This is a genomic window from Pseudoalteromonas arctica, from assembly GCF_012927645.1.
Lineage (GTDB): Bacteria > Pseudomonadota > Gammaproteobacteria > Enterobacterales > Alteromonadaceae > Pseudoalteromonas > Pseudoalteromonas arctica_A.
In genome coordinates this window covers 115,343-173,013 of record NZ_JABBMT010000005.1, presented here as the reverse complement: position 1 = coordinate 173,013, position 57,671 = coordinate 115,343, and the positions used below count along the sequence as shown (strand labels likewise).

The window sequence follows — 57,671 nt, the reverse complement described above, 5'->3', positions numbered from 1 at the left end:
TGCACTGGCCAACCTAGTTCATGCTCGTCGTGCAAACTGAATTTTAAGGCTTGTGCCAATAATGTAGTCGCACAACATCGTTCTTGATGGGCATGCGTGTCTAAAATGGCTGCTACAGTTAAATTTTGTGTGTGTACTATTTTTTCAAGCCGCGGAATTAGCTCAACAATTGGGTCAATGATCACCGCTTGTTTATCTTGACTTACATACAACCAGCAGCAAGCTCCTTGATGTCTAAATTGTGTTAACCCTAATGCACACGCTTCTTGCTGAGGTGATGACGAATCTGAAACCACCAAACAATTAGCTTGTAGTATTGGTTTCAGTGCACGAATACGCGTACAAGCAGTGGTTATTTCAGCTTGAGTTGTCGCCGGTCCAAATGATAAACGAATTGCATTTTCACTACGCCAATCACTCACGCCCATCGCATCTAACACAAAACTACGATTTGCGCCCGAGCTACAAGCCGAGCCACCACTGATACGAATGCCTGCCGCATCGAACAAATCCATCACTTCTTTACTACTGAGTTCATCAACAGCAAAGTTTAACGTTGTTGGTACTGACAATGCAAAAGTATGATTAAAGGTGATGTTACCAAAGGTATCCACTAAAGCCTGATGTAATTGTTCACGGTAGCTGTTTAACACATCGATTGATTTAAACGTATCGTTTGTTTTATCAAGCAATAAACAAAATAGCTTGTTAAGACCTGCAATACCGGGCAAGTTTTCAGTACCGGATCGCATGCCACTTTCTTGACCACCACCAGCAATAAAAGGCGTATAAGCACTGCCTTGACGAATATACAACACACCGATCCCTTTTGGCGCATACAACTTATGGCCCGAAAACGGTGCGTAGTCGATAGTAGTATCACTTAACGCTAGTGCAGTTTTACCTAACGCCTGAACGCAATCAACCATCCAAGCCACTTTTGTATTGTGGCTACGAATAACATTCTCGATTGCAGTTAGATCTTGATAAACACCTGTTTCATTGTTAACCGCCATGGTACAAATCATCAATGCATTGCCAGCGTGTTGAGCAATAAACTCTAAATCTAAAAGACCATCACTCGATACCGGGATCGCAAGCACGGTTGCGTTTATACCCAATACAGCATTCCAATGTATTAATGTATTAGGTACTGCTTTATGTTCCGTCGCGCCATACAGTAATACTGGGTTTGGGTTAGTATGCTCTTTAGCTGCTATGAGCGTAGACACTACTGCGGTTTGAATTCCTTCGGTCGCCCCAGAAGTGAATAAAATATCCCCGTGCTGTGCACCTATCACATCACGGGCCTTTTGACGCGTTTGCTCTAATAAGTGTTTAGCTTGAATACCAGTGATGTGTGAAGAAGAAGGGTTACCAAAGCAGATTTGCATCGTATGCGAGACAACCTCTGCAATGCACGGTAGCACCGGTGTTGTTGCGTTCGCATCAAGGTAAATTTGTGACGATGAGTCAGTAGGTAATATTAAATCAGACATTAAAAAACGCACCATATTACTAAAAGATATATCTTATAACCCATTCTACATAAAATTAATGAGTCGCGTAAGAATCAATTAGTCTCTCAAGGGCATTTCCTATACCATTTGATACTATACCCAAACCACCTCAACCTTGAGGTGGTTTGGGTATAAAACTAATTAACCACAGTTCGAGTTAGCTATGCTCAATCAGTTGTTCTTCTTGTTTCGTTGACCATGCATTAAGTAATGCTTTAACTAAGGATGCCAATGGAATTGCAAAAAACACTCCCCAAAACCCCCACAAACCACCAAAAAACAGTACCGCAACAATAATAAATACCGGGTTCAAATCAACCGCTTCAGAAAATAGTAACGGCACGAGTACATTACCATCTAATGCTTGAATAATGCCGTAGATGATCAGTATGGTCCAAAACTGAGTTTCTAAACCAAATTGAAATAATGCCACGGCCGCAACCGGTATGGTAACAAGTGCCGCGCCCACAAAAGGGATCAATACTGATAACCCCACTAATACGCCCAATAGCGCAGCATAACGTAAGTCAAAAATAGTAAAAGCGATAAACGATACTAAGCCTACGATCAAAATTTCAAACACTTTACCACGAATATAATTCATGATTTGTTGATTCATTTCGTGCCACACCTGCAAAATTAAGCGTCTTTGCTTCGGAACAAGCTTTTCTGCGCTGCTGATCAACTCAAGCTTATCTTTGAGCATAAAGAACACCAGTAATGGTACTAATATAAGATAGATCAACCACGCCACCACATCTTTTAATGATGTCAACGAGACCGACAATAAGACTTGACCAAACTCAATTGCTTTAGCTTCAACGCTGCTGACTACTGATTGTACTTGCTCTGCATTAATCAAGCTGGGGTATTGCTCAGGCAAGTGCAGTAAAAAAGATTTTCCCTGCTCTATCATGTGCGGGCTTTCTTGCACTAAATTACTAGCTTGCTGCCACAGTATTGGGCCCATGCCGATCACTAAGGTCAGCATCACCCCTGAAAAAATCAACATCACAATAATAGTGGCAGTAAAGCGGTGTAAGCCAAAACGCTCTAAATGCGCAACTGGCCAGTCAAGCAGATAAGCAATCACTAATGCAATCAATACAGGTACAATAAGTGCACCAAAGAAATAAAACATCGCCATTAAAGCGAGTAATAAAAACAATAAAGTCACTGAATGTGGATCTGAAAACTTCCTTTCGTACCACATTTTCACATATTCAAACACGATTTAGCTCCACGATTAACAATCCACGTTGTTGTTCTAATTTGTACTGATAATGATTTTTTTGCAAAAAGAGCTCCATATCTTGAGTAGATTGCTCAGCTAAAAGTATAAATTTTATCGATTGCGCCGCTGCTAAAGCTTGGCGCAAAGCCAACTTAAACTGGATAAATTGCTGCGGGCACTTAAAACCACGCAAGTCTTGCTCTAGCATAACCAATTATCTACTCTATAAAAATGAATAATATACGGTCTTTATCAGTACTATTAATAACAAATGTAACTTTTTCTTAAAACACACATCGCAATAGTTTATCCTTATAGCATAGTTCGTAGTAAGGATAAGTTAATGTCTGGCACGCATAATAAAGCGCAACTACCCAGTAATCCAACTCTTAAAGAAATTAACTGGTATAAAAAACAAATAAATTGGGGAGAACTCCCGCCCTTCTATCATCTTGTCGCCTCTTCAGTGAGCGAGTCAGAGGGGATATTAGAACACGGTTTTGATAATGCCGTGAAAAAAATAATTGATAGGCGTAATTGGAATCTCGATTTACTAGGAGGTCATGAAGACACTCTTGGGGAGATCCACTGTGAAAATAAGCCAAGAATTGCGTTGCATCAAGTGTTCACCGAGCGAGGTTTTGAATTATGGGCACAACCCTACGCAAAAGACGTTACAATAGATAAATACGTTAAAGATAACCGCTTTATGGAGTTTAACGAATGGGATCCTGTTTCAATGAAAAGCTTGATTCGGATTAACCAATTACATAAGTTTATTGGTTTTTACTTTGAACGTGGTGACAAAGCAGATAAGGCGCTTATTCTCCATGCACACAAGGTAGTACATAAAATCATTAGTTTTTTACAGCGCGAATTGAACGTTGTAAAGCTAGATGGGGTCACAATCAAAGAATTATATCAACTTTGCGAACGAGATAGCAGAGCATGCAGTGACGAAGTGGACATTGCTAAACTCATGCTAGGTGAAAACCATAACAAGGAATAAAATGCAGCTTAAATCAGCCTTTATTACATTATTCAGTACACTTTTAACGTTTAGTGTGCTGGTAAGTGAGCCATTAAAGGCACAAACCAATTTTACATTGCCCGATCTTGGTACTTCAGCATTGCAAGCATTGCCGCTTGAAAAAGAACAAGCTATCGGAAAGGTAATGATGATGCAAATTCGTGGCTCATCACCGGTTGTTAATGATCCCGTACTTGATGAATATTTAACGACAATTGGCCACAAACTGGTTGCCAATGCCAATGATGTACGCTTTCCGTTTTCATTTTTTTGGATCAATAATCCGGAAATCAACGCATTTGCTTTTTATGGTGGCCATGTTGGGGTGCACACCGGTTTAATTGCGCAGTCCGATAACGAAAGTCAGTTTGCCTCTGTACTTGGTCACGAAATTGCTCACGTTACCCAGCGCCACCTTGCACGTCGCATGCAACAACAGCAAGATAATAGCGCACTGACCATTGCTGGTATGATTGCCGGTATTTTAGCAACCGTGGTATCTCCTGATGCTGGTATCGCGATAATTTCAGCCAGTCAAACACAAAGCGCATTTAGTCAACTCACTCATAGCCGTTCTGCTGAGCAAGAAGCCGACCGAATTGGTATGCAAACACTCAATAATGCAGGTTTTGACCCTTACGCATCCAGTGAGTTTTTAACCAAACTTGCTGCGCAAATTCGTTATAAATACAAGCCCCCGGCTTTTTTACTAACTCACCCATTACCTGAAAGCCGCGTCTCTGATGTGCGTTTACGTGCCCAGCAATTTGAAAAGCGTCAGCTTCCGGGTAGCTTAGAATTTAACCTTGCCAAAAGTCGCGTAATTGCTCGCTATCACCAAACACCTGAAGCGGCTGAAAATTTCTTTCGAAAGCTGATACGTGAAAACAGCTTTTATAATAAAACAGCACTTAATTATGGTTTGGGTATTAGTTTATTGGATCAAAAAAAGTTCGATGAGGCGGCGCCAATTTTAGACGAACTTTTAAAGTCTGATCCTAAAAATTTATTTTATATTGATACACATACTGATCTATTGATAGCTCAGGAAAAAGCCGCTGAAGCAGTCACGTTTTTAGCCACGTTGCATGAGAATCGTCCAAATAATCAAGTTATTACCTTAAACTATGCCAATGCAGCACTTGAGGCTGAGCAATACAATGTTGCAGTGCAAATATTAAAATCATTTTTACTAGAAAAACCTGAACATAATTTAGGCATGCAACTCCTTGCAGATGCCTATAAAAAACAAGATAACTTAGCCGCTTATCATGAAGCGAATGCCGATGTGCTCGCACAATACGGTGCCTACTTAAAAGCCGCTGACGAGGTACAAAAAGCACTCAACTTTGTAGAGCCGCAAGAGCTAATTAAACAACAACGTCTCAAAGCATTGCTAACGCAATACCGACAAATGCAAAAAGAGCTCGCCAGGCTTTAAGTCTGGTGTCGCTTGGCCTAAAATAGCCTTACTTTATCTAATTGGATTGTTACTATGTCTGTTACTATTTTTCATAATCCACGTTGTTCAAAATCACGTGAAACATTAGCTCTACTTGAACAAAAATCGATTCAGCCAGAGATAATCGAATACTTAAAAACTCCACTGAATCATGAGCAAATCAGCATTTTAGTTAAACAGTTAGGGTTTTCTTCAGTTCGTGAACTAATGCGCACTAAAGAAGATATTTACAAAGACCTAGACCTTAAAAATGAGCATGATGAAAATGCACTCATTGCCGCTATGGTTGCTAACCCGAAACTGATTGAACGCCCTATTGTTGTAAATGACAATAAAGCTGCGCTGGGTCGCCCGCCAGAAAACGTACTAAGCGTACTTTAATGAGTGTTACTATTGTGGTGTTGTATCATTCAAGCCATGGCTCTGTTGCAGCCATGGCTCATGAAATTGCAGAGTCGATTGAATGCCAAGGCGGTAATGCACTGCTAAGAACCTTTGTAGCTAGAGAACCTCACGATATTGTGATCAGCAAAGATGACTTAATTCAGTGTGATGGGTTAGCATTTGGCACTCCAACTCGCTTTGGTATGATGGCCTCACAAGCCAAAGCTTTTTGGGAAACCACCAGCGACCTATGGTTAAAAGGGCAATTAATTGATAAACCAGCCTGCGTATTTTCTTCATCCAGTAGTATGCATGGTGGCAACGAAGCGACTTTATTAAACTTATCTTTGCCATTGTTACACCACGGGATGATGCTAATGGGTGTACCTTATGAAGTACCTGAATTACTTGCAACGCAAACAGGCGGCACTCCTTATGGTGCAAGCCATGTTGCTGGTGCACAAAATAGCGCGCGATTAAGTAAAGACGAAATTAAAATTTGCCAAAGCGTCGGCCAACGCTTAGTTAAAATCACGAGAAAATTACAATGACATCGCACAACGAGTTAAACCCACAACTCACGCCGAAAAAGGCTATCACTATCCGTTTTCAACGTATTGCAATAATCGGCTATGTTGGCTTGTTACTGCTGATGCCACTTTGGTTGTTTTTATTAGAGCCCAGAGAAGGTCATAGCAATGGATTTATTTTTGTTGTATATATTTTGCCGCTTTTACTGCCGCTAAAAGGTATCATTCAAGATAAACCTTATACGTATGCCTGGGCAAACTTTATCGTTATGTTCTATTTTATCCACGGTTTTACCCTGCTGTGGGTTGCACAAGAACAACTAACATGGGTTGTTTTAGAGCTGCTGTTCGCCAGTATGATGTTTATTGGCTGTACTTATTATGCACGCCACCGCGGTCAAGAATTGGGGCTAAAAATTCAAAAACTAAAAGATGAGTTAGCAACAGAAAAAGCGGCTCATGAATTTGATAACAAAGACTAAAGTTAACAACTAAAAAACGCGCTTAGTTAGCGCGTTTTTTCTTTACGGTACATAAAAGAAGCTTAAACAACTTCACTTAATGTCGCCAATGCCACAATACTTGCTAAGCCAAGCTGCCCGACTAAACTGATCAGTGAGCAGCAACGCAGTACAAATAACCCCCATGGGTGTTTAATATGTGGATATAAAGCGCAGCGCTTTAAACTCATTGCAAAAAAGAAACACACTATAGCTAATATAGTAAAGCAAAGCGTCAACTCGCTTTTAATCACAAGTGTATCGTCAAAAAAGAAAAACAACTGTAGCGGCAGTAACACAGTCACTATCGCATGGAGGCCATGGACTTTTTTGATCCGCGAGAATTGTCCATCAGGTGATAACTCTTTAATACCAAAATCACGCTCTAAGCATTTAACTAACTGACTGGCTTTAACACTCACCGCTAAACGATAACAACTTAAACCATCACAGTTACGGGCACGAAAATCATAGCCAGACTTCAATAATAGCACCATCAAAGGCTCATTTTTTGCCAGCACTGCATAATGTAAAGCACTGTTACCAAGAGCATCACGTTGTTTTTTATCTTGTTTATCTAATAAGGTTTGTACTAAATTAACAAACCCTTTTTCAACGGCCCACATAAAGGCTGTTTTACCATTTTCATCCGTCAAGGTGCCCGTTGCACCTTGCTCTATAAAACGCATCGCCATCGTTTGTTTAGCTGTATCAAAACGCAAATGCGCCAACAGTGCTTGTTCTAATAGCACCACTGAGTCAACATCAGGTGATACTTGGGTCAATAAGGTGAAATAATCCTTTCCGCCAGCAACTTTTTTCGCCGCTAATTCACTTAGCGCATTAACGTCATCGATTGAGTCAGGTATAAAGGTGCTAAAACGTTCACGAAAATCAACTTCCTTCCACAGCGCCAAAGCATCATCAGCACTCATTTTACTGCCCGCATTGAGCGCAAACTCGATGATTGTAAAATAGCGTTTTGAGAATAACTGAGATAATAACGTGACGGGTGTTTGTATCGTCGTTTGTGATGCAACAGCTGCATATTTTTCGAGGCGCTGACAAAGTAATAACACCAAACTCTCTGGGCTATACTCGTTATCAAAGTAGTAATCTTTGGCTGCCGAAATATACTGTTGAGCGGCTTCATCATATTCGCAAATATGTTGAAAAAAACATTCCTCAAATGGTTCAAGGGGGGTTAACCAGGTTAAATAATAGATAGGCGGTAGCACAGTGGTACACACGCCATCGTCTTCCTCAGTCGAGCGGCAAGCCGGCCATGCTTCTAAAGCGTCTAAAATAAATGCACCGTTTTGCTCAATAAGTCCTTTGACTAATAACGGGTATTCTCTAGGCCAAATAAGTACATTTTCCATTAAAAAAACACAACTCCAGTGTCTATCTTGCTCAGTACAAAGGTCAGTAATAAAAGAGTGTAACAACTACAAACTGACACTGCGCTTAATATAATTTTAAGTACCCCAGTAAATTAGTAATACCAGTGAGTAATGTAAGCGCTTATTCTAGCATACCCAAAACCACATGCTATAGCCAAACAGGGGGAGATTTTAAAAGAAAATAACAAAGCACCATGCAGTTACATTACATGGCGCTTTTCCCGCTGTGCCTTGGCTGTTTATTTTGCCAATTTCACTAAACAGCTGAGTTAATAACTGCTTAGGTGACTACTGAGTTTCCCCGCAAATAAAGAAGCACTAAAAACTAGCGCTGTACATAAGAGATTAAAAAGCCTCAAGCTAGCATCTTATTAGTGCCTGTTTGGCATTAGTTGATTTTATTATCTATTTCCATGTTCAGCAGACTATCTTATGGCGCGTCCTACACACTTTCTCCTCATAGTTATGCCATAGATTACATTCAAGGGGAAGGTGATGTTCAAGGTTTAAAACTGGCATACCAATGCCATGCTCCGGCTCTACAATTATTAATTAAAAACACTCACTTCGCCGGCAAAAATATAAGCTGCGGTGCGTTTTTAACCCTAGAAATCTTTGCTACACTATGCACTTATAAATGACTCATTAGAGATCACCATGCAAATTTGGCATATACTCATTATCATCTTAGTGTTAGCAATCATTATCGGTAATATTTTGCTGATCAAACACTCAGCAAAAATGGATTTTAAAAAACCAATTGATGAAGATGAACTCAAATCAGATCAACAAAAAAAGCCCTAACTAAGTTTTATTAGGGCTTTACCTCGTAGGGGATGTTCTTTATTGCAGCTCCTCAGGCAACTCTTTGGTTGCTTTAACCATATTATCAAGTGTTTGTCGCACGTCTTCCCAACCAAGGCTTTCAACTTGAGGTAAATTCATGGAGATATTTTTTGCAAACTCAAAAAATATAATGATAACGCTGTCAAACATGGTGCTATAGTAGATTTGTGAATTACACGTAAAAAAATGAGCACTATAGACATCTAGACGTTGAAACATCTTAATCCAAGGCGTATTATGGCTGTGATCTGAGTTAAACTCGCCTTTACCATGAGAATTATTAAAGATGATTGATGTAAAACACTTAAAGACCATCGCAACCTTGAAAGAAACCGGTTCTTTGGTAAATACTGCGCGCGAACTGTTTTTGACTCAATCCGCTTTATCTCATCAAATCAAAGATTTAGAGAGCAAGCTTGATTGCCAACTATTTGAACGCAAAACCCAACCGGTGCGCTTTACCCCGCAAGGTATGCTATTACTTGAACTTGCCAGCGAAGTACTCCCGCGTGTTGAAGCAACCAAATGCCGTTTAAAAGAAAGTCTTAACCAGCCTATTTCTCAATTGCGACTTAGTGTTGAATGCCATGCTTGTTTTCATTGGTTATTACCAACAATTAAAGAATTCAATAACTTTTGGCCTGATATCAAAGTTGATTATGAGCGCGGCTTTAGTTATGACGCTATTCCTGATCTGCTCAGTGATGAATTAGATTTAGTACTCACTTCAGACATTCGTGAACCAGATAAACTTGAATACGCATATTTATTTGATTTTAAACTTAAATTAATTGTTGCCCCAGATCATGAACTAGCAAAAAAAGCGTATGTAACAGCGCTTGATTTAAAAAACGAGACGATTATTTCGTACCCTATTCCACGAGAGCGTCAGGATATCTTCAAACATTTTATTCAAAATGCACGTTTTGATGGCACTTTGAAAACCGTAGATCAGGGCTTGCTGATTTTTCAGCTTGTCAGTGCCGGAATGGGGGTTGCAGCATTACCGGATTGGTTAGTAACACCCTATGAAAGCCAAGGGCTCATTAAGTCGATTCCATTAGGCGCACTAGGATTAACCCGCCCTATGTATTTAGCCATGAAAAAGAATATGAAAGATAACCCAGTGTATCGCCACTTTTTAAACACCTGTAAGTTAAATAACGGTCGATAAAATCGTGTTTACCCAGTAGCATATATAAAACTATTTTATGTATGCTACTGCGATGTTTGAACTAAAAAAAATTATCGGCGCAATGCTGATGCCACTGCCATTATCCGGACTACTGTGTTTTGTGTGCTTATTAATGGCGCTGCGAACCAATAAAGGTAGTGTATTAATTGGATTAATTTCCATAAGCTGCTTATTGCTGATCAGCACCCCTTTTATCGGTCAAAAAATAATTGCTTCTAATTCACAATTAAAATACACCTTCAACACAGAAAAACAGCTGACGATTGATAAAATCGTAGTACTTGGCTGTGACGTAAACCCTAACCCAAAACTCAACGCTAATAGTCAACTTGGTAATTGTGCTAAAAGCCGCTTAGTTGAAGGAATACGATTGGCGTACCTATATCCTCATGCGCAACTTATCGTCTCTGGTGGTGGCTATGGCAATGTCACTAACAGTAGCTTAATGCAGCAAACAGCCATTAGCTTAGGCATTGATGCTAAGCGTATTAAACAAAACCCTGCGGCTATGGATACCGCCGATGAAGCACGCCTTTTAGCACCCTCCCTTGTTGATTTTAAAGTTGCACTGGTCACTTCAGCAAGTCATATGACCCGCGCGAAGGATTTATTCAATGCGCAAGGGGTTGATGTCATACCCGCTGCTACCGACTTTTATGATTTTTCTGCTTGGCCTGCTCACAAACAATACATTCCAAATATTGAAGCATTAAAAGCAGTGACAAGCTATTGGCATGAAGTTGTTGGTAGTGCCTGGATTACAGTGCGCCGCTGGGTTGATCCAGAAGCGCTGTAGTATTATTTACACTGGGTTATCTATATCAATAAATGTTACATCAAAGCCATGTTGCTCTGCCAACAACTCTCCGAGTGCTTTTATGCCATAGCGCTCGGTTGCATGATGCCCTGCGGCAAAAAAATCTATTTTTTGCTCTCGCGAACTGTGAATTGTTTGCTCTGAAGCCTCCCCTGTTAGGTAAGCATCGATACCCTGACTTGCCGCTAAATCAATATACCCTTGCCCGCCGCCTGTGCACCACGCAATTGTTTCTATTGGCTCATCGCGTACTAAACTAACCAATGGCTCTCGATTCAATGCAGTTGCTATTTTTTGTGCGAAGTGTTTACCACTCATAGGGGTTTTTAACCGCCCTGTTACCGCCACACTCCTTGTGTTCGGCTCCAAACCACTCATCATTTCTAGATCAAGTAATTGTGCCAGTTGCGCGTTATTACCTATTGTTGGATGCACATCAAGAGGTAAATGATAGGCAAATAAATTGATATCGTGATTAAGTAACGCAGCTATGCGACGTTTTTTCATACCAGTAATAGGTTGTGCTTCACCTTTCCAAAAATAGCCATGATGAACAAGTATTGTATCTGCGCTATGCGCAATTGCAGCATCAATTAATGCTTGACTGGCAGTGACACCTGTCACAATTTTTTTAATCTGTTCACGCCCTTCCACTTGCAGCCCATTCGGACAAAAGTCTTGAATAGAATCAGGTGTTAAAATGGTATTTAGTAATTGATTAAACTCTCTGCGCTGCATTTTGTTATTCCAGATTAGCGTTAAATTCTGTGCAAATTTTGGCGTTTATAGAGCTAAAATGGAAGGAAAATCGCAAAAAATTGAAAAGTAGGTCAAAAATAGGTATAAATAAATATTCTCAATCTGTGTTTACAACGTATAGGGTCTCTGATGAGCAAACTAGACAAAACAGAAGTATTAAATGCCTTTGAAGCAGCATACCAAGCAGCCAATGGTAAGAAACCTGAAATCACCACCAAACCTGGTTGGTACAGCATCGACGGCGGCAAAAACTTACGCCTTGCAGAAGTTGCTGAATTAACAGAGCAGCTTACTTCTGGTAAAACGGCTGAGCAACCTGCTGCAACAGCGCCAGCTAAGAAAACTAAAACTAAATCAGCAGTGCCAGCTAAAGCAGCGGTTAAAAAAGCACCATTTACTATAACAACAACTAATGAAGAAGGTTACACTGCCGAAGAGTTTTGGATTGTGTACCTAGCTAAAAAAGATCACGATTGCCGCTTACCGCGCGGGGTTGTGTAATAACTTTAGACTCGTAGCAAAAAAAACCGCTTTTAAGCGGTTTTTTTATACGCTACGTACTGCCCCACTTTTTTATTTGCGCCATTAGCTAATGTACCGCAGAGCACAATAAATACAGTTCCTAGCAACACTGGCATCAACAAGAAATCCCAACTTTGCCCAGTTACTATGATCAAAATAGGGTTCGCTCCCGCCGCTGGATGGATTGTATCTGTAAGCATCATTGCTGTTATCGCAAAACCTGTGGCGAGGGCAATACTGATTGGATCACTCCCCAAAAAACTCACAAAAGTCACACCTATAAGCGCAGTCAAAAAATGCCCTACTATCACGTTTTTTGCTTTAGCTAGCGGGCTCTGTGGTACACCAAATACTAACACGGCTGTTGCACCAAACGGGGCCATTAACCACATTCCATAATTCCCTACACTTTCTAAATACGCCAATACCAATAATGTCATTGCAGAAAATACACCCGCATTGAGTGCTTTATACAACGAATAATTCATAATCACCTCCAAACAAGTAGACCGACTTATCTACCCGTGCAGCGTAGACAAGTCGGTCTACTTATGTCAAGCTTATATTTTTAGGAGTGAACATGGATAAACGCACCCATATAATTAATACGGCGCTGAATACCTTCTATCAAAAAGGCATTCACAGTGTTGGTATTAACGAAATACTTAAACTTGCGAATGTGGCAAAAAAAACCCTTTATAACCATTTTGTTAGTAAAGAAGAGCTGGTCTGCGCCTGTCTGGAATTAAGAGATCAACGTTTTAATGAATGGCTAAGAAACCAAATTGCAGACTGTACAACACCGCAACAAGTTGCCAGTGCACTATTTAGCGCTATCGCAAGTTGGATAGATAATAAAGCGCCTGAGCTTGGCGATTTTAATGGCTGTTTTTTTATTAATACCGCAGCGGAGTTTCCACAAAGCGACCACCCTATAGCGATGCTTTGCAAAGCACACAAAGAATCAGTTTTACAGTTATTGTTCGATAAACTCTCACACACAGAACAACTTAAAGGTCAGTTAGAAAAAACCATACAGTTAGCACAATTATTAATGACCTTAAAAGAAGGTATGATCTGTCAGGCTAGAGTGACGCACTCCAGTAATACACTATTGCAAGACCCAGTATTATTACGCCAACTAATAGCAAGTAGCCTATAAAAAAAGCGGCTATTTAGCCGCTTTAAGGTATAACCCTAATAATTACTTATCTTCAAAGTACAATTTATCGCGTGCTTTTTTGCCGACTTCATTCATAGTCGCGGCATCAAATAACCGACCGTTGATCATCGTGTAATCAACTTTATCTGTATCACGAATATTAGTCAGTGGATTACCATCGATCACCATTAAGTCAGCCAGTTTACCGACTTCCAATGAACCGATATTCTGATCAAGGCCGATGTACTTGGCCGGATCAAGCGTCGCCGCACGAATAGCTTCCAGTGGACTCATACCGCCTTGAGCAAACATCCAAATCTCCCAGTGCGCTGCAAGGCCTTCGCGCTGACCATGTGCACCTAGATTTACTAAAACACCTAAATCTTGTAGCTCTTTTGCGACTCGCGCATTATTAAAGTGATTATAGTGATGATCGGGCGCTTTAACGCGGCGCATTGAACGCGGTAGTAATTGATTTTTCGGCACAAATTTACTTAAACGAGGGTGGTTCCACACATCAGTCTTGTCATACCAATAGTTTTCACCCCAAATGCCTCCATACGCTACCCCAAGTGTTGGCGTGTAGCCTACATCACTTTGTGACCAAAGCTGCTTTATATCGTCGTATATGTTTGCCACTGGAATTGAGTGCTCAATGCCCGTATGACCATCAACCACCATCGTTAAATTATGTTGTAATAATGAACCACCTTCTGGCACCACCATCATTTCAAGCTCTCGGCCAGCTTCAATAACTTGTTGGCGCTGCTCTCGACGTGGTTGGTTATATGATTTAACACTAAACGCGCCAACTTTCTTTAATCGCTCTAAGTGAAATTTAGCATCGTCTAATGAGTCAATATGCGAGGTATACCCAGGCATGTTAGCCCCATACAAAATAGTACCCGTTGAGAAAATACGTGGACCTACAATCGCACCTGATTTTTGCATTTCACTTGCAGTAAATATTTCAGACGTATCATTTGAGGGATCATGAATTGTCGTTACGCCCAACGACAAACCAGCTAAGTTTTTCCAATTTTGCTCAGGAATGATCTCATCGCTACCTTGTGAGCCATGGGCGTGCGCATCAACAATTCCTGGCATAATTGTTTTACCTGTTACATCAATTACCTGTGCGCCTTTTGGAATGTTAATATCAGCAGCTGTGCCAACGGCTTTAATATGTTTACCATCGGTTAGTAGTATACCATTTTCAATGACTTGTTCACCTTGCATGGTGATTATACGGGCGCCCGTTAAGGCTATCATGCCTTTAGGCTCAGCCATTTTAGTAGTAAAACCGATGTTTTCACCACTTTTTACTTTAAAATCAGCATCATCTGCTTTATTGATATCAAACAACCCCGCTAAACTTGCATGATATAATTCAGGGCCGAGTGTCCAATATAATTTATCGCTGCTTGCGCTCCAACTAATGTTTTCACCGGCACGCACCGATAACTGCTCGATTGGGAATTGACTATCTTTAGGGCCAATATTTATAGTTTTACCGCTTTCAACGAGTGGTGTAACAAACACTTTAAAGCGCTCAGCAAAAGCAAGGTACTTGCCATCAGGCGATACTCTAAACTCAGTGGCATGTTCAGACTCATACAATTTAGAGACTTTTTTAGACTCCAGCTCAACCACACTCAGCGTTGGCTTGGGCCATGGGCTCATCACAAAAACTCGATCATTAGCTGATGCAAACTGCGGCTGATAACCACTTTTAGAAATTAACTCAGCTTTTCCGCCTTTGCTACTCACGGCATAAATTCCCGGATGCAGTGACCAATCAGGGTTTAAAATACTGCCTCCTGTCGCTTTACGGTATACCACTGTTTTGCCATCAGGGCTAAATGTTGGCTCAACATATTTACCTGGCTCTGTGGTAATATCGTCACCGCGACCACTGCGCGCAGAGACAACTCGTACAGCGCCCTGCTCGTTATCATCCCAGGTTACATAAACTATTTTTTTACCATCACGTGAAAACTGCGGAAATAACTCGAAATGGTTATCTTGTTTCGTTAAACGTTTAATTTTACCTGACTCTAAATCGCGTTTATAAATATGCCCAAGCGCTTCAAAAATCGCGGTTTCGCCATCAGGTGATACTTGTACGTTACGTAGCATTTTTACGTCAAACTCATCACTATCAAGGTTCTGTGTAAAGCGCACTGCTTGTTGAATTTTTTTGCTGGTTTTTACTTCAAATGGTACGGTTTCTACATCGCCATCTTGCACATCAAGTTTATGAATTGTCCCCCCGGCCCAAAATACCAGTTGGTTATTATCTGGTGTCCATGCAATGGTTGGATACACGCCATGTATAGCCCAAGTCTCTTGCATATCACGCTCAAGTTTATCGTATAACTTAGTGTGCTTACCGGACGTTAAATCATATAGATACAAGCTAGTTTGAAAGTCATCACGCTTAATATACGCAAGCTTCTCACCATCTGGCGACGGCGTTGGTCTAATAGCACCGCCCATACCATCAATAATCGTTTCTATCTCACCGGTTTGTCGATCGTAACGCTTGATTTTATAAATGCCAGCAACCGAATCTTTTGAATAATGAAAGGTTTTACCCGGCGTTGCATCATGTGAAAAATAAACATATCGGCCATCAGGTGAAAACATCGGCTCACCTAAATCTTTTTGATCATTCTCACGTTTAGTAAGCTGTACACCTTTGCCACCCGCTTTATGATAAAGCCATACTTCACCTGCGCCTAATGAACGGCTCGCTGTAAAATGCTTACGAGCAACAATATAGTCGCCGTCGGGGCTCCATGCGGGACTGTTCAATAAGCGAAACGTTTCATCGGTTACTGCGGTTTGATTCTCACCGTTTAAATCCATCAACCAGATATTATCGCCACCACCTTGATCTGAGGTAAACGCAATATGTTTACCATCAGGACTAAAACGCGGTTGCATTTGCCATGCGATATCAGAGGTCAGTTGCGTGGCAGTGCCACCAGCCATCGGCATAGTGTAAATATCGCCCAGTAAATCAAACGCAATGGTTTTGCCATCAGGACTGACATCGATATTCATCCAAGTGCCTTGCGAGACACTAATATTAGCATCAGCAAATTGCCCTTGTGGCGCATCCACTTGCCATTTTTTGTCATCATTATCTTGTGCCTGAGCCTGACTATATAGCGCCAGTGACACAGCTACAGCCATTGCCGTATGAAGCATTGTTTTCATCGCCTTCTCGCTTATTTTTATTGCAATTCTCATCTTATAAACATGATTGCAACAAAAACGGCAGCAAGTTACCAGCGATATCTGATAAAGCATCGTTATTTGGCGGTTAATGCCATTTTATTGGATCAAACTGATAATAGCCGACCAATAAACTGTATATTTCAGGGTCATAATGACGCAGCTCACTGGGCTTCTCGAGAAAAGTTTCAGTGATCACGGCAAAAAATTCGGCTTCATTAGTTGCACCATAACTATGAATAACATGCGGCATATTATACGCGACATGAGTTTTTAACTGATTATAAGCGCGGCTAAAAACACGCCCCCATTGTTGATAATCCGTTTGCTTTGCTAATAACGGTGTGCCAGTGGTTTTACCTGTTTCTTGATCAAGTTGGTGAGCAAATTCATGAAATACTAAATTGTGCCCGTCACTGGGTAAGCGGTTCCCTTCAAGCACATCGTGCCAGCTTAGTACTAAAGTCCCTCCAGGCCATGATTCGCCTTGACGAACAGTATTATGATAGCTTACTAATCCGGCACTATCACGCGATGTCTGCGGTGCATAATAAGCACTTGGATACAGCAAAATTTCTTTCACATTTTGATAAAGTGGCCATGGTTTATTAAGCACCAACACACACGCATCCGCAGCAATAATCAACTTCATACTCTCGTTAAGAATTAAACCATCGCAACCAATAAAGCGCTTTTCATTTAGAAACCAGACAATATGACGCTCTAATTTTTCCCGATCAGCATCCGTCATTTTTTGATAGATAGGCATATACCGTAATAATAATGTTTTTTGTTTTTCATCTAAACGATAATCTTGATACTTTTTTTGCCACAAGCGGTTTTGGATAATCGGCCAACGCCAATAAACAACTACAAATGCGATCAGCGCAAATATTAACAATCCATTTACCATTACAAGGTCCTATCAACAGGTGTAGCTTATTAATATATCCTGTGAGAATAAAATTCAATCATCTAACTTAGCAACAGCTAAAAAAACGCCCATAACTATGTTATGGGCGGTCAGCTATATTATTTCGTAATAATCAATTATATTAACGGTATAAACGATCCCATGCACAAGTACGGTAACCATTACGCTCAAAGTAGAAGCGGTTACAATTATCATCATAGTTACTATTACCTACATCAATACGGTGACCACTAATATATTGATTATGTAATGACACCTGCTGACCGTTATACAACAAAGTAAAATGCACATGCGGGCCAGATGATTGACCTCCATCACATAACGCTTGGTTATAGCTATTAGCATAACGGCCAAGCCATGCGCCAGGTTGCACATAATCGCCACTGCTATACTGCAAATTAGACATATGATAATAGTTGGTTGAATAACCACTGGAGTGTGTTACGCGGATATTACATGACGAAAAGCGCGTGACAGTACCGCCATGCGCCGCTTGTACGTAAGGTGTATTTGCGCCCCAGCCACCAGAACCATTATTAAAATCAAGCGATGAATATGGATAACCTGAGCCTGTATTAGAGTGAGCCCCACCGCTATACCAGTAGCCTGATGGCCAAGGTAGATCCATAGAAAAACTGGCAGCAACAAATTGCTGCTCACTGCTTTGCGCTGAATTTTTTGATGAACGTTGCAGTTGCGTACTGCTTTCAGGGAATAAACTATCAAAGGTGGCTAAAAAACGAGTTAAATCGACATTCGTGTGAGTAACATTATCCTGATCCACTGCCAATTTATCACGGTTTTTAAACACACTAACCAGGGCAGCCGTTGCAGCTGTACTACTATGGGTGCTAGGCAAGTTAGTAATAGCCGTACTGTTGTATTTTGATACTTTTGCCGTCACTTGGCTATCTTGCCACTGCTTATAAGCATAAAACCGCTGGCTTAATTTTGTTACGACATCTTCTACTTGCGCGTCAAAACCCTGCTCATCAGATAAACCTGCTAACGGATTAGTGATGTCAGCATCAGGGTTTGAAAGTAAACCGCTTTGCTGTTCTATCAAGGCTAAAATAATTTTCGGGTTAATACTGGTAAAACCGGCCCAGTGTAAAATTAGCTCTTTTTTATCTTCTAGTACAGGGGCATGTAGAGCAAAAAAGTTATCCCAATCCTCATTCAATAAAGCATTATTAAATACAAATTGAGTATCATCAACAGTCAGTAAAGAGTTTAATTTTAGTGATTCAATAGACTGTGCTGTAAATGAAAAGTTATCGTTATTATGGCCTTCTGCAAATACCACAGGTGACACGCCTAAAATACCTGCAAGTGCAAGGTTAATTATGCTATTTTTCATCTTTTGTTCCTTGTATAAATATCAAAAAAGATCCCCAACTGGGAACAAAAGGTATAGCACCAAAGTTAAATATATGTTAATTTCATGTTCTTATGTTTATATAAATATATTTTATGTACCTGATATGGCATGGCCTGTAGCTGGTTTTTCTGGAGAAAAACAAAATGAACAAAATGCATACAATTAATAATTGCAAAAATATGTTAAGGATCCAAGTGTTCAGCATTAAGCGTATCTGAAAATATTACTTCGACCCTATTTCGGCCATTATTTTTTGCTTTATATAATGCCTGATCTGCTTGCGCTAGTAACCTATCATAATCATTGACGCTTAATGAGTCTGCGATACCAAAGCTAACTGTTACAGTTAATCCACTGGCAATATTTGAGAAATCATAGTTTGCGATTTGCACCCGTAGCTCTTCACATAATTGCGCGGCTTGTTGTGCGGTTTTGTTAGGGAACAATAAGGTAAACTCTTCGCCTCCCCAGCGAGCAACTTGACTTGTGTCGCCCTCACTACATTGACTTAACAGGTGAGCAACGACACAAATTACCCGATCACCAATAATATGTGACCACCCGTCATTAATTCGTTTGAAGTGATCAATATCCATAATCGCAATAGCCAAAGGTAAAGCTTGCTGTTTAAAATCTGAAAAATTATCAGCAAGCCAACAATCAAAGGCACGACGATTTGGCAAATCAGTTAATTGATCATGGGTTGCTTGATGAGCAAAGGCATCTGTTTGTTGTTGTAGATCGTTAGTTTGTTGCTCAACCCGCGTGATCAGCTCTATTTCTATTTTTTTATAATGATAAAGTCGGTATCTATAAAGCCCGTAGACTAATGCTAATAAACCGATAAAAACCATGATCTTAAAAGTAATTTTTTGCCAGAAATATGACTGAATCACAAACGTTAAAGTTTTATCATTATCTTGCCATTGCCCATTAGGGTAGCCAGAACGTACCTTGAACGTATACTTGCCCGGTGGTAAATTAGTATATTCAGTAATGCCTAGTTGATTACGGTTAACCCACACATTGTTATAGCCAGTCAATTGGGTCTGGTAGTTCAGCCGATCGGGCATAATAAAACTTAATCCCGCATAATGAAAAGAGATCCGCGAAACGCCCAGCGGTAAAATAATTTCTTCACCTTGCTGCACCAAGGGTGTTATTTTGCCATCTACATACATGGCCTCAATAACTGTCGGCAATGTCTTCTTTGTAGCTTGTTTTAAACGTTCGGGGACGATAGTACTTGCACCTTGTGCTGTGGCAATCCAAATACTGCCATCTTTGTGTAACACCGCAGCAGGATTAGACCCACCATTAGCCTGAGCGCTTAGCATACCGTCTCCTTCATCATATAGCTGATACTGGATTGGCAACGTATTATTTTGTGCTAACTGCGCTAGCCGCTGTTTGACTTGCTGTTGATTAACTTGGATCACACCGCGATTACTCGATAGCCAGAACGAATCTCCCTGTGCCACAACTTGAAATAACTTATCAACTGGCAAGCCTTGTTCATGCCCAAGAATACTCATTTCTCCGGTTGGAATATTACACCGGACAAGACCACGATCTGTCGCCATCCAGATATATTCAGACTCAGCATAAAAACCAAAAGCATATTCAGCATCAAAGTGGGCAGGAAACACTTTAGCCGTAAATTTTTCTAAATTTGGGCTAAAAGATGCTACTCCAACGCCGGTTCCAATCCATACATTGCCATAATTATCTTCACTAAGGGCTATAATAAAATCACCGGGTAAACCATCTGCACTGGAAAACTGCTTCAGTGAGCCATCCACATCTATTCGTGTCAATCCAGCGGCGGTTCCTACCCATAAGCGCCCTGCACTATCAAATAATAATGCCCTGACTTCATTGCTGGCTAAGCCATTTTTACGATCCCGAACGGGATAAACTTTACCATTGATAATCCGCATCAAACCTGAGGTATACGTCCCGAGCCAAATATGCCCTTGCGCATCCTCAGCTAAACTTAAAACAGATAACGGATCATGCCCATAAGCAGCAGGAAATGTGTTTACTTTATTATCTTCAATACGGTTTAAACCAAGGCTGCCGCCTACCCATAAGCTACCATCTGAATGGGACAGCACGGTACGAACATAGTCACCTGTTAACCCACGTTTTTTGGTCCAAGTAGAAAAAGCAGCTTCACGCAATCGGTACAAACCGCCATTTGTGCCAACCCAAATACTGTTTTCACGATCTTGTAATAACGATAAAATTCGATTGGCAGGTAAACCAGCATCAGCATCAAGTTGTTCAACCCCTAACGGACTTAATCGAAACACCCCTTGATTGATCGTACCAAACCAAAGATCATCATGATCATCTTGTAAAATACTTGAGATAGCTTCATCTTTAAGCTGCTCATGAATACTGATAAAGCGGTTGTTCACCAGCTTCCATGCGCCTTGCTCACTGCCGACGATGAGCTCACCTTGGCGGGTCAAATATAAGGTGTATATTGGACTTTGTGGTAAACCAGAATCGGGAGTAATTAATCGCGCTGTTTGATTATTAATTTGATACAAACCATTGCTGGTTGCAGCCCAGATCATACCTGCTTTGTCTTCTATTAGACGATAAGCACTGAGGTTTTCTAAAACCCTCGTGTCCGGTGCATTATCAAATTCGCGATATACAACGCCTTGGCCCTCAAGAGCTAACCAAGTTTCATTTGAAGATGTTTTTAATACGTGATTTACCATCGCAGTGGCATTAGGCTTAGCGTGCCATTGCCCTTGATATAAATGACTGATCCCACCTCGGGCACCCACTATATATAAGCCGCCATCAGCTTGTGGGGCTAAACTACGTAAACCAGAATCTGGTAAACCAGTTATTTCCGTACGTGTAAATAATTTAAACTCACGGCCATTAAATCGGGCTAATCCTTCCCATGTGGCAATCCATATATAGCCATCATTTGTTTGCACTACACTATTGATACTATTATGAGGTAAACCAGAACGGGTATTCCACGTTTCGGCAAAATAGTCATTAAGAGGTAAACGGGTTTGCTCAGCAGCAAAGCTACTAAAAACAACAAAAAAGAAAAAGCAAAGACCTAAACGAATCATTATACTAAACGCCTTCGTAATTATGGCAAGCTAACAACTTAGCATTAACACAAATTAAATAGATAATGATTTACTAGTAGTTAACTATCATTATGTTTTTTCGTATAGGAATTATACTAACATAGTCTGAGTTTCATTTTCATTAACTAAATAACACAATTCGTTTACGGCTAGGCTAAGCACACAGAGCGTGTATGCTCTGCTGTAACTGCTCAATAAACTTCGCGACATGTAAACCATCCATCAATGCATGGTGCACATCTATTGAGATCGGCATTGCCCCTTTTTTTGCATCAAACTGTCCAAACACTAACCTAGGAATACCAAAATAATTACCTTGTGTATGCGCATGAGAAAAGCTCGTAAAGTTTAACCACGGTAAAACCGAAATATGAATCAAATCAGCCTGACCTTCAGTTTGCGCAAAAGCAGTTGAGAATAATGGCTGTTGCTTTGCCGCTAAGCTAACTTTGTTTGCATGTAGTTGAAAGTCGTTCAACGTAGCTTGTTGTGAAAAGTAGCTAAACCGAAAGGTATCATCTTCAGCAAGCTCTACAACACTGGCACGTTGAGCAGCTAGTTGCCAAGGTACACCGTCAATGATCCGCAGTAACATTGGCTGATAAGCATTGCTAGCCTGCAATGTCGCATAGATATAGGCATGAAAAAAAGAGCATTGCTGTGATTTACAATACTGATACAACGCCCCCATATCTAATTGTACACATACATTAAAATAGGGTTGCGTAAATTCTTTAAACAGTGAGAAATGTTGTTGGCGTGGCCATGTAGCTAAATCGATGGGTGTCATATCTTTAGAAAACTATACAAGTCAGGATGACCGTATCGTGAGGGATTTACTGAATAATGTAAAGGCGTGCAATGGCACGCCTAAAACGCGTTTATTACAAACCGTTTTTGATGATCTCTTGTGCGAGTTCATCTGCGATCAAATGCGTTGATTTTTGCTCTTTCTCACTACGCGAGAAAATTTCTGTTAAGGTTCTGAAAATCCCCTCAACATGTTTATTTGATGCCTCAGCACTGTAACCTTCTGACGCTGTTTCATAATAAACATTAATAATACCACCTGCGTTAATCACATAATCTGGTGCGTATAAAATACCTTTTTCACGAATGATCTCACCGTGACGAGACTCAGCTAATTGGTTATTTGCACAACCAGCAATAATGGTTGCTTTAATACGTGGAATAGTTGCATCATTTACTGTTGCGCCAAGTGCACACGGTGCATATACATCAACATCAAGGTCATATATTTCATCAATGCCTACAGCCGTTGCTGTAAAATCATTCACGACACGATCAATCGCCACTTGATTAATATCAGTTACAAACAAGGTCGCACCCGCGTCATGCAAATGTTTACATAAGCCATAAGCAACAGCGCCTAAGCCTTGTACTGCCACTTTAACGCCACTCAAGTCTTGATGACCACGTTGATGTTGTAAAGCCGCTTTAATTCCTAAAAATGTGCCATACGCTGTAAATGGTGATGGGTTCCCACTTTTACCTTCAAGGCCTAATACATAGTTAGTTTCTTTATTCATGATAGCCACATCATCACAGGTGATGTTTACATCTTCAGCAGAATAGTAACTTCCATTTAAACGCTCTAATTGGCGACCAAATGCACGGAATAACTGTTCAGACTTAATTTCTTTGGCATTACCAATGATCACTGATTTACCACCACCAAATGGTAAACGTGCTACTGCATTTTTGTAGGTCATACCCTTTGATAAGCGAAGCGCATCAACAACAGCGTCATCATCACTTGCGTAATCCCACATTCTGCAACCACCAACCGCAGGACCTAAGTTAGTATTATGAACGGCAATAATTGCACGAAGGCCTGATTCTTTATCTGCACAAAAAACCACTTGTTCGTGGTTATCAAAATCAACTCGATTGAACACAGCCACTTTATCTTACTCCGAAATTTGTAACCCGCGAGAGGGTATGCACGCTGAAATTGCCGAGACTCTACCACTTCATATTACAGCTTGCCACTATATGAGATGATAAGCGGTATCTGAAAAGACTCAAATACCACATCATAAAGCGAATGCTTATTTTAACTTAGCGTCTAACTCTGCAATTTTAGCTTTCCAAATTGCAGGCCCCTGGGTATGCGCATTTGCGCCTTCACTATCCACTGCGACAGTGACTGGCATATCTTCTACTTCAAATTCATAGATAGCTTCCATACCTAAATCTTCAAATGCTACTACACGGGCTTTTTTGATTGCTTTAGATACTAAGTAAGCTGCTCCACCTACGGCCATCAAATACACAGATTTATTGTTTTTGATGGACTCAACCGTTGCAGGACCACGTTCCGCTTTACCAATCATGCCAATAATGCCGGTTTTTTCTAGCATCATATCAGTGAATTTATCCATCCGTGTTGCTGTTGTAGGACCCGCTGGGCCCACCGCTTCATCACGTACCGCGTCAACTGGGCCAACGTAGTAAATAAACTTATTGTCAAAATCAACACCTGCTGGTAAACCTTCACCTGAGTTGATCATATCTTGCAAACGCTTATGAGCCGCATCACGACCGGTTAATATAGTCCCTGACAGTAATACTGTTTCGCCCATTTTCCATTCATGCGTATCTTCTTTAGTTAGCGTATTTAAGTCAACACGACGCGTACCCTCACCAACTTCAAATGTGACTTCTGGCCAATCTTCAAGTTTTGGCGCTTTTAAGTTTGCAGGACCTGAGCCATCTAATGTGAAATGTACATGGCGAGTAGCCGCACAATTTGGGATCATAACCACAGGTTTTGAGGCCGCATGAGTTGGTGCTGTTTTTATTTTTACATCAACTACCGTGGTTAAACCACCAAGGCCTTGTGCACCAATACCCAGTTTGTTTGCACGTTCAAAAATATCTAAACGTAATTTTTCTTCCGTAGTTTCGGCGCCACGCTCCATAAGCTCATGAATATCAACCGGATCCATTAATGATTCTTTTGCAAGCACCGCTGCTTTTTCAGCAGTACCACCAATACCTATACCTAGCATGCCTGGTGGACACCAACCCGCCCCCATAGTCGGTAAGGTTTTTTCAACCCATGCTGCAACATCATCAGATGGATTAAGCATCACCATTTTAGTTTTATTTTCTGAGCCACCACCTTTGGCTGCCACCATTACTTCTACTTCACCGCCTGCCACTAAATCAATGTGCACCACAGATGGTGTATTGTCTTTGGTGTTCTTACGGGTGCCAGCAGGATCGGCAACAATCGATGCACGTAACGGGTTATCTGGATTTAAATAAGCACGACGTGTTCCTTCATCAACCATTTGCTGTACGGTTAAATCTGTTTTATCCCACTTGACATCCATACCTACTTTTACAAAACAAGTAATAATACCGGTGTCTTGACACAAAGGTCGTTTGCCTTCTGCCGACATCCGCGAGTTAATTAAAATCTGTGCAATGGCATCTTTTGCCGCTTTACTTTGCTCTTTGTTATAGGCTTTTTCGAGCGCTTGAACAAAATCAAGGGGATGATAAAACGAAATATACTGCAATGCATCTTCAATGCTATCAATAAAGTCTTGCTGACGAATTGTACTCATAGGGGTTCCTTAAATTACCTTTACGTGAGAACACGTAAACTAGGCCAAACCAGTGACGGTGGTTTGTACAGCGCTTAGGCAACGTCACTAAACGCTGCCAAAAAATTATTACTTATGATACCCTCCCAGCCCGTTTCGAGCCAGTTCTTCGGGGTAAAAAAATAGATGATAAAGCAACAAAAAACCTGTATTCAATTAGACATCTCGCTCAACTGCGTAGAGGTTTTCGCCTATTTTGCCCATTTGCCTTATGCTGTACTGCTGGATTCTGCCAACAGCGATCATATAAACAGTCGTTATGATCTGATTGCTATTGCGCCAAAAATGCGCCTAGAAGTAAAAAGTAACCATACGTTTATAGATGGCAAAGCAACTGAACAAGATTGTTTTAGCATTATTAAAGCGCAGCTGAATACTTTAGATAGCAGTAAAACTCAGCCTAATCTACCCTTTAGTGGCGGCTGGCTCGGATATTTTGGTTACGATCTTGGCCGAGTCATTGAAAAACTTCCCAGCCAAGCGATCGATGATATCGATATGCCACAACTTGCTATTGGTCTATATCTCGATGCACTTATCTATGATAAAAAGCTGCAAAGTTGGTTTTATGTCGCACAGCCTGATGTTGATAGATCAGCAATATATCTGCAGGAGTTAGTTCTCGCCTCACCAATTACGTCGCCATTTGAAATCACCCGAGGCTGGTCATCAAATATGAGCCGTGCACAATACAGCGCTAAGTTTGCAAGAATTCAGGCTTATTTAAAAAGTGGCGATTGTTATCAAATTAACTTAGCACAGCGTTTTACAGCACAGTATCAAGGCTCACCGTGGCATGCTTATTGTACTTTGCGCGAAGCTAACAAAGCCCCTTTTTCAAGTTTTATTAATCATCCTGATGGCGCTATTTTATCTATTTCTCCTGAGCGCTTTATTGCCATTAATGATAATCAGGTTGAAACCAAGCCAATCAAAGGAACGCTGCCACGGTGTCTTGATAAAAAAGCAGATGCGGTACAAGCAACTCGATTACAAAATTCAGCGAAAGATCGCGCTGAGAATGTGATGATTGTTGATTTACTGCGTAACGATTTAGGTAAAGTCGCCAAACCTGGTACCGTGCAAGTCCTATCACTCTTTGCGATTGAAAGTTTTCCTGCAGTACACCACTTAGTCAGTACCGTGACAGCGCAGTTAGCAGACGACAAAACTGCGGTTGATCAGCTGTATGCTGCTTTCCCGGGAGGGTCAATCACCGGAGCACCCAAAATTCGTGCAATGGAAATAATTGAAGAATTAGAACCGCATCGGCGCAGTATTTACTGTGGCTCAATCGGTTATTTAAGCGCTTGTGGCAATATGGATACCAGTATTACCATCCGCACTTTAGTGTGCCACAAACAACATATTTATTGTTGGGCTGGCGGCGGCATTGTTGCTGATTCACAAGTGGATTTGGAATACCAAGAGACTTACGATAAAGTAAATAAAATCTTACCTTTATTGAAGTAACCTGTGAATAGCAAACAGCTTATGGCTCGTTTTCAGCTAACTGCGCCTACCAATGAGTATATACAGCCAGCTGATAAAATACATTTTAAACAACGCCCCCAACGAGCCAGTGCCGTAATGTTACCGCTGATTGATGTAGATAACAGCGCGCACATTTTACTATGCAAACGTCCGATGTTCTTAAATCACCATCCTGGGGAAATTTGCTTACCAGGTGGTAAGCATGAGTTAAACGATGCAAACTTACGCCATACTGCACTGCGAGAACTTAGTGAAGAGCTAAATATCGGCCCAGAAAATGTCACCGTCATCGGTCAATTAGGCGATTATTCTACTCTTACCGGCTTTACGATTACACCGTTTGTTGGAGTATTAGCCCCAAACACACATTGGCATGCAGACCAAAATGAAGTGGCCGCCAGCTTTTTGCTGCCCGTCAATGCGCTCGCTGATGTAAAAAATTGGCAACCCTTACCTTTTCATCGCTTTGGTAAAGCAATTACTTTACAATGTTTTTCAACTCCTTACGGACTACTTTGGGGAGCCACTGCGAGCATTATAAAAAACTTTACAAAACAGCTCGCCATACCAGTTTAAATCTCTATTGCAAAGGGTTACAAGGGTACAATTACGCGTTATTATGTGCGACCGTTCAAAGGCAGCAATCGTGCTGAGTAAAAGTAGAGTAGAGTAAAGTTATTATGATCAGTGCATTCGATATGTTTAGTATTGGCATTGGCCCGTCATCATCACACACCGTCGGCCCAATGCGCGCATCGCGTTTATTTGTTAACGAACTACAACAACAAAACTTGTTAACCGATGTCACCAGCATTAAAGTTGAGCTATATGGCTCATTGGGACAAACAGGTATCGGCCATGGCTCAGGCAAAGCAGTTATCCTCGGGCTTGCGGGTTACGATCCAGAAACCATTGATGCCGATTTAGTTGACGATATTCTCGCTAAAATTGAAAATGAACAAGTGATCTACTTAAATCAAGTACATCAAGCAAAGTTTCCAAAACAAGGAGCGATTGTATTCCATCGTCGTAAAACTTTGCCAAAGCATTCAAATGCAATGGAGATCATTGCCTTTAAAGGCGATGAAAAACTCCATAGTAAAGTTTACTATTCAATTGGCGGCGGTTTTATTGTGACCGATGAAGAATTTGAAAAAGAAAAACAAGCAGCATTAGATATTCGCGAAGAAAATCCTGCTCCCTATCCTTTTGCCAGTGCCAAAGAATTACTTGATATGTGTAAAGAGTCAGGTTTTAGCGTATCAAGCTTGATGATGAAAAATGAAAAAACGCTGCGTACTGAAGATGAAATCAAAGATGAGTTATTCAATATTTGGCAAGTAATGAAAGCCTGTATTGAGCGCGGTATGCGCACCGAAGGCATTTTACCGGGTGGTTTAAAAGTAAAACGCCGTGCCCCAAGTTTGTATTTAAAGCTCAATATTGAAGTAAGTAATGATCCTCTGCGAGCGATGGACTGGGTAGACTTATTTGCCCTTGCCGTTAACGAAGAAAACGCCGCCGGTGGCCGTGTAGTGACAGCACCGACTAATGGTGCCGCAGGTATTTTACCAGCAGTATTAATGTACTATCACACCTTTATTAAAGAAGTTGACCGCGATATTGCAACTCGCTATTTACTCACCGCCGCTGCGATTGGCATTTTATACAAAAAGAATGCCTCAATTTCAGGCGCTGAAGTAGGTTGTCAAGGTGAAGTCGGTGTTGCCTGCTCTATGGCTGCTGGTGCACTAACAGAAATTGTTGGTGGCAACGTCTTACATGTTGAAAATGCCGCCGAAATTGGCATGGAACATAACTTAGGCTTAACCTGCGATCCGGTCGGTGGCTTAGTCCAAGTGCCGTGCATTGAACGTAATGCAATGGGTGCTATCAAAGCAATTAACGCATCACGCTTAGCTATTCGTGGCAGTGGCGAGCAAAAAGTCTCACTCGACAAAGTGATAAAAACCATGCTCGATACCGGTAACGATATGAAGACCAAATACAAAGAAACTGCTCGCGGCGGCTTAGCTGTAAATATAATTGAGTGTTAGGTTTTGTATTTATTAAAAAGCCGCAATATGCGGCTTTTTGTTTTCAAAACATTAAAATCACTTAACTGGTAACTCTATATCTTCAAACAGCTTATCAACGTCATCTTGATTACGTAATAAACTTGCTCGCTCAACCCTCTCTTTGGTCAAATGTGGTGCAAAACGCTCTATAAAATCATACATATAGGTACGTAAAAAGCTGCCTTTTCTAAAGCCAATTTTAGTCGTGCTGGCTGCAAATAAATGGCTTGCATCAATGCACACTAAATCAGTATCTGTAATTTGATCAATCGCCATTGATGCTACAACACCGATACCTAAACCTAACCGTACGTAGGTTTTAATTACATCCGCGTCAGTTGCAGTAAATACAATATGCGGTTCAAGTCCCTGCGCATTAAAGGCTTTATCAAGTTCTGAACGACCAGTAAAACCAAACACATACGTAATAAGTGGGTATTGAGCAATATCGGCAACGGTCAGTGACTCTGCTTTTTTAGCTAGTGGATGATCTTTTGCTACCACAATACTGCGATTCCAGTGATAGCAAGGTAACATCACTAAATCTGAGTATAAATGCAGTGCTTCGGTGGCAATTGCAAAGTCAGCATCGCCACGAGCAGCAGCATCAGAAATTTGCTGCGGTGTACCTTGGTGCATATGCAATGATACCGCTGGATACTTTTTCATAAACCCTTGGATCACACTTGGCAGTGCATAACGCGCTTGGGTATGCGTGGTGGCAATATTCAACTTACCTTGATCAGGTAAGGTGTGCTCATTTGCAACCGCTTTAATACCTTCTACTTTAGAAAGGATCTCGCGGGAAATATTAATTATTTCAGTGCCCGCGCTGGTAACGTGGGTTAAGTGTTTTCCACTTCGCCCAAAAATTTGCACGCCCAACTCATCTTCCAACATACGTACTTGCTTAGAAATACCTGGCTGTGAGGTAAACAAACTTTCAGCGGTTGCTGAGACATTAAGTTTATGATTTTGGACTTCGACGATGTATCTGAGTTGTTGTAATTTCATGGCTGCATTTTTTAGTGTAGTTATACTGCTTATTTATAAATGCTACATCGCGTCAAGCCAAGTTTTTTCTGATTAACAATAGAAAAAAGCCGTCAGGATCGTATTTATAAGGTTATACGTTTAGGCTAGCATAATCCCATGTCTTGAGGTAGCCATCTTTTGAGCCGATGTGCAAAATGAAAAAATATCATCACACAGATAGTAATAAATTATGAGAAAGTGAATTCTTTTCTTACATAAGCCGCGCAAAACTATCCTGTTAGCATATATTTAATGTAAGATTAAAATTATTAGCTTGTGAAATTTGAGACCTAAACCATGATCGTTTCTATTATTATTATGTTGATTGTAGCATTGATTGTCATTGCCCTTTGGGTCAGTGCGGTACAACAGCATAAAGAGAAACAAGAAACAGAACGCCGCAAAGACTTAACTAAACAAAAAAAAATCATTGAAGAATCAGAAGACGTTCTAGTAAATAACGCCAACATCCCTATGTCAGAACATATTATACGTATTCTGCAACGGCGTATTTATGATGCGTTAGCAGCAATGGTGCAGCTATCTCCCAATTCAAAAGAGTTAAAAAATCGTTTAAAAGAAGCAAAAGAACGTTTAGAGGGCTCAATAGACACCGCTAACTTAGAAAATTTAGTATTACCCGATAACGACAAACAATTAATAGCACTTATTCAAGGTATCAAAAAAGTACGTGCAGTGCTTCGCTCTGAGCACGGTAAAGGGAAAGTAGACAGCCAAGTTTTTATTGCTGAAGACAAACGCTTAGAAAAATTCCAATTAAAAATTAATATTGAAAGCCAGATTAAACGAGGTTTATCTGCACGCTCTGCAAATATGGTCGGTTCTGCCCGCCAATACTTTGAAAAAGCCTACGCAACGGTATCTGCAGTTGCTTATAGCGACGACTATATAATCACAAAACGTCAAGAGCTTGAAGGTTATTTAGAAGCAATAAGCACTGAGCTTAAAGCATCCAATGCAACTGCACTGAAGAAAAAAGCAGAGCAAGAACAAGACGATTTAGACGTACTTTTTGCACCAAAGAAAAAGTGGTAAAGCACTTTTCCTTTGTATTAACTTAATAACTCACTAAGATAAAAACGCAAATTTGATCACAAACATCGCTGTCAATATCCACACACTGATACTTACTTGTTCACGTTTACCACATAACACTTTAACGGCAGTATAAGAAATAAAGCCCAGTGCAATGCCATGAGCAATTGAAAATGTTAGCGGCGTCATTAGTAATACCACACTCACTGGAATCGCATCTGTCATATCATCCCAATTTACAAACTTGAGATTTTGTAACATTAGCACCGACACATATAAAATAGCCCCCGCAGTTGCATAAGCTGGCACCATTTTCGCCAAAGGTGCAAAAAACATCATCAATAAAAAACACACTCCTATAACCACAGCGGTAAGTCCTGTTCTGCCACCCACAGATACCCCTGCCACTGACTCTATATATGAAGTTGTGGTCGATGTGCCCAATACTGAACCGGCAATGGTTGCGGCGCTATCAGCACTCAATGCTCGTCCTAAACGTGGTATATTACCCTTTTCATCCGCCAAGCCCGCTTTTTGAGTTACCGCCACTAAGGTGCCTGATGTATCAAATAAATCAACGAATAATAATGCAAAAATAACGCTAAGCATTGACAACTCAAACGCCGCTGAAAAATCAAGTTGCATAAAAGTAGGCGCAATTGAAGGAGGCATTGATACCACGCCTTGATACTCCACCAATCCAAGACTTAGCGCTATCACAGTGACTAATAAAATGCTGATCAAAACACCGCTTTTAAAATCACGATAAAGTAGTGCTGCAATAACAAAAAAACTAAAAATAGCCAACAATGGACCGGCAGCCGTAATATCACCTAGCTGTACTAATGTTGCAGAACTGGCCACTATAATGCCGGCATTTTTAAGCGCAATTAACGCTAAAAATGCCCCAATCCCTGTTGCAATGGCTTGCTTTAACACCAATGGAATAGCATTAATGATCCACTCCCTTACTTTAAACAAACTCAAGAACAAGAAAAGACAGCCCGACATAAATACAGCCCCCAATGCTGCTTGCCAGGTATAGCCCATACCTAACACAACACCATAAGTAAAAAAGGCATTAAGTCCCATGCCAGGTGCTAAAGCTAACGGATAATTTGCCCAAAAACCCATTATAAAACAGCCAATAGCCGCAGCAATGCAGGTTGCTACAAACGCAGCCCCTTGATCCATACCAGCTTCAGCCAACATAGCAGGGTTGACAAACACAATATAAACCATAGTAATAAAGGTAGTAAGGCCGGCAATACATTCGCGGCGCACAGTAGAATTGTGGTCGCTAATTTTAAATAACGCATCGAGCATAAGTGAGTTTCATTTTAGAGGACAATAATTGAGTGATTTTATCATATATTTCAAGAATAACAGGACAATTAACCTGATATTAGACTAAACTGAGCAGGTAAATGACAACAATAATATGTGTGGCACTATGACCGATACCTCGCCAATTGGCTTAGATTTAGAACAACAGTTAGAAAACGTTTTATCGTTTATCACCCAACCGAGCAATGCCCCACACAATGTGGTTAAAGCTGATACTCCTGATAACACTGTTAATAAAGCCCTGTATTATTTAAAGAATGATCAACCTCCTCTAGCGGCCAAATGGATGCGCTTAGCTGCAATGTCAGGTAATCAGCGAGCCCAATTTTATCTCGGATTATTTTTTATCAAAGGCCAAGGCGTACCTAGTAGTGTTTTTCATGGCGCGGTATGGCTAAGTTTAGCCAGTAGCCAAGGTTATGAGCCTGCAACAACCGCCTTAACTGATTTACGTAAACATCTCACTACCCGCCGTTTTAAGGATGCTCAGTGTTATGCTGCAACACTGTATGAACAAATACACCAACAGCAGTTTGCTCATCTGATCCCCAACTCTCCTTGAAAAGGGATTAATCAACCCTTTTCGTTAAAATCAATTGCCGCCTCAATTTAATTGAGTAATCTATTGTTTTATAAAACATTATTTTATTTTCTGCATATTTCCAAAGCTGATAGTATCAAATAAATATAAAAATCGTTCAAAAAGATAGCAAAAACACTTGCACACGAACACTGTATAAACTACTGTATATAAATACTGTATAAACAACCAGTGAGTGAAGCTTATGTTACAGCCAATTACCGTCAGAACAGTTAAAAGCTATCAACAAGATAATTTAAGTGCATCAGTAAATTTGATTCAGATAGAAGATGAAATTTCTGCAACTTTTGAACTTCTAAAGGTGTTACACCATTACAATAATAAAAACGCCTGGACGTTACTGATTGCACCGGATCACGTACCAAGTAAAGCGTTACTCGATTCATGTTCTATTGATACCAGTAAACTATTAGTGATCAGACAAAAGCATCTGGTTAATTTAGAGTATGTACTAAATTCAGCACTACATAACGGTAACTTTGCAGCGGTGATCACTTGGACAGACATTGTGAAAAACAATCAAATAGCTAATCTGTCATTAAAGTTAGATCAAGCAAGTGCAAAACTATACTGTTTTACTAAAACTCAACAAAGCACAGAGATAGCATTAGCACAGTAAACTGTTAAAATACCATTTTTAAATAAACCGTATTTACCATGACCTCACTTACTAACAGTAATTGCTTATGCGGCAATCAATACAGTTATCAAGACTGCTGCCAAAAGCTGCATTTAGGCACAGAACAAGCAACAACAGCGGAGCAACTTATGCGCTCTCGTTATGTGGCCTATGCATTAAAAAATGCCAAATATATATATCAAACATACGCGCAAGAAAAACAAGCTGAAAATCCAGTCAAAGAAATTGCTGACTTTGCCAACAGCTGCCGCTTTATAAAATTAGCCGTGATCAATACCGAACAACAACAGAGCAATGCTGAGGTTGAATTTTGTGTAAGCTATTTTTATCAAAGTTTGTTTTGCCAACTGCATGAGAGATCAAGTTTCATCAAAGAAGATGGGCAGTGGCGCTATCTCGATGGCGAGATCTTTCCTGTTGCAGATATAAAAGTGAGCCGCAATGATGAATGCCCATGTGGTAGCGGTAAAAAATATAAAAAATGCCACAACGTGTAACACTTTCTTAGAGTGTGGTTTTTACCGTAGCATTTTATAAATAATAATAAATTAAAAAACTTATTCATCCATAAACATATTCATGCTGAATTAAAAATGACTCTCGGTGTTAGAAATGTCAAAAAATCAGGCTTACTCCACCTCCACCCGGTGATACGATTGCCATGGAGTCAAGCGTCAGCAATATTTGGGTCGTTCACCTTACACTTGAGGCCAGTGGTGGTTAATAAACATTCATAAAACACCTATACGTTATTACAGATTATTTTCAATCATCGTTTTAATGATCCGCGCTTTAACAAAGTGATCTAATTGATGGGTTTGTATCCACCATGTCGCAGCTTCCATAAGTAATTCAGGGTCATCATTTTTGTTGGCAAAAAAAAGCATAAAACGACAGCCCTACATTATCTCCCTTCGCCGCTATTTTTTTCTCGCACACTTGCATGATCTTAGTCCTTAATTCGTCGCGCATTATGGCGTTACCTCACTTCACTTTTTAAACTACATTGCATTTCAATAAGTTGGTGTTCGCCAACTATTTCAACATCTTTAATATACTTAAAACCATAACTTTCGTTTAACACTGCCATCCTTGCCATTACACCGTACCGTCGATTACGTTTCACTAATCGCACAGTAGCCACCTATAGAGCACCGCCATCTGTAACCACTATATTCACTGCAAGTTCATCGCAGCCGTCTAAATCTAACGGCTTAGGAAAACTTTGTTCGATCACAAACAGCGGTGGCGAATAACATGCGCTTGCGCAATCAATTCAGGGCTAGTGCCTACAGTAACATCCATTTATTGTGACTTCTTAAACATCATCAACGAGCTAATTCTATTGTAATTGTTGTAGTAGCTGAGCTATTTCAGCTTTCAGCGCTTTATCAGGAATTTTATTTGCACTGACCTGCGCCGCTTGTAAACTTACGATTGCAGCTTCGGTTTGCCCTAGTTCAACATGCATAGTTGCCTTTGCATAACCTATCGACGACATATAATCTTTTACATTTAAAGCCGTGGCTTTTGCTAATGCTTTTTCATAGATCAACAACGCATCGGCAAACTCATCGGTAAAATCAGCCAGTGTTTCCCATTGTACAGGATGATCTTTATCTGTATTTTCATGCTCAATACACAGTGCTTTTAGCTGTGAATAGAGTGAATCAAAGCTGGCTTGATCTTGCTGCTGTGCAGCATTCATTAACTCACCGGCTAAGTTCAATACTGACTTATACAGTTTTGTATTCATCATTCTTTCATTGCCTTTTGTTACCTTTTGTTAGAAATAACAGCCAAATTAACTATCCTGCATGGCTAAGAACAACAACTCAAAGCAAAACGAAAGAAAATACAAGGCCGAAAGCATACTATTCTAATACACTCGAGACTAAAATGATTCATTCTTTAGGCCCTAATAAAAAAGGGAGGAGCGAATCAATCCCCCTTTCAGAGATTTCTAATAACTTTATTAATCTTGCAACGCCATAGCTGCAAGTTTCATGGTACTTGCAAATGATTCTGCGCCAGCGATAAACAAGCCATTGTGGCAAAACATTGCGTCATCAATGCCCGTTTGCGCTTGAAATGCAGCATCTGATAAACCAGCCCATGCTTTTGGTAGTGACTTTCTATCTTCAAATGACCCCGGTTCAACAGGCACCGTTTGCAAAATCCATTTGCCTGAATGCGATGGATAAACCATGTATAACGCTTCTTGCGATAAAGCATGCACTGTTTTTTTCCACGGCGTATATTGCGCTAATACAATCACTCTTGCATCGTCTGCGTTATCAATCGCTTTAGCAACAATTGCTTTAGCATTAATACCACCACTGGCTGCTGCAATAAAACGTGTTAAAACACGTGATGCAAATTCAACCGCCTCATCAAAACAACGATCAAAGTCACTTTGTTCTTGCCATGTTGGATTAAACATTGAAATTGTTTGACTAAGACTGATCCCTTTCGATACCCCTTCAACATGACCGCAATCAATCGCATCAATGGTCGATACTAAACCGGCATCAACTGCATTAGCAACATCTTGGTCACCCTGACACAGCTCTAAACCATATTTTTGCCAAATTAAACCAAATGATGAATACGGGATACCATTTTCACGCTCACCAGCACCGCCACGTTGGTGATGATCAAAACGTCCCGCAGCTGGCTCATATTCGCCGCCAACATCAATCACTATGTCAGCTTGCGCGATTAATTCTAAATCACGGGTACGTATAAGTTTAAAAGTTGGAAGAATATGTCTCAGTGCGGCGATACTAAACACATCATCCGCATGAAAATTACCGTTATGAGTTGCTACTGTTATATCATTCATTTATTTAATATCATTTTAGAAAAGGGTAAGAAGACGGCGAAATTTAAACAGATCCGTTCAAGCACACAGAATAAGTCAAAATTACCAGCACAGCAGTATACGCTATCTGCGCAGCTCCCACAAAACAGCGCTCTCTTTTTTATAAAAACAGATAAAAGCGAGCGCTAAATAATATTACCACCTTGCTCTAGATCACGTGAACTATCAGCTTGCTCACGAATTTCATTGGTATCGCTGCTCACATCATCAATGTCTGTGTGAGAGTGCACGGTTGCCTTGGTTTTTTTCTCTGAGATAGCTGGCTGTGTCGATCATTTTTGTACTTGCTCACTGGTCGGTGTATTTAAAATAATCCGTTCACGAGCATCATCAGGCATACTAATACCATGCTCGTTAAAGCTATTAACCCTTTCACGCATCAACTGCGACGCTACTTTAATCGGGCTATTTTGCTCACTATTAACCCAAAAATAAATAAGACACCGGTTTTGCTAAAACATAGCACACGATTATGGCTGCAATACCTAAAGTGAGAGCGGGTAACCTAACAAAAAACAAAAATCAGAACGTTCTATTAAAACGAATGAATAGTACTATTTTTACCCATGGTTGTTTAATTTTATTGTGTTTAAATAACACTATACAAGATTCGGAGCAAAGCAATGAAAGTAATAAAGCAACTCAATAGCCATGCAACCCAAGATGGTGATGGCGTAAATATTAGCCGGATACCAGGCTTTGATGGCAAGCATTTAGATCCTTTTTTAATGATCGACGAATTAAAATCTGACGATCACCGTGACTTTACAGGTGGATTTCCCGCCCACCCGCATCGTGGTATCGAAACCTTTACCTACATTATTAAAGGCGGCTTTGAACACCAAGATCAAATGGGCAATAAAAAGGCTATTCGCGCAGGAGATGTACAATGGATGAGTACCGGCTTTGGCGTTATCCATAGCGAAATGCCACTTGCCGATGCGGTTGAGGGTATGCATGGTTTTCAAATTTGGCTCAATATGCCAAGTACTGAAAAGCTCAGAGCACCGAAATATCAAGATACTACCAAGTACCCTGCGCCTGAACATAAAAATAGTCAAGGTGTTAAGCTAAAAGCACTGGCTGGCAGTTGGCAATTTGACCAACAAGAGCAGATTTCTAGCCTACAAGAACTGGCAGCCAATGGTATGTTAGCAGATGTAACTGTGCCTGTAGGCACTGAGTTTGCTCACCAACCGCTTACACAAACTAAGGTGATGATTTATATTCATACTGGCTCAATCAACACCGAACAAGGTGGTCCAGTAATGGCTGGCAGCCTACTTATTTTAGAGCCCGGTAGTGATATTAAATTTAGCTCACAAAGTGGCGCTGGGGTGCTTATTTTAGCCGGTGAGCCGCTCAATGAACCAATTGCCCACATGGGCCCGTTTGTGATGAATACGCAAGAACAATTACGAGCAGCAATTAGTGATTACCAAAGCGGTAAATTTGGTAGCTTTTAAAACACGATATAGGAGTCAATTATGGGATTACTAGTCAACGGTAAATGGCAAGATAAATGGTACGACACCGATAAAAGCGATGGTGAGTTTAAACGCGAGTCTGCACAATTACGTAATTGGGTAACCAAAGATGGCAGCGCAGGTCCAACTGGTGAGGCGGGCTTTAAAGCACAGAAAGGCCGTTATCATTTATATGTTTCATTAGCCTGCCCATGGGCGCACCGCACCTTGATTTTTAGAAAATTAAAAGGCCTTGAAGACTATATTGCTGTCTCAGTGGTTAGCCCTGATATGTTAGATAATGGTTGGACATTTGATAAAAACAACCACAGCACTGGAGATGCACTCTTTGATAAACAATTTATGCATCAAATATACACCGAAAATCATGCAGATTATTCCGGAAGAGTAACTGTGCCTGTGCTTTGGGATAAACAGCAAAATAGAATAGTCAGTAATGAATCTGCTGAAATCATTCGCATGTTTAACAGCGCCTTCAATGAGTTAACTGGCAATAAACTAGACTTTTACCCGAATCACTTGCACGCTGAAATCGATGCAATTAATGAATTGGTGTATAACAACATTAATAATGGCGTGTACCGCACTGGGTTTGCTACCACTCAAAAAGCCTATGAAGAGGCATTTAATAACTTGTTCAGTGCATTAGACAAAGTAGAAAGTATTTTGCTCAAGCAGCGCTATTTGGTGGGCAATACCCTAACTGAAGCCGATTGGCGATTATTCACGACTCTCATACGCTTTGACAGTGTGTATGTGGGGCACTTTAAATGTAATCTGCGTACTATCGAAAACTTCCCAGCACTGAGTGAATACTTACGTGAGCTTTATCAGGTTGCAGGCGTTAAAGAAACCGTTGATTTTTATCATATCAAACGGCATTACTATTTTAGTCATACCATGATCAACCCAACGCAAATCGTCCCTAAAGGGCCCAATATTGATTACACTCGCAAGCATAATCGCGGTTAACCGACTTATACTCCCCCTGTAAAATGGCAGGGGGAGTTTAGGCTTTTTTATAACCAGTACACAAAGCACAACAATACCTTTTAAAGCTAAAGTCACCACTTTATTTCATTAATAATATAGCCAAATTTTAGCTCTACACAGTGCGGCTCATAGTCACTACTTAGTTTATCCCTAAATACTTGTGTACTTGTACTGATAAGCGCCAATTTTTTTCAATGCAGGTTTCAATCGCCAGCTTAGTCGCGGAGACTTTTTGGCTAATTGGTTGCAGGTAAACAAGCTTGGGAGTTACGCCTGTTTTTGCAAATAACTCTTCAAGCTCTGCAACGTGTTTTTGCATCGCGATTGGGTGTTTTATTTCATCGGCGCGTTGCATGGCTGAAGTAAGTACGTCGTAGCCGCCACGCATATTAATTTTCGGTGATACCGTCACCCAAGTTTGTGCTGGGGCTAAAATCTCAAAAGTGCCGCTGGTTTCTATTTGTGTGCTGTAGCCGTTAGCATGAAGTAATTCGCACACTGGGTTTAAGTCGTACATGCATGGTTCACCACCGGTGATCACTACATGCTTGGCACGATAAGCACGATCGACAAATAAATTAAAGATTTGCTCAGCTGAAGCGTCCGCCCAGTGATCTGAATCGGCCTTTTTCTCAACCGTGTCGTCCAGTGATACTTTATACACATTATCCACTTCCCACGTTTGCTTAGTGTCACACCAAGCGCAACCTACGGGGCAGCCTTGTAAACGTAAAAATATTGCAGGCGTGCCGGTAAAGCTCGCTTCGCCTTGAATGGTTTCAAATATTTCATTAATTTTGTACAAAAGAGTCTCACTCACTACTTGGCATTAATTACGAGCATAAACATAGTTTAAAAAATCAAAAAATACGGTCGAAAATTGTTATTTACGCTCCAGCCATGTAGTATATCGCGCCCTGATATAAACCTCTATTAAAACTAAGAGCAAAACAGTTATGACGCAAAAAGTAGTTGTGATTTACTCCGGCGGTATGGACTCATTTACCGTATTAAATAAAGCCCTGCAGCAAGGCCGCGATGTATATGCCCTGTCATTTGACTATGGTCAGCGTCATGTAAAAGAGCTTAAAGTTGCAGCCAGTGTTTGTGAAAAACTTGGCGTACCGCATAAGATAGTTGATATTTCTGCGATCAATCAGTTAATTGGTGGCTCATCATTAACTGATGATATTGATGTCCCAGAAGGCCACTACGAAGCCGAAAACATGAAAAGCACCATAGTGCCTAATCGCAACATGATTTTGCTGTCACTGGCTGTTGGTTACGCTGTATCACTCAAAGCAAGCCAAGTTTATTACGGTGCTCACTCTGGGGATCATGCTATTTATCCTGACTGTCGCCCTGAGTTCGTCCAAAAAATGGATGATGTTTGTCGTATTGCTAATTACGACGCAGTGGAAATTTTCAGCCCGTATTTAAACAATACTAAAATCGATATTCTAACTGATGGTATCAAAATGGGCTTGGACTATAGCCAAACGTGGACTTGCTATAACGGTCGTGAAAAAGCCTGTGGTAAATGTGGTGCCTGTCAAGAGCGCTTAGAGGCATTTAGCCTTAATAATATTACCGATCCAATTGAGTACGAGTAACCCACATTAACAAGGCTATCGCGATGATAGCCTTGTTATTAATTGTTTATTGGAACAAGTTTACAGCCAACGTTTTACCCGAGACTTGTAATCGCTGTACCCTTGGCCAAATATTTTTAATAAGGCCCGCTCCTCTGGAATAATTTGAAACCACGTTAAGTAACAAATAAAGCCAAGTACACACAACAACGCCCACAGTGATGTTAACCACACTCCCCACCCTGCCAATATAAAAGCAAAACCCACATACATTGGATTACGTGAAATTTTGTACACGCCGGTGGTGACCAATGCCGACGCTTGATCTGGTTTACCTGGGTTAACAGTGGTTTTTGCAAAGCGAAAACTAACCACCCCAGCAATACAAAAAATACAGCCTATGCTGAGTAAAATAACCGCAACATAAAAAATAAATGTGGTGAAATCAATCACACTGTAGTGGGCTATTATCGCCATCAGCACAGCAAAAAAAAGTACTACAATAATCGGAGGGATTTTATTATTTAGCATAGTAACCCACTGTCGTTGTTAAAATTGATAAATGCTGTAATTAAATACCCATCACACTGTATCAATGATGAATATTTTGCCAAGCGACAAATAAAGTTACAATTGTCAGCTTCATCATGTAAAGTTTATGGTTATACTTTACTCATTAACTATAAAGGATAAGGGACTAAAATGTCAGGAACAACAATGGTCGTATTGATCGTATTTATCTCTGTTGGGTTTGGAGTAATGTACGATATGTATAAAAAACATTTAGAATTTAAACATCGTACACTCACCGATAACAAAGAATCGAATAATCAAATTGCTGCTGTTACTGCTGAAATGCTTGCATTAAAAGAGCGTGTACAAACACTGGAAGCCATCGTTACCGATCAAAGTTACAGTGTAAAACAGGAAATCAATAAACTGTAAATTTGCCGCGTTTAATCTAGCGATATTTTTTGATAATCATCGAGCACATGTTGAAAATATGTACGGTCTCTGTTCAACATCCGCGTATAGTGCGCAACTAATTGTTGCAGATACAATTCGTGCATTTGCTCAGCATTGTCCCACAGCTGATTGCCAGTAACACTCAACGCAGTGTTACTGGTAAAACTTAGCTGTACCACTTCGTAAAAACGGTTGTTTTCTTGCACCAGTTGCTCTTTGATAAGTCCTAAACCTAACGCCTGTAAACCTTGTCGTAAGGTATAGGTATGATGCACCGGACAAACAATAAAACTGAGTTGTTCACGAAGCTTTTCAGGGCAATTAGCAACCATTTTTTGTACTAGCCTCAGCAGTAATTCTCCACCGACTCCGGCGATAATTATCAGCTGCTTGGCTGATGGCTGCAGCTCAATTGTAGCTACATCCTGACATAATACTTGCCATTGGCAAGCTGCTTGCTGATCACTAAAACGCGTAAGCGTGTGTTCAAGCTCGTCCATTAACGTAGGCACTATATCAACAAAGTTTATTTGCTTGGCAGCTGCCCGCTTTAACAGCGCCATACCAAGCAAACCGTGGTCACAACAACAGTCCCAAATTACATCATACGGCGCGCAGATAAACGAATCGATTGCACTGAGGCGGCTACTTAGTTTCATTTAAAGCTAAACTTGAGCCGTTTTATAGATCAATGCTTTTAAGCTACGGTCGCTATCAACATCAACAAAACCATGGGTCGGCGCTAGGCGCTCTACAAATTCAATCGCATCTTGAGTATGCTCGTCTATCAGCGCTTTAAATGACGCTTCACTTAGCTCTGGACTGTTAGCACATAACAGCAATTGAGTATGGTCATTGAGCAATTCAGGTAAGCGGCGCAGCACTTTTTGATAATCTTTAGTTAAAATAAAACTGCCTTTTTGAAAGCTTGGCGGATCAACAATAATTAAATCAAAAGGGCCAGCCCTTTTAAGTTTACCAAACGACTTTAATATATCGTGCGGTAAAAAGCTCACACCGCGCTCAAAGCCATTCAGTTGATGATTTTGCTTACCGATGCGCAGTACCCCTTTATTCATATCCATGTTGATCACACTATCGGCACCGCCACGCATTGCAGCAACCGAAAACCCACAGGTATATGAAAATAAATTCAATACCTTAGCGTGTTTACTATGGGCTTTAATAAACTCTCGACCACGGCGCATATCCGGGAATATACCGGTATTTTGATGGCTCATTAAATCCACTAAAAACTCACACTCACCTTCTTTAACACTATGCGGGCTCGGTAGTTGACCAAATAACAGTTTATTTTCAGTTTGTTGTCCGCCGCGTTGTTGAAATACCAACGAGGTGATTAATTCTTTAGCGTGTTGTTGTGCCCATTGCCAAAGCTGCTCACTTAATTGCATTAGCGTTTGTGAGTCAACTTCATCGTACGACACTAAAAATAAACACGGTGGGTAAAAGTCGATATTTAGATGACTCAAATGCTCGGTAGTGTGACCGCGGCCATGAAACACACGACAAAGTTCATGGTCTGCTAAGGGCGCACTTTCAAGTGCTGTAATAAGGGGCGTAAAATTATGCATTTTTAATTAACTGTTGTTGTAATTCATGGATTTCATCACGAACGGATGCGGCTTTTTCAAATTCTAAATCACTCGCATACGCATGCATTTTGGTTTCGAGTTGCTTAATTTGCACTGCAATCTCTTTCGCACTCAATACTTGCTTAGATTCTTTACGGATCAGCTGTAAATTGTCTTGCGGTCCAGCACGTTCGCCCACATCCATAATATCGGTGATCTTTTTCAGTAACGCTTGCGGTTCAAGACCATGCTTAATATTGTAAGCATGTTGAATATCGCGACGACGCTGAGTTTCATCAATCGCTTTAGCCATCGATTTAGTAACACGGTCACCGTATAAAATAGCGCGACCATTTAAATGGCGAGCAGCACGACCAATAGTTTGAATAAGTGCACGAGCTGAACGTAAAAAGCCCTCTTTATCAGCATCGAGTATTGCAACTAGCGATACTTCTGGCATATCTAAACCTTCTCGCAGTAAATTAATGCCCACTAACACATCAAACACCCCAGCACGAAAATCACGTATAATTTCAACCCGCTCAACGGTATCGATGTCTGAGTGCAAGTAACGTACTTTCACATCATGCTCAGATAGATAGTCTGTTAAATCTTCAGCCATACGTTTGGTCAATGTGGTTACTAATACACGTTCATCTAGCTCCACGCGTTTATAAATTTCAGACAATAAATCATCTACTTGCGTGGCTACTGGGCGTACTTCAATTTGTGGGTCGAGCAGCCCCGTAGGACGAATAACTTGCTCAGCAATATCATCTCCACAACGTTCAAGTTCAAAATCACCTGGGGTTGCTGATACATAAATTGTTTGCGGTGCTATGGCTTCAAATTCTTCAAAGCGCAGTGGCCGGTTATCCATCGCCGACGGCATACGAAAACCGTATTCCACGAGATTTTCTTTACGGCTACGATCGCCTTTATACATAGCGCCGATTTGCGATACCGTAACGTGAGATTCGTCAATAATCATTAACGCATCTTCAGGAAGATAATCAAGCAAGGTTGGCGGTGGATCGCCCGGCGTGCGGCCAGATAAATATCGGCTGTAGTTTTCGATGCCAGAGCAATAACCAAGCTCGGTCATCATTTCAATATCGTATTGTGTACGTTGTGCCACGCGTTGCTCTTCGACCAGTTTATTAGCACTGAGTAACTGCGCACGACGGTCTTTTAATTCAGCTTTAATATGCTCAACCGCATCAAGAATTTTATCTCTGGGTGTCACATAGTGCGTTTTAGGGTAGATAGTTGCGCGGACTATGTGTTTTTCAACCGCGCCGGTAAGCGGGTCAAAAATACTTAGCCGTTCTATTTCATCATCAAACATTTCTACACGCACTGCAAAAGTGTCTGACTCAGCAGGGAATATATCCACAACTTCACCGCGAACCCGATACGTACCGCGGCTAAAATCAATGTCATTTCGCGTATATTGAATTTCAGCTAGCCGGCGCAACATATCGCGTTGATCAACTTTTTCGCCCACTTTTAACAACAACATCATCTTCATGTATGATTTTGGGTCACCCAAACCATATATAGCCGATACTGATGCCACAATAATTGTATCCCTACGCTCTAATAGCGCTTTAGTAGCACTTAGGCGCATCTGCTCTATGTGTTCGTTTATCGAGGCATCTTTTTCAATAAAGGTATCGCTTGCAACAACATACGCTTCTGGCTGGTAGTAATCATAATACGAGACAAAATATTCAACCGCGTTATGCGGAAAAAACTCTTTCATTTCGCCGTATAACTGCGCTGCTAAGGTTTTATTATGCGCCATGATGATCGTTGGGCGATTCAAATCATTGATAATATTGGCCATGGTATATGTTTTACCAGTACCTGTTGCCCCTAATAAAGTTTGATGAGCTAGTCCGGCTTCTAATCCTTCACATAACTGCGCAATGGCTGTTGGCTGATCCCCTGCAGGTTTAAATTTAGACACCAGTTGAAAATGGTCGCTCATGCTTGGCACTCCTGTACAGCTTGGTTACTGATCATATTCAGCTCTTTGATAAACCATTTATAAGCTATTATTGCAGTAAATAAATTACCCAGCGCTGCGCCGATCAGCAAGCCTGGTAAACCGGCATATAAATTACCAACATAAGCAAATGGAATATAAAAAATAAATAATCGGATCACACTTAAAATTAATGCATTCATTGGTTTGTGTAAGGCATTGAACGATGAATTAGACAAAATAATTATCCCTTGCAAACCGTAACTGAGTGGCAAGGTAAAAATAAATAATTTGATCACATCGATAACCATCTGCTCTTTACCAAACAACTCACTGATCACTCCTGAAAATGCAATTAGCAGTAAATAAATAATAAACTGCCAAATCATCACAAATTTTAATGTTGTGGTATACGCCTCTTTAACACGGTTCAGTTTACCAGCCCCAAAGTTTTGGCTAATAAACGGCGGTAACGTCATCGATAAAGCTAACACCACCAGACTGGCAATTGATTCAATCCGACTGCCGACTCCAAAAGCAGCAACAGCTTCAGGCCCATGATGAGCAACCATGGCAATCATCACCGCCATTGCAACTGGCGTTAACATATTTGCACCTGCCGCTGGCAGACCAATTTTAAGGATTTTTCGAATAGAGCTTAATGGAGTTTGATTATTTGCACTTAGGCTTAGTAAGCCTTTTTTTACTGCTAGCAAATATAAAATAATGACAACGGCTACCGACCATGCAATTACGCTGGCAATCGCAGCGCCTTTAATGCCAAGTGCGGGAATTGGCCCAAAACCAAAAATCAATACAGGGTCGAGCACGGCATTGATAAGCCCCGCTCCGCCCATCACTATGCTAGGCGTTTTAGTGTCACCGCAGGCACGTAATACAGAGTTACCAACCATAGGGGTAATTAAAAATACACTGCCTAAAAACCACACACTCATATACTCATGGATCAGTGGCAGCACCTGCTCCCCTGCTCCTAGCAATTTAAATATCGGGTAAATAAGCAAATAGCCAAATAACGATAAGCATATCACCATAACCACAGCAATTAATAATGCGATGCTGGCATCAAAGCGTGCTTCTTCAATATTATTACTGCCCAGCGCCTTAGCAATCACTGCTGACGTACCGATACCCAAACCAATTGCTAGGCTGATCACAGTAAAGGTTACCGGAAAAGTAAAACTGACAGCCGCTAATGGCTCAGTCCCCAATAAGCTAATAAAAAATGTATCGACAATATTGAACATCATTAACGTGATCATCCCGAAAATCATCGGCACAGTCATTTTTTTCAAGGTCGGTACTATTGGATCGTTTAATAAATCGGGAGCTGAGTTGCTCTGCAAAGTTGCGCACATGGGAATAAATAAACCTCTTTTATTAAGCGTGGTATTTTAAAGCATCAGGGCTTTTCAAGCCACGCATTTATCAAGGGATTATAAATTGATTACAAAAACGCCTAAAAAATATAGAAAAGTGTTCTTTTTACGTGTTTAGTCACAATTTCACTTCGAACCTCTACTAAAAACAATAAAAATACATTTTTATAACCTTTATCACAGAAACATCGCGACTGGCGCTGCATTTTTACACAAAAAATGCGCTAATCGAATCGTTACGAATAAATTTACTCCTCAACCAAGCTCTTTTCAGCTTATTTTTTCAAGTCATTGTTTTAAAATGAGATAAAAAAAATGTTCTAAATGCTTGATATCCTCACAGTGCCCTAAAAATATGGCTCTGCCAACGTTCTTAAAGTTTCATAAACAGAGTTATCCACAGAAACCGTGGATAACTCTTGCAAAGCCACGTTAATAAAGGCGTGCAAAGGGACGACTAAAACATGCTAACGACAATGTTGGCAAATACTAACTTTAGACAATTTGAGTTAAATAGCTCATAAAACATACTTACCCCCTGTACCAATGACCTGTCGCATTTATTTAAACGCTAACCGAACATGAAAAAATCAATCTAACCAAATGAAATAAATCAACATATACATATTTCCTTGCTATTATCATGGGTATTAAGTCGCAAAACTTAGGGTTCAGATCTGTATATCATTTTTTTCTCGGCATTTTTCGTTAACGACTCATTAAATGCATAAGTAAATTTAGTCATTGCGAATTTACGCTTTTATTAGCTAATGTTAAAAAAGTATATTTCATAAATTTATTCGTACAAAAGTAGATAAATGATCACTTTTATAATTTGCTTAGCGGTTAAGTTGTTTGTTTTTTAGCCGCTAAAAACGTAGCTTTATAGCTCATCTCGGTCTACACAACTTAAATAGGGAGAAAAAAGCCATAAAATAGCCAGATCGAACATAAAAACATCTAACAGACTGCTTTTTTTTGTTTATCCGGTTTTATGTGTTGACACTTTGCAGCGCGGTCATTAATATTTCGCCCCGTTGAAAGGCACATACGCTTCCCCCTTAGCTCAGTTGGTTAGAGCGACGGACTGTTAATCCGCAGGTCCCCCGTTCGAGTCGGGGAGGGGGAGCCAGTCTTTTCAAGCATAAACGATTCCCCCTTAGCTCAGTTGGTTAGAGCGACGGACTGTTAATCCGCAGGTCCCCCGTTCGAGTCGGGGAGGGGGAGCCAAGTTTATGAAATATGATTATTGTTCCCCCTTAGCTCAGTTGGTTAGAGCGACGGACTGTTAATCCGCAGGTCCCCCGTTCGAGTCGGGGAGGGGGAGCCAAATCATATAAAATTTAAGTATTGTAGTTCCCCCTTAGCTCAGTTGGTTAGAGCGACGGACTGTTAATCCGCAGGTCCCCCGTTCGAGTCGGGGAGGGGGAGCCAACTTGAATAATCTGTTAGACTTTCCTAAACAATTCCACTACTCTACTAAAATCAAAATATTTCTTTTTAATACACATTTAATAAGTGTAAAATAATTTGATTAATCAAGGATCTGATTCCTTCCCTTTGATCTACTAAAAAGAATAAGACATGGCTGGTTTCAAAAAACTCATATTTATTCAATTATTATCTTGGCTGTTGTTTGCAAGTGTTGGTGGCTATTTTGTTGCGTCAGCGTTTGACAACGCAGTCAGCGATGAACAGTACAAAACGCAATCAGTGGTGAACAATTATATTAGTCAGCATTCTATTGCTGAAATAACACCAGATAAACTTCAGCAAGTGCTTGCTGATGGTAATACTTTTTCTTCATTTATTTTGCGTGATCAGCAAGGTAAAGAACTAATAAATATTCAATCCCCTACTTCATTACCTGTCGTTGCGCAATTAGTAGATACCAGCTTTAACTCTATTCGCCCGCAGTTTGCTGTTAATCAAGCGTCTGATATCAAAGTTGAATTTACTATTAATGCCAATAACCTTGGGTTGATACTACAACAAGCGTTATTTGTTGTTATTTTAGTATCGGGTCTAGTGGCAATTATCCCTATTGTGTTTATGAAAACCATGTTTAGTAAGCTAAATAGAAATATAAGCATGACTGTTGCTGAAGTAATTGATATTTATATCAATGAAAATCAACTCAATAACGGTCTTGAAACGGCAATTAATAACAACAAAATAAAGCAACTAGGCGTTGACTTAGTGCCGAGCTTTAATCGCCTGTCGCACTTTTTACAAAGTAAACATGATGATATTCAAAATGCAGCACAGTCTATCAAGCAAGAAGCCTATAAAGATGTAGTCACTGAACTTGGTAACCGTAATATGTTTGTTGAATATTATGAGAAATACATTGAAAGCAGTGAGAAAAGCACCTTTGGCTCTTTAGCGATGGTTCGTTGTAGCGAATTGCAAGCAATCAACCAAACTCGTGGTTATCAAAAAGGCGATGAATATGTCAAAGCGGTGGCTGATATTATTAAGCATATCAGCGGCACATATACAGGCAGTAAAGTTTTTCGTTTGAATAGCTCAGATTTCGCGATTGTACTGCCTAACACCCCTCTCAAAGAATCTGAACGTTTTGGTGATAACTTACAATCTCGATTTACTCAATACCAACAAACTCAAGAGTTAAGCTCCGTAGCAAACACAGGTATTGTCGCTTATGAAAAAGGCAAACCATTAGGTGAGCTACTTTCAGTGGTAGATAACGCGATGAGCATGGCGCAATCAAAACAAGCTAACGCATGGCATATACAACGCGAAACTGATTTAGTTAATAATGTAAGTGCAGGATTTGGCAATCAAAACTGGCGTAAAGTGATTAATGAAGTCATTGAAGCTGAGCGCGTACATTTGGTAATGCAAAACATTATGCCAATTGGTAAAAGCATGAAGGCCTACGCTGAAATTCAAGTACGCTTTAAAACAACAGAGAACCAAGTATTACCAACCGCTTCATTTTTAGCCATGGCTGAAAAACTTGATATGGCGATGGAAATTGATCAGTTAATCATTAATTCATCACTGGAAAAAATTAAGAGCCGTAATTTCTCTGAAAAGTTCTTTGGTTTGAATGTTACCGCCTCAAGCGCACACAATGATCAGTTTGTGATTTGGCTAGAGCGACGTTTATTAAAAGACACAAATATTGCCTCAAAACTGGTATTCGAAGTGAGTGAATTTGGTTTACAGCAAAATATTAAAGCTAGTAAACGCTTTATAGATATGATCCACCGCGTTGGTGCTCGGATCACGGTAGAACGATTTGGTGTTGGTTTAACCTCGTTTAAGTTCTTCCGTGATTTAAAACCTGATTTTATCAAAATGGATGCAAGTTACACTCGTGGCCTTGAAGAAGATAAAAATAACCAATACTTTATGCGTTTAATGGTCGATCTCGCGCATCGAATTGGTGTTAGTGTTTTTGCTGAGGGTGTTGAAAGCCAAGAAGAAAAACACATTATTGAAACTTTATGTCTTGATGGTGTACAAGGTTATTACATCGAAAAGCCAAAAGATATTTAATCAATCGAAAGGGTGCTGAGCACCTTTTTAGTTTTCTAGTAGTTTATTCTCCCCCTCCCCTGATCTGCTTTATTAGTCCAAATGTCAGTAACTAGGTTAATCTTCATTTATCATGTAATAAAATTCTAAATGCAATTTACTATCATTATTAAATGAGCTGTTTATTTACCTGCTACGTGTTGTTAAACTGCCAATAAAAAAGGATAATGTCGACGTTTATTATAGCTTGAGGCGAACATGACAGAATATGTCTTGCTGTTGATCGGCACAGTACTGGTTAATAACTTTGTGTTAGTACAATTTTTAGGTCTATGCCCGTTTATGGGTGTATCTGGCAAACTAGATACAGCTATTGGCATGTCACTTGCGACCACTTTTGTGTTAACACTTGCCTCTGTAACAAGCTATCTAGTTAATCAATATATCTTGCTCCCACTTGATATCACGTATTTACGTACTCTAAGTTTTATTTTAGTGATTGCAGTGGTGGTTCAGTTTACCGAAATGGTAGTCAGAAAAACTAGCCCAACGCTGTATCGCTTACTCGGTATATTTTTACCTTTGATCACCACAAACTGTGCGGTCTTAGGTGTCGCGTTATTAAATGTCAAAGAAGATCATACGTTTTTACAATCTGCAGTATACGGCTTTGGCGCTGCTGTTGGTTTTTCTATGGTACTGGTTTTATTTGCAGCCCTTCGTGAGCGTTTAACCGCTGCTGACGTACCTACCCCCTTTAAAGGAGCATCAATTGCGATGATCACCGCAGGCTTAATGTCGATGGCCTTTATGGGCTTTACAGGATTAGTGAAGTTTTAACATGACCTTGTTTTATGCCTTGATTGCGCTGGGTTCACTGGCACTTATTTTTGGTTTGATCTTAGGATTTGCAGCCGTGCGCTTTCGTGTGCAAAGTAATCCTATCGTTGAGCAAATTGATACTATATTACCGCAAACACAGTGCGGCCAGTGTGGCTATCCGGGTTGTCGCCCTTACGCTGAGGCAATTGCCAATGGCGATGAAATTAATAAATGCCCACCAGGTGGTGATGCGACAGTAAAAAAATTAGCTGACTTAATGGGTGTTGACGCTAAACCCCTTGCCGGTGGCGAACAAGCTGAGCCGATAAAAACCGTTGCCTATATACGTGAAGATGAATGTATTGGTTGTACCAAATGTATTCAAGCTTGTCCTGTCGATGCCATTGTTGGTGCCACGCGCCAAATGCATACTGTTTTAATTGATGAATGTACGGGTTGTGACTTATGTGTTGAACCTTGTCCTGTTGACTGTATTGATATGCTGCCTGTAGAAACCACTAAGCAAACGTGGAAATGGCAACTAGATGCAATCCCAGTAACACAGATTGATTAAGGGGGACACATGGAAAAGCTAATAGCACAAATAAAACAAGGTAAAGTGTGGCCGTTTCCAGGTGGCATTCATCCACCGGGACAAAAAACAATTTCCAACACTCAAGCAATCACCCGCTTACCTTTGCCTGGCAAACTCGTTGTGCCATTAAAACAACATATCGGTGCGAACGGTCAGCTGATCGTTGATAAAGGTCAACAAGTCCTCAAAGGCCAAGCACTTACCAAACCTATTGCAAATTGGTCTGTGCCAGTACATGCACCTACGTCTGGTATCATTAATGATATTTGCCAAATGCCATCAGCGCATCCATCAGCATTACCTGAATTAAGCGTTATTATTGAGCCTGATGGGCAGGATCAATGGTGTGAATTAGCACCGGTGACTACCCCAAGCCAGCTTTCTCACGAGCAACTTATCGATATTATTCATGACCGTGGTATTGCCGGTATGGGCGGTGCAGGATTCCCAACTTATATTAAAGCAGATAGTCGCAAAGCAATTGAGTATTTTATTGTTAATGCGGTGGAATGTGAGCCCTATATTACTGCTGATGATGTACTAATGCGTGAGCATGCGGCAGACATTATTGCTGGCATAGAGATCATGCAGCAATTGCTTACACCAACACTAACCATTGTTGGTATAGAAGATAACAAACCAGAGGCCATCGCAGCCATGCAGGCAGCGGCTGAGCATAATGACAAAATAATTATTCAAACTGTTCCTACTATTTATCCATCTGGCGGCGAAAAACAATTAATTAAGTTGCTCACCAATAAAGAAGTGCCAAGTGGCGGTATTCCCGCTGATATTGGTGTCTTGGTTCAAAACGTCGGCACTTTATTTGCTGTTCATCAAGCTGTCTATGAAGGTAAGCCACTAATTGAACGAGTAATTACGGTCACGGGTAATACAATCCATAAACCGGGCAATGTATGGGCATTATTGGGCACTGAGATAAAACACTTACTTGATTGCCAAGGCTTTTCACCAGTGCCACAGCAACGTGTTGTAATGGGCGGCCCAATGATGGGCTTTACTTTGCCAACGGTGCGTATTGGTGTAGTAAAAACGACTAACTGTATTTTAGCCCCAGATCATGATGAGCTGGCAGAGCCCGGCCCAGAAAAAGCCTGTATTCGTTGTAGTGCTTGTGCTGATGCCTGCCCTGCCTCACTGTTGCCTCAGCAATTACAATGGTTTGCTAAATCAAAAGAATACGACAAACTGAAAGAGCATAACCTGTTTGATTGCATTGAATGCGGTGCTTGTGCATATGTGTGCCCAAGTGAAATTCCGCTGGTGCAGTATTACCGTGTGGCTAAAGTTGAAATAAAAGAACAGCAAGCTGAGCAAGTTAAAGCTGAACGTGCGAAAGAACGCTTTGAACTTCGAAAACAACGCCTAGAACGCGAGCAAGAAGCACGACAAAACCGTCATAAACGCAAACCAGCGGCTGAAAAATCGGCTGACGAAAAACAAAAAATTGCCGATGCCCTAGCACGCGTTAAAAATAAACCAGCAAAAGGCGACGAAAAATCAGCCGTCGCTGCTGCAATTGCTCGCGCTAAAGCTAAAAAACAAAATCAAGATACAGAGCTTGAACCAGATAATAGTGACGTAGCATTAGAGCGCGCTGCGCGCAAAGAGCAAGCTCGTAAATACAAAGAGCAAAAAGCCGCAAGCAATACAGCGGCTGATCCTGATGATAAAAAGTCAGCCGTGGCCGCTGCAATTGCCCGTGCTAAAGCTAAAAAGGCCGCCGCATCTGAAAGTGACAATGAATCTACTTCAGCGCCTGCCGACGATAAAAAAGCCGCTGTCGCTGCTGCCATCGCTCGTGCAAAAGCGAAAAAGGCAGCACAAGCAGTAAGCGTAGAAAACGACAACTCTGAAAGTGAAGTCGCTACAGCCTCACCTGCCGATAATAAAAAAGCCGCTGTCGCTGCTGCCATTGCTCGTGCAAAAGCGAAAAAGGCAGCACCAGCAGTAAGCGTAGAAAACGACGATGCTGAAAGTGAAATCACTACAGCCTCACCTGCTGATGATAAAAAAGCCGCTGTCGCTGCCGCCATTGCCCGCGCGAAAGCGAAAAAGGCTGCAAAAGCTGAACAAGCAGCAAGCGTAGAAAACGACAACTCTGAAAGTGAAGTCACTACAGCCTCACCTGCCGATAATAAAAAAGCCGCTGTCGCTGCCGCCATTGCCCGTGCCAAGGCTAAAAAATTACAACAAGAAGGAAGTGATCAGTAATGAAGCTAACGATGGCCAGTTCGCCGCATAGCCACAGTCATAAATCACTTAGCAGGTTGATGCAAACAGTGATTTTAGCCTGTATTCCTGGACTTATCGCACAACTGTATTTGTTTGGTACGGGTGTATTGATCCAGCTAATTTTAGCGTTAGTCACGGCCAGTCTCAGTGAAGCTATTATTATGCGTATTCGTAACCGTCCAGTGTGGTCGACTCTTAGCGATGGCAGTGCATGGCTTACCGCGGTCTTATTAGCATTAAGTATTCCGCCACTCGCCCCATGGTGGGTTATTGTGATCGGTAGCTTTTTTGCCATCGTCATTGTTAAACAGCTCTATGGTGGCCTTGGTTTCAATTTATTTAACCCTGCCATGGCCGCATACGTGTTATTGCTTATTTCGTTCCCTGTGCAAATGACCACTTGGATGCCAGTTAGTGACTTGCTCGCGGACCGAATTAGTCTTACTCAACAGCTTAGCGTTATTTTTAATGGCTTTACCAGTGCCGGTTTTAGTGTTGATCAACTTAGAGTTGGCGTTGATGGCGTAACAATGGCAACTCCGTTGGATACCATCAAGACTGATATCGCCCATGGTTTAACCGTATCTGAAAGCATGCAAGCCGCTATTTTTAATAGTTGGCTAGGACAAGGTTGGGGCTGGGTAAATCTTGGCTTTTTAATCGGTGGCTTATATCTTATTAAAGCCAAAGTTATAAATTGGCATATCCCAGTTGGTGTACTTGCATCAATTGCTGTGTGCAGCGCAATTGGTTATATCGCAGCACCTGGTACTGAGCCTGGTATGATATTTCATTTATTTAGTGGCGCAACCATGTTAGGAGCCTTCTTTATTGCCACCGATCCCGTGTCAGCAGCAACCACTAATCGCGGCCGGTTAATCTACGGCGCATTGATTGGTTTATTAGTTTATTTGATCCGTACTTTTGGCGGTTACCCAGATGCCATGGCCTTTGCTGTGTTACTACTCAATATGGCCGTGCCACTGATAGACTATTACACTCAACCACGTACTTATGGCCATGGGGTGAATAAATGATTATTTCATCAATGACAAAAAATGGCGCTATTTTAGCTCTGTTTGCCCTGCTCACTACCGGCGCTGTTGGTATTATCCATAACCTCACGGCTGACAGTATTGCAGAGCAAGAGCGCAAACAACTTTCATTACAACTACAAGATGTACTCGCCCCTAATTTTTACGATAATACTCTTTATCAAGATTGTGCCATCATTGATGATCCACTACTTGGTAATAAACCACAAACCGTTTATCGTGCTCGCAAGAGTGGCCAACCTGTTGCTTTAGTAATGCGCCACGTAACGCCAAAAGGTTATAGCGGCGATATAAGTTTATTAACTGCCGTATTTGCAAACGGTGACGTTGCCGGAGTACGTGTTACTAAACACGAAGAAACGCCTGGTCTTGGTGATAAAGTAGAAATGAAAAAATCTCTTTGGATCACCTCATTTAAAGATAAAACTGTCCTTGATGACGACGATACTCGCTGGGCAGTAAAAAAAGATGGCGGAGACTTTGATCAATTCACTGGCGCTACCATTACACCACGCGCCGTGGTTGGCTCAGTAAAACACGCGGTGTTATTCTCAAAAAACAATTTCGATGCGGTATTTAGTGCTGATAACGCATGCCAAGTAGGTGAACCATGAGCCAATTAAAAGAACTGTTTAACGAAGGGATGTGGAAAAACAACCCTGCCCTCGTGCAATTACTCGGTTTATGCCCCTTGCTGGCCGTCACATCAACGATAACCAATGCGATGGGTCTCGGTTTAGCCACTCTGCTGGTATTAGTTGGCTCGAACGTGACAATTTCTGCGGTGCGTAATTTCGTGCCAAAAGATATCCGTATTCCTGTATTTGTGATGTTTATCGCAGGCTTTGTCACCATAGTGCAGCTATTAATGAATGCTTATACGTTTGGCTTATATCAATCGCTGGGAATCTTTATTCCACTGATAGTTACTAACTGCGCTATTATCGGCCGCGCTGAAGCATATGCCTCTAAGAACCCGATTCATTTATCAGCGTTTGACGGTTTAATGATGGGCTCAGGCTTTATGGTAGTGCTGGTTGTACTTGGGGCAATGCGTGAGCTGATCGGCCAAGGCACCTTATTTGATGGCGCCGATTTACTCCTGGGCTCATGGGCATCAGTGTTACGCATTGAAGTATTTAGTTTTGATAATCAATTTTTACTCGCTATTTTACCACCCGGTGCATTTTTAGGTTTAGGCTTACTGATTGCTGCTAAAAATGTCATTGACGCACAAATAAAAGCAAAGCAAGTTACACCACCAGCGGCCGAAAAAGGCCCTCGAGCAAGGGTCACCAGTTTAACTTAAAGGGAAGCGCGCAGTAGTTACTGTACGTTTAAGTTGCATGAATAAAGAAAAACGATACGAAATACTCTCTCGCTTGCGCGAGCAAAACCCACATCCAGAAACCGAGCTTGAATATTCAAGCCCGTTTGAGCTATTAGTTGCTGTAACACTATCAGCACAAGCAACCGATGTTGGGGTAAATAAAGCTACCCGAAAGCTCTTTCCGGTTGCTAATACACCGCAAGCGATTTTAGATTTAGGCCACGATAAACTTCGCGATTATATTAAAACCATCGGTTTATTTAATTCCAAAGCTGCGAATGTTTACAAAATGTGCCAAATTTTAGTAGATAAACACAACAGCATAGTCCCTGAAAATCGTGAAGCCCTAGAAGCCCTACCCGGCGTTGGCCGTAAAACGGCTAATGTAGTGCTCAACACTGCATTCGGCTGGCCGACCATCGCTGTAGACACCCATATTGACCGCGTATCAAACCGCACTAAATTTGCCATGGGTAAGAACGTGGTTGAAGTTGAGAAAAAGCTTCTAAAGGTTGTACCAGCTGAATTTAAAGTCGATGTACATCATTGGCTGATTCTACACGGACGTTATACTTGTACCGCCCGCAAACCAAAATGTGGAAGTTGTATTATTGAAGACTTGTGTGAATTTAAAGACAAGACTGAGTGATAAAATCTGTTAGTAACAAATTACAAAAGCACTATAAATCAACTCAATAACATCTAAAACTTTAGGAGGCTAATACCCAGACCTCCTAAAGACCTACTATATAGCGCTATTTAATGACCAAATTGAACACGAATACCAGCGTTGACAGTAAAGCCATCATTACGTGACCAAATATCTGTCGTCCATCGCCCGCTTGGCTCTTGCGTTGGTAATAAAAGTGACTCATCTTCTGTTTGACGTATATTAAGTAGATTTTCTGCATTTAAGAAGTAACTCACTTTACCAATCGTTATTTGACCAAGTAAGCCTAGATGCCAATAAGCATCGCTATGGTTACGGTAAGGGTTACCTTCTAAGCGCTGTGTGCCGGTGTAATAAGCTTCAAAACCGACTAAATGACTACCGTGCTCCTCCCACATAATCACTGCGCCTGCTGAATGTTTCGGTGTTAGTGCAAGTGACTCTCGGCCTTTGCCAGTTTCATTTTGCTTAGTTGCGTCGGTGTATAAATAACTACCTGTGAACTTTAGGTCTCGCCAGCGATAACGAAGTAAAAGTTCTGCTCCCCTAATTTCACTTTGTCCAGAAGCATTGACTAAACGTACTTGTTT

54 protein-coding genes, 4 tRNA genes and 2 pseudogenes (2 of these 60 running past the window's edge) are annotated in these 57,671 nt (G+C 40.9%); 33 read left to right on the top strand and 27 right to left on the bottom strand.

Annotated elements, in window-relative coordinates:
* The 3 genes from HHO47_RS05345 to HHO47_RS05335 all read right to left on the bottom strand — a co-directional run.
* Window positions 1-1,499 carry the 5' portion of an aminotransferase class V-fold PLP-dependent enzyme gene (locus tag HHO47_RS05345; protein ID WP_169019351.1) on the bottom strand. 751 nt of this gene lie to the left of the window's left edge, so the window shows 1,499 of its 2,250 coding nt (coding positions 1-1,499); its start codon is at window positions 1,497-1,499; its stop codon lies beyond the left edge, outside the window.
* A 178-nt stretch (window positions 1,500-1,677) separates the two neighbouring features.
* Window positions 1,678-2,751: an AI-2E family transporter gene (locus HHO47_RS05340; RefSeq protein ID WP_169019350.1), complete on the bottom strand. Its 1,074-nt coding sequence runs from the start codon at window positions 2,749-2,751 to the stop codon at window positions 1,678-1,680.
* On the bottom strand, window positions 2,744-2,962 hold the full coding sequence (locus HHO47_RS05335; RefSeq protein ID WP_169019349.1) for a sulfurtransferase TusA family protein: 219 nt from the start codon (window positions 2,960-2,962) through the stop codon (window positions 2,744-2,746). The genes HHO47_RS05340 and HHO47_RS05335 overlap by 8 nt, the downstream gene beginning before the upstream one ends.
* Window positions 2,963-3,097: 135 nt before the next feature.
* Here HHO47_RS05335 and HHO47_RS05330 point away from each other — a divergent pair, with 135 nt between their 5' ends.
* Genes HHO47_RS05330 through HHO47_RS05310 form a run of 5 tightly spaced genes read left to right on the top strand, consistent with a single transcriptional unit; the run spans window position 3,098 to window position 6,642 of the window.
* On the top strand, window positions 3,098-3,763 hold the full coding sequence (locus HHO47_RS05330; RefSeq protein WP_169019348.1) for a hypothetical protein: 666 nt from the start codon (window positions 3,098-3,100) through the stop codon (window positions 3,761-3,763).
* A gap of 1 nt (window position 3,764) precedes the next feature.
* A complete protein-coding gene (locus tag HHO47_RS05325; protein ID WP_169019347.1) occupies window positions 3,765-5,225 on the top strand; it encodes a beta-barrel assembly-enhancing protease in 1,461 nt (486 codons plus the stop codon).
* 54 nt (window positions 5,226-5,279) lie between these two features.
* Window positions 5,280-5,627 carry an arsenate reductase (glutaredoxin) gene (arsC, locus tag HHO47_RS05320; protein ID WP_169019346.1) on the top strand — a complete coding sequence of 116 codons (348 nt, stop codon included), beginning with the start codon at window positions 5,280-5,282 and terminating at the stop codon, window positions 5,625-5,627.
* On the top strand, window positions 5,627-6,181 hold the full coding sequence (gene wrbA / locus HHO47_RS05315; RefSeq protein ID WP_169019345.1) for an NAD(P)H:quinone oxidoreductase: 555 nt from the start codon (window positions 5,627-5,629) through the stop codon (window positions 6,179-6,181). The genes arsC and wrbA overlap by 1 nt, the downstream gene beginning before the upstream one ends.
* Window positions 6,178-6,642, top strand: coding sequence for a DUF2069 domain-containing protein (locus tag HHO47_RS05310; protein ID WP_169019344.1), 465 nt, complete (start codon window positions 6,178-6,180; stop codon window positions 6,640-6,642). The genes wrbA and HHO47_RS05310 overlap by 4 nt, the downstream gene beginning before the upstream one ends.
* A 62-nt stretch (window positions 6,643-6,704) precedes the next feature.
* Here HHO47_RS05310 and HHO47_RS05305 read toward each other — a convergent pair whose 3' ends face one another.
* Entirely contained in the window at window positions 6,705-8,042 is a 1,338-nt protein-coding gene (locus tag HHO47_RS05305; RefSeq protein WP_169019343.1) for an ankyrin repeat domain-containing protein, read from the bottom strand.
* A gap of 678 nt (window positions 8,043-8,720) precedes the next feature.
* Here HHO47_RS05305 and HHO47_RS05300 point away from each other — a divergent pair.
* The 3 genes from HHO47_RS05300 (at window position 8,721) to HHO47_RS05290 (ending at window position 10,900) form a co-directional block, all read left to right on the top strand.
* Window positions 8,721-8,867, top strand: a complete 147-nt coding sequence (locus HHO47_RS05300; protein ID WP_169019342.1) for a DUF2897 family protein — start codon at window positions 8,721-8,723, stop codon at window positions 8,865-8,867.
* 328 nt (window positions 8,868-9,195) lie between these two features.
* The gene (locus tag HHO47_RS05295) at window positions 9,196-10,083 is read left to right on the top strand and encodes a LysR substrate-binding domain-containing protein (protein ID WP_169019341.1); all 888 of its coding nucleotides are present in this window, start codon (window positions 9,196-9,198) and stop codon (window positions 10,081-10,083) included.
* A 52-nt stretch (window positions 10,084-10,135) separates the two neighbouring features.
* Window positions 10,136-10,900: a YdcF family protein gene (locus HHO47_RS05290; RefSeq protein WP_169019340.1), complete on the top strand. Its 765-nt coding sequence runs from the start codon at window positions 10,136-10,138 to the stop codon at window positions 10,898-10,900.
* Between the two features lie 6 nt (window positions 10,901-10,906).
* Here the strand turns inward: HHO47_RS05290 and HHO47_RS05285 are convergent, their stop codons facing one another.
* Window positions 10,907-11,659: a Nif3-like dinuclear metal center hexameric protein gene (locus HHO47_RS05285; RefSeq protein ID WP_169019339.1), complete on the bottom strand. Its 753-nt coding sequence runs from the start codon at window positions 11,657-11,659 to the stop codon at window positions 10,907-10,909.
* 150 nt (window positions 11,660-11,809) lie between these two features.
* On the opposite strand from HHO47_RS05285, the gene HHO47_RS05280 reads away from it, so the two are divergent.
* Window positions 11,810-12,181, top strand: coding sequence for a hypothetical protein (locus HHO47_RS05280; protein WP_169019338.1), 372 nt, complete (start codon window positions 11,810-11,812; stop codon window positions 12,179-12,181).
* A 32-nt stretch (window positions 12,182-12,213) separates the two neighbouring features.
* Here HHO47_RS05280 and HHO47_RS05275 read toward each other — a convergent pair whose 3' ends face one another.
* The gene (locus HHO47_RS05275) at window positions 12,214-12,690 is read right to left on the bottom strand and encodes an HPP family protein (protein ID WP_169019337.1); all 477 of its coding nucleotides are present in this window, start codon (window positions 12,688-12,690) and stop codon (window positions 12,214-12,216) included.
* A gap of 92 nt (window positions 12,691-12,782) precedes the next feature.
* Here HHO47_RS05275 and HHO47_RS05270 point away from each other — a divergent pair, with 92 nt between their 5' ends.
* A complete protein-coding gene (locus HHO47_RS05270; protein ID WP_169019336.1) occupies window positions 12,783-13,364 on the top strand; it encodes a TetR/AcrR family transcriptional regulator in 582 nt (193 codons plus the stop codon).
* 42 nt (window positions 13,365-13,406) lie between these two features.
* Here HHO47_RS05270 and HHO47_RS05265 read toward each other — a convergent pair whose 3' ends face one another.
* The 7 genes from HHO47_RS05265 to HHO47_RS05235 form a co-directional block, all read right to left on the bottom strand.
* On the bottom strand, window positions 13,407-16,589 hold the full coding sequence (locus HHO47_RS05265; RefSeq protein ID WP_169019335.1) for an amidohydrolase family protein: 3,183 nt from the start codon (window positions 16,587-16,589) through the stop codon (window positions 13,407-13,409).
* Between the two features lie 106 nt (window positions 16,590-16,695).
* Window positions 16,696-17,520: a M90 family metallopeptidase gene (locus HHO47_RS05260; RefSeq protein WP_169019334.1), complete on the bottom strand. Its 825-nt coding sequence runs from the start codon at window positions 17,518-17,520 to the stop codon at window positions 16,696-16,698.
* A 142-nt stretch (window positions 17,521-17,662) separates the two neighbouring features.
* A complete protein-coding gene (locus HHO47_RS05255) occupies window positions 17,663-18,901 on the bottom strand; it encodes a M23 family metallopeptidase (RefSeq protein ID WP_169019333.1) in 1,239 nt (412 codons plus the stop codon).
* A 203-nt stretch (window positions 18,902-19,104) separates the two neighbouring features.
* Complete coding sequence (locus tag HHO47_RS05250) at window positions 19,105-22,029, bottom strand: ligand-binding sensor domain-containing diguanylate cyclase (protein ID WP_169019332.1); 2,925 nt, start codon at window positions 22,027-22,029, stop codon at window positions 19,105-19,107.
* 175 nt (window positions 22,030-22,204) lie between these two features.
* Window positions 22,205-22,840, bottom strand: coding sequence for a CatA-like O-acetyltransferase (locus tag HHO47_RS05245; protein WP_169019331.1), 636 nt, complete (start codon window positions 22,838-22,840; stop codon window positions 22,205-22,207).
* 94 nt (window positions 22,841-22,934) lie between these two features.
* A complete protein-coding gene (locus tag HHO47_RS05240; RefSeq protein WP_169019330.1) occupies window positions 22,935-23,975 on the bottom strand; it encodes a Glu/Leu/Phe/Val dehydrogenase in 1,041 nt (346 codons plus the stop codon).
* Between the two features lie 147 nt (window positions 23,976-24,122).
* Window positions 24,123-25,649 (bottom strand): fumarate hydratase, encoded by a 1,527-nt coding sequence (locus HHO47_RS05235; RefSeq protein ID WP_169019329.1) that lies wholly within the window; start codon window positions 25,647-25,649, stop codon window positions 24,123-24,125.
* Between the two features lie 165 nt (window positions 25,650-25,814).
* On the opposite strand from HHO47_RS05235, the gene pabB reads away from it, so the two are divergent.
* From pabB to HHO47_RS05220, 3 genes are all read left to right on the top strand, one after another.
* Window positions 25,815-27,161: an aminodeoxychorismate synthase component I gene (pabB, locus tag HHO47_RS05230; protein ID WP_169019328.1), complete on the top strand. Its 1,347-nt coding sequence runs from the start codon at window positions 25,815-25,817 to the stop codon at window positions 27,159-27,161.
* 21 nt (window positions 27,162-27,182) lie between these two features.
* Complete coding sequence (locus HHO47_RS05225) at window positions 27,183-27,758, top strand: NUDIX hydrolase (RefSeq protein ID WP_169019327.1); 576 nt, start codon at window positions 27,183-27,185, stop codon at window positions 27,756-27,758.
* Window positions 27,759-27,862: 104 nt separating this feature from the next.
* Window positions 27,863-29,239, top strand: a complete 1,377-nt coding sequence (locus HHO47_RS05220; protein WP_169019326.1) for an L-serine ammonia-lyase — start codon at window positions 27,863-27,865, stop codon at window positions 29,237-29,239.
* A 57-nt stretch (window positions 29,240-29,296) separates the two neighbouring features.
* Here HHO47_RS05220 and cysB read toward each other — a convergent pair whose 3' ends face one another.
* A complete protein-coding gene (gene cysB, locus HHO47_RS05215) occupies window positions 29,297-30,274 on the bottom strand; it encodes an HTH-type transcriptional regulator CysB (RefSeq protein WP_169019325.1) in 978 nt (325 codons plus the stop codon).
* 318 nt (window positions 30,275-30,592) lie between these two features.
* Between cysB and HHO47_RS05210 the strand changes: the two genes are divergently transcribed.
* Entirely contained in the window at window positions 30,593-31,351 is a 759-nt protein-coding gene (locus HHO47_RS05210; protein ID WP_169019324.1) for a hypothetical protein, read from the top strand.
* Window positions 31,352-31,384: 33 nt separating this feature from the next.
* On the opposite strand, the gene HHO47_RS05205 is transcribed toward HHO47_RS05210, so the two are convergent.
* Window positions 31,385-32,677, bottom strand: a complete 1,293-nt coding sequence (locus tag HHO47_RS05205) for an NCS2 family permease (RefSeq protein ID WP_169019323.1) — start codon at window positions 32,675-32,677, stop codon at window positions 31,385-31,387.
* A 127-nt stretch (window positions 32,678-32,804) separates the two neighbouring features.
* Here HHO47_RS05205 and HHO47_RS05200 point away from each other — a divergent pair, with 127 nt between their 5' ends.
* The 3 genes from HHO47_RS05200 to HHO47_RS05190 all read left to right on the top strand — a co-directional run bounded on the left by HHO47_RS05200 (window position 32,805) and on the right by HHO47_RS05190 (window position 34,436).
* Entirely contained in the window at window positions 32,805-33,260 is a 456-nt protein-coding gene (locus HHO47_RS05200) for a tetratricopeptide repeat protein (RefSeq protein WP_169019322.1), read from the top strand.
* Window positions 33,261-33,483: 223 nt separating this feature from the next.
* Window positions 33,484-33,918 carry a SulA-like leucine-rich domain-containing protein gene (locus HHO47_RS05195; RefSeq protein WP_169019321.1) on the top strand — a complete coding sequence of 145 codons (435 nt, stop codon included), beginning with the start codon at window positions 33,484-33,486 and terminating at the stop codon, window positions 33,916-33,918.
* 38 nt (window positions 33,919-33,956) lie between these two features.
* Window positions 33,957-34,436, top strand: a complete 480-nt coding sequence (locus HHO47_RS05190; RefSeq protein ID WP_169019320.1) for a YchJ family protein — start codon at window positions 33,957-33,959, stop codon at window positions 34,434-34,436.
* A 255-nt stretch (window positions 34,437-34,691) separates the two neighbouring features.
* Here the strand turns inward: HHO47_RS05190 and HHO47_RS05185 are convergent.
* The 5 genes and pseudogenes from HHO47_RS05185 to HHO47_RS19730 form a co-directional block, all read right to left on the bottom strand.
* A pseudogene (locus HHO47_RS05185) lies at window positions 34,692-34,911 on the bottom strand (DUF6500 family protein).
* Between the two features lie 7 nt (window positions 34,912-34,918).
* Window positions 34,919-35,074, bottom strand: coding sequence for a hypothetical protein (locus HHO47_RS19175; RefSeq protein WP_211183615.1), 156 nt, complete (start codon window positions 35,072-35,074; stop codon window positions 34,919-34,921).
* 207 nt (window positions 35,075-35,281) lie between these two features.
* Window positions 35,282-35,698 carry a tetratricopeptide repeat protein gene (locus HHO47_RS05175; RefSeq protein WP_169019319.1) on the bottom strand — a complete coding sequence of 139 codons (417 nt, stop codon included), beginning with the start codon at window positions 35,696-35,698 and terminating at the stop codon, window positions 35,282-35,284.
* 216 nt (window positions 35,699-35,914) lie between these two features.
* A complete protein-coding gene (locus HHO47_RS05170; RefSeq protein WP_169019318.1) occupies window positions 35,915-36,784 on the bottom strand; it encodes an MYG1 family protein in 870 nt (289 codons plus the stop codon).
* Between the two features lie 340 nt (window positions 36,785-37,124).
* Window positions 37,125-37,260, bottom strand: a pseudogene (locus HHO47_RS19730) (mechanosensitive ion channel family protein); the annotation flags it as partial.
* A 186-nt stretch (window positions 37,261-37,446) separates the two neighbouring features.
* Between HHO47_RS19730 and HHO47_RS05160 the strand changes: the two are divergent.
* On the top strand, window positions 37,447-38,289 hold the full coding sequence (locus tag HHO47_RS05160; protein WP_169019317.1) for a pirin family protein: 843 nt from the start codon (window positions 37,447-37,449) through the stop codon (window positions 38,287-38,289).
* 21 nt (window positions 38,290-38,310) lie between these two features.
* Complete coding sequence (locus tag HHO47_RS05155; RefSeq protein ID WP_169019316.1) at window positions 38,311-39,282, top strand: glutathione S-transferase family protein; 972 nt, start codon at window positions 38,311-38,313, stop codon at window positions 39,280-39,282.
* A gap of 160 nt (window positions 39,283-39,442) precedes the next feature.
* Here HHO47_RS05155 and queE read toward each other — a convergent pair whose 3' ends face one another.
* Complete coding sequence (gene queE / locus HHO47_RS05150) at window positions 39,443-40,108, bottom strand: 7-carboxy-7-deazaguanine synthase QueE (RefSeq protein WP_169019315.1); 666 nt, start codon at window positions 40,106-40,108, stop codon at window positions 39,443-39,445.
* Between the two features lie 127 nt (window positions 40,109-40,235).
* Here queE and queC point away from each other — a divergent pair, with 127 nt between their 5' ends.
* Window positions 40,236-40,916, top strand: a complete 681-nt coding sequence (gene queC, locus HHO47_RS05145; RefSeq protein ID WP_348981638.1) for a 7-cyano-7-deazaguanine synthase QueC — start codon at window positions 40,236-40,238, stop codon at window positions 40,914-40,916.
* A gap of 60 nt (window positions 40,917-40,976) precedes the next feature.
* Here the strand turns inward: queC and HHO47_RS05140 are convergent, their stop codons facing one another.
* Window positions 40,977-41,426 carry a methyltransferase family protein gene (locus HHO47_RS05140; protein WP_169019313.1) on the bottom strand — a complete coding sequence of 150 codons (450 nt, stop codon included), beginning with the start codon at window positions 41,424-41,426 and terminating at the stop codon, window positions 40,977-40,979.
* Window positions 41,427-41,597: 171 nt separating this feature from the next.
* Here HHO47_RS05140 and HHO47_RS05135 point away from each other — a divergent pair, with 171 nt between their 5' ends.
* Complete coding sequence (locus tag HHO47_RS05135; protein WP_169019312.1) at window positions 41,598-41,840, top strand: hypothetical protein; 243 nt, start codon at window positions 41,598-41,600, stop codon at window positions 41,838-41,840.
* 11 nt (window positions 41,841-41,851) lie between these two features.
* Here the strand turns inward: HHO47_RS05135 and HHO47_RS05130 are convergent, their stop codons facing one another.
* Genes HHO47_RS05130 through HHO47_RS05115 form a run of 4 tightly spaced genes read right to left on the bottom strand, consistent with a single transcriptional unit; the run spans window position 41,852 to window position 46,825 of the window.
* The gene (locus tag HHO47_RS05130; RefSeq protein ID WP_169019311.1) at window positions 41,852-42,520 is read right to left on the bottom strand and encodes a tRNA (adenine(22)-N(1))-methyltransferase; all 669 of its coding nucleotides are present in this window, start codon (window positions 42,518-42,520) and stop codon (window positions 41,852-41,854) included.
* A 6-nt stretch (window positions 42,521-42,526) separates the two neighbouring features.
* Complete coding sequence (locus tag HHO47_RS05125) at window positions 42,527-43,456, bottom strand: class I SAM-dependent methyltransferase (RefSeq protein WP_169019310.1); 930 nt, start codon at window positions 43,454-43,456, stop codon at window positions 42,527-42,529.
* Window positions 43,449-45,449, bottom strand: coding sequence for an excinuclease ABC subunit UvrB (gene uvrB, locus HHO47_RS05120; protein WP_169019309.1), 2,001 nt, complete (start codon window positions 45,447-45,449; stop codon window positions 43,449-43,451). The genes HHO47_RS05125 and uvrB overlap by 8 nt, the downstream gene beginning before the upstream one ends.
* The gene (locus tag HHO47_RS05115; protein ID WP_169019308.1) at window positions 45,446-46,825 is read right to left on the bottom strand and encodes an MATE family efflux transporter; all 1,380 of its coding nucleotides are present in this window, start codon (window positions 46,823-46,825) and stop codon (window positions 45,446-45,448) included. Before HHO47_RS05115 ends, uvrB begins: the two co-directional genes overlap by 4 nt.
* A gap of 1,076 nt (window positions 46,826-47,901) precedes the next feature.
* Between HHO47_RS05115 and HHO47_RS05110 the strand changes: the two genes are divergently transcribed.
* From HHO47_RS05110 to nth, 12 genes are all read left to right on the top strand, one after another.
* Window positions 47,902-47,978: transfer RNA gene (locus HHO47_RS05110), tRNA-Asn, on the top strand.
* 21 nt (window positions 47,979-47,999) lie between these two features.
* Window positions 48,000-48,076: transfer RNA gene (locus HHO47_RS05105), tRNA-Asn, on the top strand.
* 23 nt (window positions 48,077-48,099) lie between these two features.
* Window positions 48,100-48,176 (top strand) — tRNA-Asn (locus HHO47_RS05100).
* A 27-nt stretch (window positions 48,177-48,203) separates the two neighbouring features.
* Window positions 48,204-48,280: transfer RNA gene (locus HHO47_RS05095), tRNA-Asn, on the top strand.
* 150 nt (window positions 48,281-48,430) lie between these two features.
* On the top strand, window positions 48,431-50,374 hold the full coding sequence (locus HHO47_RS05090) for an EAL domain-containing protein (RefSeq protein WP_169019307.1): 1,944 nt from the start codon (window positions 48,431-48,433) through the stop codon (window positions 50,372-50,374).
* A gap of 237 nt (window positions 50,375-50,611) precedes the next feature.
* Entirely contained in the window at window positions 50,612-51,193 is a 582-nt protein-coding gene (gene rsxA, locus HHO47_RS05085; RefSeq protein WP_169019306.1) for an electron transport complex subunit RsxA, read from the top strand.
* A gap of 1 nt (window position 51,194) precedes the next feature.
* Window positions 51,195-51,749, top strand: coding sequence for an electron transport complex subunit RsxB (gene rsxB, locus HHO47_RS05080; protein WP_169019305.1), 555 nt, complete (start codon window positions 51,195-51,197; stop codon window positions 51,747-51,749).
* 9 nt (window positions 51,750-51,758) lie between these two features.
* Window positions 51,759-54,005 carry an electron transport complex subunit RsxC gene (gene rsxC, locus HHO47_RS05075; protein ID WP_169019304.1) on the top strand — a complete coding sequence of 749 codons (2,247 nt, stop codon included), beginning with the start codon at window positions 51,759-51,761 and terminating at the stop codon, window positions 54,003-54,005.
* Complete coding sequence (gene rsxD / locus HHO47_RS05070) at window positions 54,005-55,063, top strand: electron transport complex subunit RsxD (RefSeq protein WP_169019303.1); 1,059 nt, start codon at window positions 54,005-54,007, stop codon at window positions 55,061-55,063. The genes rsxC and rsxD overlap by 1 nt, the downstream gene beginning before the upstream one ends.
* Window positions 55,060-55,695 carry an electron transport complex subunit RsxG gene (rsxG, locus tag HHO47_RS05065; protein WP_169019302.1) on the top strand — a complete coding sequence of 212 codons (636 nt, stop codon included), beginning with the start codon at window positions 55,060-55,062 and terminating at the stop codon, window positions 55,693-55,695. Before rsxD ends, rsxG begins: the two co-directional genes overlap by 4 nt.
* On the top strand, window positions 55,692-56,390 hold the full coding sequence (locus HHO47_RS05060; protein ID WP_169019301.1) for an electron transport complex subunit E: 699 nt from the start codon (window positions 55,692-55,694) through the stop codon (window positions 56,388-56,390). The genes rsxG and HHO47_RS05060 overlap by 4 nt, the downstream gene beginning before the upstream one ends.
* A 37-nt stretch (window positions 56,391-56,427) precedes the next feature.
* On the top strand, window positions 56,428-57,060 hold the full coding sequence (gene nth / locus HHO47_RS05055) for an endonuclease III (RefSeq protein ID WP_169019300.1): 633 nt from the start codon (window positions 56,428-56,430) through the stop codon (window positions 57,058-57,060).
* 110 nt (window positions 57,061-57,170) lie between these two features.
* Here nth and HHO47_RS05050 read toward each other — a convergent pair whose 3' ends face one another.
* A protein-coding gene (locus tag HHO47_RS05050; protein WP_169019299.1) for a TonB-dependent receptor plug domain-containing protein crosses the window boundary here: on the bottom strand, window positions 57,171-57,671 show its final stretch. The gene runs 1,470 nt beyond the window's last position; 501 of the gene's 1,971 nt are visible here — the last part of the coding sequence; its start codon lies beyond the right edge, outside the window; the stop codon is at window positions 57,171-57,173.

Bases quoted from the DNA above. Each gene is read 5' to 3' on its own strand.
- HHO47_RS05250 (WP_169019332.1), bottom strand. From the start codon at position 22,029: ATGATTCGTTTAGGTCTTTGCTTTTTCTTTTTTGTTGTTTTTAGTAGC.
- HHO47_RS05130 (WP_169019311.1), bottom strand. From the start codon at position 42,520: ATGAAACTAAGTAGCCGCCTCAGTGCAATCGATTCGTTTATCTGCGCG.
- HHO47_RS05060 (WP_169019301.1), top strand. From the start codon at position 55,692: ATGAGCCAATTAAAAGAACTGTTTAACGAAGGGATGTGGAAAAACAAC.
- HHO47_RS05170 (WP_169019318.1), bottom strand. From the start codon at position 36,784: ATGAATGATATAACAGTAGCAACTCATAACGGTAATTTTCATGCGGAT.
- HHO47_RS05305 (WP_169019343.1), bottom strand. From the start codon at position 8,042: ATGGAAAATGTACTTATTTGGCCTAGAGAATACCCGTTATTAGTCAAA.
- HHO47_RS05330 (WP_169019348.1), top strand. From the start codon at position 3,098: ATGTCTGGCACGCATAATAAAGCGCAACTACCCAGTAATCCAACTCTT.
- HHO47_RS05190 (WP_169019320.1), top strand. From the start codon at position 33,957: ATGACCTCACTTACTAACAGTAATTGCTTATGCGGCAATCAATACAGT.
- pabB (WP_169019328.1), top strand. From the start codon at position 25,815: ATGATAAAGCAACAAAAAACCTGTATTCAATTAGACATCTCGCTCAAC.
- HHO47_RS05140 (WP_169019313.1), bottom strand. From the start codon at position 41,426: ATGCTAAATAATAAAATCCCTCCGATTATTGTAGTACTTTTTTTTGCT.
- rsxD (WP_169019303.1), top strand. From the start codon at position 54,005: ATGAAGCTAACGATGGCCAGTTCGCCGCATAGCCACAGTCATAAATCA.
- rsxB (WP_169019305.1), top strand. From the start codon at position 51,195: ATGACCTTGTTTTATGCCTTGATTGCGCTGGGTTCACTGGCACTTATT.
- HHO47_RS05260 (WP_169019334.1), bottom strand. From the start codon at position 17,520: ATGGTAAATGGATTGTTAATATTTGCGCTGATCGCATTTGTAGTTGTT.
- HHO47_RS05135 (WP_169019312.1), top strand. From the start codon at position 41,598: ATGTCAGGAACAACAATGGTCGTATTGATCGTATTTATCTCTGTTGGG.
- HHO47_RS05270 (WP_169019336.1), top strand. From the start codon at position 12,783: ATGGATAAACGCACCCATATAATTAATACGGCGCTGAATACCTTCTAT.
- HHO47_RS05290 (WP_169019340.1), top strand. From the start codon at position 10,136: ATGTTTGAACTAAAAAAAATTATCGGCGCAATGCTGATGCCACTGCCA.
- HHO47_RS05235 (WP_169019329.1), bottom strand. From the start codon at position 25,649: ATGAGTACAATTCGTCAGCAAGACTTTATTGATAGCATTGAAGATGCA.
- HHO47_RS05265 (WP_169019335.1), bottom strand. From the start codon at position 16,589: ATGAAAACAATGCTTCATACGGCAATGGCTGTAGCTGTGTCACTGGCG.
- HHO47_RS05310 (WP_169019344.1), top strand. From the start codon at position 6,178: ATGACATCGCACAACGAGTTAAACCCACAACTCACGCCGAAAAAGGCT.
- HHO47_RS05115 (WP_169019308.1), bottom strand. From the start codon at position 46,825: ATGTGCGCAACTTTGCAGAGCAACTCAGCTCCCGATTTATTAAACGAT.
- HHO47_RS05300 (WP_169019342.1), top strand. From the start codon at position 8,721: ATGCAAATTTGGCATATACTCATTATCATCTTAGTGTTAGCAATCATT.
- HHO47_RS05245 (WP_169019331.1), bottom strand. From the start codon at position 22,840: ATGACACCCATCGATTTAGCTACATGGCCACGCCAACAACATTTCTCA.
- HHO47_RS05125 (WP_169019310.1), bottom strand. From the start codon at position 43,456: ATGCATAATTTTACGCCCCTTATTACAGCACTTGAAAGTGCGCCCTTA.
- rsxC (WP_169019304.1), top strand. From the start codon at position 51,759: ATGGAAAAGCTAATAGCACAAATAAAACAAGGTAAAGTGTGGCCGTTT.
- uvrB (WP_169019309.1), bottom strand. From the start codon at position 45,449: ATGAGCGACCATTTTCAACTGGTGTCTAAATTTAAACCTGCAGGGGAT.
- arsC (WP_169019346.1), top strand. From the start codon at position 5,280: ATGTCTGTTACTATTTTTCATAATCCACGTTGTTCAAAATCACGTGAA.
- HHO47_RS05175 (WP_169019319.1), bottom strand. From the start codon at position 35,698: ATGATGAATACAAAACTGTATAAGTCAGTATTGAACTTAGCCGGTGAG.
- HHO47_RS05160 (WP_169019317.1), top strand. From the start codon at position 37,447: ATGAAAGTAATAAAGCAACTCAATAGCCATGCAACCCAAGATGGTGAT.
- nth (WP_169019300.1), top strand. From the start codon at position 56,428: ATGAATAAAGAAAAACGATACGAAATACTCTCTCGCTTGCGCGAGCAA.
- HHO47_RS05195 (WP_169019321.1), top strand. From the start codon at position 33,484: ATGTTACAGCCAATTACCGTCAGAACAGTTAAAAGCTATCAACAAGAT.
- HHO47_RS05295 (WP_169019341.1), top strand. From the start codon at position 9,196: ATGATTGATGTAAAACACTTAAAGACCATCGCAACCTTGAAAGAAACC.
- cysB (WP_169019325.1), bottom strand. From the start codon at position 30,274: ATGAAATTACAACAACTCAGATACATCGTCGAAGTCCAAAATCATAAA.
- HHO47_RS05205 (WP_169019323.1), bottom strand. From the start codon at position 32,677: ATGCTCGATGCGTTATTTAAAATTAGCGACCACAATTCTACTGTGCGC.
- HHO47_RS05275 (WP_169019337.1), bottom strand. From the start codon at position 12,690: ATGAATTATTCGTTGTATAAAGCACTCAATGCGGGTGTATTTTCTGCA.
- HHO47_RS05210 (WP_169019324.1), top strand. From the start codon at position 30,593: ATGATCGTTTCTATTATTATTATGTTGATTGTAGCATTGATTGTCATT.
- HHO47_RS05220 (WP_169019326.1), top strand. From the start codon at position 27,863: ATGATCAGTGCATTCGATATGTTTAGTATTGGCATTGGCCCGTCATCA.
- rsxG (WP_169019302.1), top strand. From the start codon at position 55,060: ATGATTATTTCATCAATGACAAAAAATGGCGCTATTTTAGCTCTGTTT.
- HHO47_RS05335 (WP_169019349.1), bottom strand. From the start codon at position 2,962: ATGCTAGAGCAAGACTTGCGTGGTTTTAAGTGCCCGCAGCAATTTATC.
- HHO47_RS05225 (WP_169019327.1), top strand. From the start codon at position 27,183: ATGGCTCGTTTTCAGCTAACTGCGCCTACCAATGAGTATATACAGCCA.
- HHO47_RS05255 (WP_169019333.1), bottom strand. From the start codon at position 18,901: ATGAAAAATAGCATAATTAACCTTGCACTTGCAGGTATTTTAGGCGTG.
- HHO47_RS05155 (WP_169019316.1), top strand. From the start codon at position 38,311: ATGGGATTACTAGTCAACGGTAAATGGCAAGATAAATGGTACGACACC.
- HHO47_RS05285 (WP_169019339.1), bottom strand. From the start codon at position 11,659: ATGCAGCGCAGAGAGTTTAATCAATTACTAAATACCATTTTAACACCT.
- rsxA (WP_169019306.1), top strand. From the start codon at position 50,612: ATGACAGAATATGTCTTGCTGTTGATCGGCACAGTACTGGTTAATAAC.
- HHO47_RS05280 (WP_169019338.1), top strand. From the start codon at position 11,810: ATGAGCAAACTAGACAAAACAGAAGTATTAAATGCCTTTGAAGCAGCA.
- HHO47_RS05090 (WP_169019307.1), top strand. From the start codon at position 48,431: ATGGCTGGTTTCAAAAAACTCATATTTATTCAATTATTATCTTGGCTG.
- wrbA (WP_169019345.1), top strand. From the start codon at position 5,627: ATGAGTGTTACTATTGTGGTGTTGTATCATTCAAGCCATGGCTCTGTT.
- HHO47_RS05200 (WP_169019322.1), top strand. From the start codon at position 32,805: ATGACCGATACCTCGCCAATTGGCTTAGATTTAGAACAACAGTTAGAA.
- HHO47_RS05325 (WP_169019347.1), top strand. From the start codon at position 3,765: ATGCAGCTTAAATCAGCCTTTATTACATTATTCAGTACACTTTTAACG.